This window comes from Phycisphaerales bacterium (genome assembly GCA_016716475.1).
Lineage (GTDB): Bacteria > Planctomycetota > Phycisphaerae > UBA1845 > Fen-1342 > JADJWG01.
This window is the reverse complement of sequence record JADJWG010000004.1, coordinates 519,044-576,714: the sequence shown is the minus strand read 5'-3', so window position 1 is coordinate 576,714 and position 57,671 is coordinate 519,044. Positions and strand designations below refer to the sequence as shown.

At 66.1% G+C, this 57,671-nt stretch carries 48 protein-coding genes and 1 pseudogene (2 of these 49 running past the window's edge); 20 read left to right on the top strand and 29 right to left on the bottom strand.

The annotated features are described in order from the left end of the window. The 3 genes from IPM18_16430 to IPM18_16420 all read right to left on the bottom strand — a co-directional run. Positions 1-906, bottom strand: the 5' portion of a protein-coding gene (locus tag IPM18_16430) for an extracellular solute-binding protein (protein MBK9121169.1). It extends 474 nt beyond the left edge of the window; the window shows 906 of its 1,380 coding nt (coding positions 1-906); it begins with the start codon at positions 904-906; its stop codon lies off the left edge, out of view. A gap of 253 nt (positions 907-1,159) precedes the next feature. Then, positions 1,160-1,564 (bottom strand): hypothetical protein, encoded by a 405-nt coding sequence (locus tag IPM18_16425; GenBank protein MBK9121168.1) that lies wholly within the window; start codon positions 1,562-1,564, stop codon positions 1,160-1,162. A gap of 20 nt (positions 1,565-1,584) precedes the next feature. Continuing rightward, positions 1,585-2,454, bottom strand: coding sequence for a prepilin-type N-terminal cleavage/methylation domain-containing protein (locus tag IPM18_16420; GenBank protein ID MBK9121167.1), 870 nt, complete (start codon positions 2,452-2,454; stop codon positions 1,585-1,587). A gap of 388 nt (positions 2,455-2,842) precedes the next feature. On the opposite strand from IPM18_16420, the gene IPM18_16415 reads away from it, so the two are divergent. The 7 genes from IPM18_16415 (at position 2,843) to IPM18_16385 (ending at position 11,191) form a co-directional block, all read left to right on the top strand. Beyond that, the gene (locus tag IPM18_16415) at positions 2,843-3,994 is read left to right on the top strand and encodes a GntR family transcriptional regulator (protein MBK9121166.1); all 1,152 of its coding nucleotides are present in this window, start codon (positions 2,843-2,845) and stop codon (positions 3,992-3,994) included. A 68-nt stretch (positions 3,995-4,062) separates the two neighbouring features. Further along, positions 4,063-4,869, top strand: a complete 807-nt coding sequence (locus tag IPM18_16410; GenBank protein MBK9121165.1) for a phytanoyl-CoA dioxygenase family protein — start codon at positions 4,063-4,065, stop codon at positions 4,867-4,869. Positions 4,870-4,956: 87 nt separating this feature from the next. Further along, entirely contained in the window at positions 4,957-5,832 is an 876-nt protein-coding gene (locus IPM18_16405; GenBank protein ID MBK9121164.1) for a DMT family transporter, read from the top strand. 223 nt (positions 5,833-6,055) lie between these two features. Then, on the top strand, positions 6,056-7,246 hold the full coding sequence (locus tag IPM18_16400; GenBank protein MBK9121163.1) for a hypothetical protein: 1,191 nt from the start codon (positions 6,056-6,058) through the stop codon (positions 7,244-7,246). A 14-nt stretch (positions 7,247-7,260) separates the two neighbouring features. After that, positions 7,261-8,679 (top strand): hypothetical protein, encoded by a 1,419-nt coding sequence (locus IPM18_16395; protein ID MBK9121162.1) that lies wholly within the window; start codon positions 7,261-7,263, stop codon positions 8,677-8,679. A 39-nt stretch (positions 8,680-8,718) separates the two neighbouring features. Next, a complete protein-coding gene (locus IPM18_16390) occupies positions 8,719-10,140 on the top strand; it encodes a hypothetical protein (GenBank protein ID MBK9121161.1) in 1,422 nt (473 codons plus the stop codon). Between the two features lie 205 nt (positions 10,141-10,345). Beyond that, a complete protein-coding gene (locus tag IPM18_16385) occupies positions 10,346-11,191 on the top strand; it encodes an ABC transporter ATP-binding protein (protein ID MBK9121160.1) in 846 nt (281 codons plus the stop codon). A gap of 20 nt (positions 11,192-11,211) precedes the next feature. Here IPM18_16385 and IPM18_16380 read toward each other — a convergent pair whose 3' ends face one another. From IPM18_16380 to IPM18_16355, 6 genes are all read right to left on the bottom strand, one after another. Continuing rightward, positions 11,212-12,192 (bottom strand): alpha-ketoacid dehydrogenase subunit beta, encoded by a 981-nt coding sequence (locus tag IPM18_16380; protein MBK9121159.1) that lies wholly within the window; start codon positions 12,190-12,192, stop codon positions 11,212-11,214. Between the two features lie 27 nt (positions 12,193-12,219). Further along, positions 12,220-13,332 (bottom strand): pyruvate dehydrogenase (acetyl-transferring) E1 component subunit alpha, encoded by a 1,113-nt coding sequence (gene pdhA / locus IPM18_16375; protein MBK9121158.1) that lies wholly within the window; start codon positions 13,330-13,332, stop codon positions 12,220-12,222. 338 nt (positions 13,333-13,670) lie between these two features. After that, positions 13,671-14,630, bottom strand: a complete 960-nt coding sequence (locus IPM18_16370; GenBank protein MBK9121157.1) for a hydroxyacid dehydrogenase — start codon at positions 14,628-14,630, stop codon at positions 13,671-13,673. Positions 14,631-14,775: 145 nt separating this feature from the next. Further along, positions 14,776-16,044 (bottom strand): diguanylate cyclase, encoded by a 1,269-nt coding sequence (locus IPM18_16365; protein ID MBK9121156.1) that lies wholly within the window; start codon positions 16,042-16,044, stop codon positions 14,776-14,778. Positions 16,045-16,106: 62 nt separating this feature from the next. Continuing rightward, positions 16,107-16,712, bottom strand: a complete 606-nt coding sequence (locus IPM18_16360) for a hypothetical protein (GenBank protein ID MBK9121155.1) — start codon at positions 16,710-16,712, stop codon at positions 16,107-16,109. A 394-nt stretch (positions 16,713-17,106) separates the two neighbouring features. After that, entirely contained in the window at positions 17,107-17,841 is a 735-nt protein-coding gene (locus IPM18_16355) for a YceH family protein (protein MBK9121154.1), read from the bottom strand. 119 nt (positions 17,842-17,960) lie between these two features. Here IPM18_16355 and IPM18_16350 point away from each other — a divergent pair, with 119 nt between their 5' ends. Beyond that, the gene (locus IPM18_16350; protein MBK9121153.1) at positions 17,961-18,551 is read left to right on the top strand and encodes a PEP-CTERM sorting domain-containing protein; all 591 of its coding nucleotides are present in this window, start codon (positions 17,961-17,963) and stop codon (positions 18,549-18,551) included. 89 nt (positions 18,552-18,640) lie between these two features. Here IPM18_16350 and IPM18_16345 read toward each other — a convergent pair whose 3' ends face one another. The 3 genes from IPM18_16345 to IPM18_16335 all read right to left on the bottom strand — a co-directional run bounded on the left by IPM18_16345 (position 18,641) and on the right by IPM18_16335 (position 21,174). Further along, complete coding sequence (locus tag IPM18_16345; GenBank protein ID MBK9121152.1) at positions 18,641-19,270, bottom strand: protein-L-isoaspartate(D-aspartate) O-methyltransferase; 630 nt, start codon at positions 19,268-19,270, stop codon at positions 18,641-18,643. A gap of 178 nt (positions 19,271-19,448) precedes the next feature. Beyond that, a complete protein-coding gene (locus IPM18_16340) occupies positions 19,449-19,790 on the bottom strand; it encodes a P-II family nitrogen regulator (protein ID MBK9121151.1) in 342 nt (113 codons plus the stop codon). Between the two features lie 19 nt (positions 19,791-19,809). Then, complete coding sequence (locus IPM18_16335) at positions 19,810-21,174, bottom strand: ammonium transporter (protein MBK9121150.1); 1,365 nt, start codon at positions 21,172-21,174, stop codon at positions 19,810-19,812. Between the two features lie 306 nt (positions 21,175-21,480). Between IPM18_16335 and lepA the strand changes: the two are divergent. Further along, positions 21,481-23,278 (top strand): annotated as a pseudogene (lepA, locus tag IPM18_16330) (elongation factor 4). Positions 23,279-23,321: 43 nt separating this feature from the next. On the opposite strand, the gene IPM18_16325 reads toward lepA, so the two are convergent. The 3 genes from IPM18_16325 to IPM18_16315 form a co-directional block, all read right to left on the bottom strand. After that, positions 23,322-24,203, bottom strand: a complete 882-nt coding sequence (locus IPM18_16325) for a squalene/phytoene synthase family protein (protein MBK9121149.1) — start codon at positions 24,201-24,203, stop codon at positions 23,322-23,324. A gap of 125 nt (positions 24,204-24,328) precedes the next feature. Next, on the bottom strand, positions 24,329-26,272 hold the full coding sequence (locus tag IPM18_16320; GenBank protein ID MBK9121148.1) for a 1-deoxy-D-xylulose-5-phosphate synthase: 1,944 nt from the start codon (positions 26,270-26,272) through the stop codon (positions 24,329-24,331). 168 nt (positions 26,273-26,440) lie between these two features. Next, a complete protein-coding gene (locus IPM18_16315; GenBank protein MBK9121147.1) occupies positions 26,441-27,373 on the bottom strand; it encodes a polyprenyl synthetase family protein in 933 nt (310 codons plus the stop codon). 155 nt (positions 27,374-27,528) lie between these two features. Here IPM18_16315 and IPM18_16310 point away from each other — a divergent pair, with 155 nt between their 5' ends. The 5 genes from IPM18_16310 to IPM18_16290 all read left to right on the top strand — a co-directional run bounded on the left by IPM18_16310 (position 27,529) and on the right by IPM18_16290 (position 35,995). Beyond that, on the top strand, positions 27,529-28,128 hold the full coding sequence (locus tag IPM18_16310) for a leucyl/phenylalanyl-tRNA--protein transferase (protein MBK9121146.1): 600 nt from the start codon (positions 27,529-27,531) through the stop codon (positions 28,126-28,128). Between the two features lie 31 nt (positions 28,129-28,159). Beyond that, positions 28,160-29,485 carry a carbon-nitrogen hydrolase family protein gene (locus IPM18_16305; GenBank protein MBK9121145.1) on the top strand — a complete coding sequence of 442 codons (1,326 nt, stop codon included), beginning with the start codon at positions 28,160-28,162 and terminating at the stop codon, positions 29,483-29,485. Between the two features lie 150 nt (positions 29,486-29,635). Then, positions 29,636-31,267 carry an indolepyruvate ferredoxin oxidoreductase gene (locus tag IPM18_16300; protein MBK9121144.1) on the top strand — a complete coding sequence of 544 codons (1,632 nt, stop codon included), beginning with the start codon at positions 29,636-29,638 and terminating at the stop codon, positions 31,265-31,267. Positions 31,268-31,334: 67 nt separating this feature from the next. Beyond that, the gene (locus tag IPM18_16295) at positions 31,335-34,373 is read left to right on the top strand and encodes an indolepyruvate oxidoreductase subunit beta (protein MBK9121143.1); all 3,039 of its coding nucleotides are present in this window, start codon (positions 31,335-31,337) and stop codon (positions 34,371-34,373) included. 11 nt (positions 34,374-34,384) lie between these two features. After that, a complete protein-coding gene (locus IPM18_16290) occupies positions 34,385-35,995 on the top strand; it encodes a hypothetical protein (GenBank protein ID MBK9121142.1) in 1,611 nt (536 codons plus the stop codon). Positions 35,996-36,034: 39 nt separating this feature from the next. On the opposite strand, the gene IPM18_16285 is transcribed toward IPM18_16290, so the two are convergent. The 5 genes from IPM18_16285 to IPM18_16265 all read right to left on the bottom strand — a co-directional run bounded on the left by IPM18_16285 (position 36,035) and on the right by IPM18_16265 (position 40,708). Further along, complete coding sequence (locus tag IPM18_16285) at positions 36,035-37,093, bottom strand: ThiF family adenylyltransferase (GenBank protein ID MBK9121141.1); 1,059 nt, start codon at positions 37,091-37,093, stop codon at positions 36,035-36,037. Then, entirely contained in the window at positions 37,090-37,584 is a 495-nt protein-coding gene (locus tag IPM18_16280; protein ID MBK9121140.1) for a hypothetical protein, read from the bottom strand. Before IPM18_16280 ends, IPM18_16285 begins: the two co-directional genes overlap by 4 nt. 146 nt (positions 37,585-37,730) lie before the next feature. Further along, a complete protein-coding gene (locus IPM18_16275) occupies positions 37,731-38,936 on the bottom strand; it encodes an MltA domain-containing protein (protein ID MBK9121139.1) in 1,206 nt (401 codons plus the stop codon). A 186-nt stretch (positions 38,937-39,122) separates the two neighbouring features. Further along, positions 39,123-40,157, bottom strand: coding sequence for a hypothetical protein (locus IPM18_16270; protein MBK9121138.1), 1,035 nt, complete (start codon positions 40,155-40,157; stop codon positions 39,123-39,125). Next, positions 40,154-40,708 carry a sigma-70 family RNA polymerase sigma factor gene (locus IPM18_16265; GenBank protein ID MBK9121137.1) on the bottom strand — a complete coding sequence of 185 codons (555 nt, stop codon included), beginning with the start codon at positions 40,706-40,708 and terminating at the stop codon, positions 40,154-40,156. Before IPM18_16265 ends, IPM18_16270 begins: the two co-directional genes overlap by 4 nt. Before the next feature lie 197 nt (positions 40,709-40,905). Between IPM18_16265 and IPM18_16260 the strand changes: the two genes are divergently transcribed. Both IPM18_16260 and IPM18_16255 read left to right on the top strand, forming a co-directional pair. Continuing rightward, positions 40,906-41,865: an alpha/beta fold hydrolase gene (locus IPM18_16260; protein MBK9121136.1), complete on the top strand. Its 960-nt coding sequence runs from the start codon at positions 40,906-40,908 to the stop codon at positions 41,863-41,865. Positions 41,866-41,929: 64 nt separating this feature from the next. Further along, positions 41,930-43,369, top strand: a complete 1,440-nt coding sequence (locus tag IPM18_16255) for a retroviral-like aspartic protease family protein (protein MBK9121135.1) — start codon at positions 41,930-41,932, stop codon at positions 43,367-43,369. Positions 43,370-43,390: 21 nt separating this feature from the next. Here the strand turns inward: IPM18_16255 and IPM18_16250 are convergent, their stop codons facing one another. The 8 genes from IPM18_16250 to IPM18_16215 form a co-directional block, all read right to left on the bottom strand. Then, the gene (locus IPM18_16250) at positions 43,391-45,079 is read right to left on the bottom strand and encodes an A24 family peptidase (protein MBK9121134.1); all 1,689 of its coding nucleotides are present in this window, start codon (positions 45,077-45,079) and stop codon (positions 43,391-43,393) included. Beyond that, positions 45,079-45,672: a shikimate kinase gene (locus IPM18_16245; protein MBK9121133.1), complete on the bottom strand. Its 594-nt coding sequence runs from the start codon at positions 45,670-45,672 to the stop codon at positions 45,079-45,081. The genes IPM18_16250 and IPM18_16245 overlap by 1 nt, the downstream gene beginning before the upstream one ends. Beyond that, on the bottom strand, positions 45,669-46,508 hold the full coding sequence (locus IPM18_16240; GenBank protein MBK9121132.1) for a metallophosphoesterase: 840 nt from the start codon (positions 46,506-46,508) through the stop codon (positions 45,669-45,671). The genes IPM18_16245 and IPM18_16240 overlap by 4 nt, the downstream gene beginning before the upstream one ends. A gap of 82 nt (positions 46,509-46,590) precedes the next feature. Next, a complete protein-coding gene (locus tag IPM18_16235; GenBank protein ID MBK9121131.1) occupies positions 46,591-46,842 on the bottom strand; it encodes a hypothetical protein in 252 nt (83 codons plus the stop codon). A 157-nt stretch (positions 46,843-46,999) separates the two neighbouring features. After that, positions 47,000-49,882, bottom strand: a complete 2,883-nt coding sequence (gene gcvP / locus IPM18_16230; GenBank protein MBK9121130.1) for an aminomethyl-transferring glycine dehydrogenase — start codon at positions 49,880-49,882, stop codon at positions 47,000-47,002. 138 nt (positions 49,883-50,020) lie between these two features. Further along, the gene (gcvH, locus tag IPM18_16225; GenBank protein ID MBK9121129.1) at positions 50,021-50,398 is read right to left on the bottom strand and encodes a glycine cleavage system protein GcvH; all 378 of its coding nucleotides are present in this window, start codon (positions 50,396-50,398) and stop codon (positions 50,021-50,023) included. A 128-nt stretch (positions 50,399-50,526) separates the two neighbouring features. Next, entirely contained in the window at positions 50,527-51,552 is a 1,026-nt protein-coding gene (miaA, locus tag IPM18_16220) for a tRNA (adenosine(37)-N6)-dimethylallyltransferase MiaA (protein MBK9121128.1), read from the bottom strand. An 89-nt stretch (positions 51,553-51,641) separates the two neighbouring features. Then, positions 51,642-52,127, bottom strand: a complete 486-nt coding sequence (locus tag IPM18_16215; GenBank protein MBK9121127.1) for a hypothetical protein — start codon at positions 52,125-52,127, stop codon at positions 51,642-51,644. 355 nt (positions 52,128-52,482) lie between these two features. Between IPM18_16215 and IPM18_16210 the strand changes: the two genes are divergently transcribed. From IPM18_16210 to IPM18_16200, 3 genes are read left to right on the top strand one after another with little or no spacing between them, the layout of a single operon-like run. Beyond that, a complete protein-coding gene (locus IPM18_16210) occupies positions 52,483-54,105 on the top strand; it encodes a hypothetical protein (GenBank protein MBK9121126.1) in 1,623 nt (540 codons plus the stop codon). 33 nt (positions 54,106-54,138) lie between these two features. Beyond that, a complete protein-coding gene (floA, locus tag IPM18_16205) occupies positions 54,139-55,167 on the top strand; it encodes a flotillin-like protein FloA (protein MBK9121125.1) in 1,029 nt (342 codons plus the stop codon). A gap of 11 nt (positions 55,168-55,178) precedes the next feature. Next, positions 55,179-55,781 (top strand): hypothetical protein, encoded by a 603-nt coding sequence (locus IPM18_16200; protein MBK9121124.1) that lies wholly within the window; start codon positions 55,179-55,181, stop codon positions 55,779-55,781. A gap of 77 nt (positions 55,782-55,858) precedes the next feature. Here the strand turns inward: IPM18_16200 and IPM18_16195 are convergent, their stop codons facing one another. Beyond that, the gene (locus IPM18_16195) at positions 55,859-56,974 is read right to left on the bottom strand and encodes a DegT/DnrJ/EryC1/StrS family aminotransferase (GenBank protein ID MBK9121123.1); all 1,116 of its coding nucleotides are present in this window, start codon (positions 56,972-56,974) and stop codon (positions 55,859-55,861) included. 128 nt (positions 56,975-57,102) lie between these two features. Here IPM18_16195 and IPM18_16190 point away from each other — a divergent pair, with 128 nt between their 5' ends. After that, positions 57,103-57,671 carry the 5' end (the start) of an ATP-binding cassette domain-containing protein gene (locus tag IPM18_16190; GenBank protein ID MBK9121122.1) on the top strand. 1,573 nt of this gene lie beyond the right edge of the window, so 569 of the gene's 2,142 nt are visible here — the first part of the coding sequence; its start codon is at positions 57,103-57,105; the stop codon falls past the right edge of the window.

Below are 57,671 nucleotides of genomic sequence, written 5' to 3'. Positions count from 1 at the left end.
TTGGACCTTGCCGGCCAGCAGCGACCCCATGTCGCTCTGCATGGCCGCCAGCATCCAATCCGGCGCTGCATACACCAGGAACTGTCCACGCGCCAGCGCGGCGAAGTCCTCGGTCAGACCACTGAGCTTCGGCCCGGCGACGGGTGGATCGGCGCGAAACAGATCGACGTAGAACCGCAGTGTATCAAGTGCGATGCCATCATCGAGAGTCACCGTGCCGTCCGCATCGAAGAGGTTTCCACCGCGCTGCCAAAGCAGCACCAGAAAGTCGTACCCCTCCGTGGTGTGCAGGCCGAGCCCGCGCCGCCACTCCTGCGTGCCCGGTCGGCCCGGCCGATAGAACCGCTGGGCCACGTCCCGAAATCCGGCCCAGGTCGACAGGTCCTCCGGCACCGCTCCAAGCTCGGCGAGGACATCCGGCCGGTAGACCAGTACCATCGGGTGCAGGTCGTGCGGCAAGCCGAAGACCCGCCCACCGACGCTGTAGCGCGCGAAGCGCGCCGGCACGCACTGGTCGTACCAGCCCTCGGCATGCAGGCGCTCGGTCAGATCAACGAAGGGGATGTGCTCCACCGGTCCGCGCATGAAGCGCCCGACGTAACCCTGCTCGATCTCCACGAGATCGGGCAACTCCGTACGCGTCATCAGTGCCAGCGCCAGCCGGTCGAACATTGCGGTACCGAGGTTCTGCAAGCGGATTTCGGCAGCGCGCGGATGCTCGGGCAGACGGGCCGAGAATTCCTGCGCGGAAATGTGCGTGAAGGTCCAGACGTTCAACGCCGCGCCGCGGTCCCACACACTCCGCGCGAGGATGGTCGTCCCGGAGATGAACGCCAGGATCAGCAGCAGTAGCGGGACGCGCCCCGGCGGAAAGCTGTCGACCATGTCACCTAGGCGTCGGAACACGCACACAACTCCCGGGTGTGGCTAAGGCGGTGAGGAGCAATACGGACAGTGCCGTAGCAGTGTAGCCGCAGGGCACGCGGTGGGCTAGCGTGGTTCGCTGCAGGTTGAGCCGGAGACGGGCGACTGGCAATGAAGTACTGCGGTCGCCAACCCACAGACAGTTCACGGTATGCCACACTCCCAACATCCTGCCGAAATAACCATAGTGGCATGCTGCCGCCCCGGCAGCGCACCAGCCCCCTGAGAATGTAAATTACCTACTGCCTGCGCTATTCAATATTCCCACCGCGTAGAACACGAAGCGGATCTTCGAGACGCCGGTAGCGCGCGCTCCGCCCTGGCTGTCGCACAGGTGCGTTAAGCTGGACGCGTGCAGCCCCGGGTTCGTAGCTGCGCCGAAGATACCTTTGGTCACACCGAGCGTCAGCGGGGTCAGCGCTTCGGTCGAGTCGCCATAGGACACGTACTCGTCGTAGTGCTGGAACACGCGAACATGCCGCCCGTCGTTTTCCGACCACACCAGGATCTCGCCGATGTCGGTCGGCGTGTCGAGATTGAACTGCGACCACTCGAAGTCGCGGGTCACCTGCGCGTGCAATACCACCGAAAACGATAATGCGACTAGAGTTACAGCAACCACGCGCTGAACGCGATCCATGTCGCTATCTTCCTCTGAGCTTACCACCACAACAGGTCGATCCCGGCGCGCAGCGTTGCGTTCCGGCGAATCTCGGTGATATTTCGGGTGCCCGTCAGTTCGCGGTAGTGCGACGAACGCTTTTGCTCCACGTGCCCATCGCCAAACAGCACGTTCGAGGTTTCCACCACCGGAGGAATCTGATCCATGATCGACGTCCGCCAGCCGGTGCCGTGGTTCACACGCCACTTCGCCCCGCCGAACCAACCGCTGACCATGTCTGCCATGAGCACGTAGCGCGCATCCGGCTCTTTACGCACATACTCCCGCCGCTTCTTCAGAATCTGGTCGCGCAGCAGCGGGTCGGTGCTCGGGTTCACATCCGTATAGTTGGCCGGATCGTTTGCGACTTCGTGCAGCGCGCCCATGTACGCGTAGCTGATGTGCAGGTACACCTCTTCGGTGTTGCCGATCCCGTTGGGCGTCCCCGGGCCGGAGAGCACGTTCGCGAAGTCGATCTGGTTCGGCAGCGCGAACGGGCAGTAAAACACCGGGTGCGTGCGGGTCGCCTCAGTCGCATCTTCATTGAGCGCCAATCCGCCCATATGCCGCGCGATCTCCTGGTGCACCGTGAAGGACCAAAAGCCGTAACCCTCGCGCTGCGAGCGCGTCTGCCCCGCCGTACCCACCGAGTTCTGATGCGGGAAACGGCGGAACTCGTTGTTGTACGCGTTCAGACTGATGCCGATGTCGTGCAGTTGTGCACCACACTTCACCACCCGGGCCTGCTTGCGAGCTTGTCCAAGAGCGGGAAGAAGAATGGAGATGAGCAAGGCGATGATGGCAACCACGACGAGCAGTTCAATCAGTGTGAAACCGCGCCGGGTCCGTTGACATTGCTTCTGGTCCATTGGTCCTATCCCATAATAAAAGACGTGTGGGTAAGTACCTATGTGCTCAGAATAAGTACTTACATCATGGGTGTCAATTGAAATCGGCCGAGATTCCCGACCGTGACACCCCCGGCATCCGACCTTCGTCTCCAAACGACACGTAAACGTATTATCACATTTATCTTATCGGCACCGACCTTCATCCAACCCTAGTCCTTTCTAGTGCCCCCAAGCGTCTTTACCGATCCACAATAGTCCTATTTGTAAGTGCTTGTGGGTACCTGTTTGCTCCAGACACATGACATCGTATCCATATTTGTAATGACTATTTATTGACAAAGTGACGCCGCCCACGTAAAAAAGGGTTGTTTGGCACACACGCCGATGAGCAGCTTGGGTTGTTACCGTGGCCGCACGCGAAAATACGAAACATCGCCAGATTTATGATCGCATCTACCAGGCGATCGTCCACGGGCAGTACGCCCCCGGTGAGCGGATCCCAACCGAATCCGAATTGATGGGCACCTACGGTGTATCCCGCCCTACGATCGCCCGGGCACTCCGCGATCTCGAACAAAAGGGGCTGCTCACACGCCGCCGCGGAGTCGGCACGTTCGTCCGCACACCCCGCCGCTCGGCGGCGGCCCTCCTCGGCCTCACCATTCCGCCCAGCGAAGGCGGCATCATGGCCGCCGTCTGCACCGAAATCGTGCACCGCGCCGAGGAGAACGGGTTCGGAATCCTCTTCGGCGGCACGCTCCCTCGGCACAGCTTCGACCACCCAGCCAGCATCGAGTCCTGGTGCGAGCGCTTCACGACACACGACGTCTCGGGCGTCTTCTTCGTCCCGCATATTCTGCCCACCGAGCAGATGCACGTGAACGAACTGATCGTTGAACGCCTCGTAGCCGCGGGGATTGCCGTGGTCCTTTTGGACCGCGATATCATGGATTATCCCCGTCGCAGCCCTTACGACCTGGTCGGCGTGGACAACCGCCGTAACGGCTACATCCTGACCGCCCACCTGCTCAAGCACGGTTGCCGGCGGATCGACTTCGTTACATTGCCGCTGCCCGTCAGCACCAGCACCGCCCGCCTGGCCGGCTACCACGACGCACTCCGCGCGCACGACCTCGCACCCGGCCCAGACTGGATCCACCACTGGACGCCCCCGGGCGACCCGGTCGCTGCTTCCAAGCTGCTCTGCGGCGCTCACGCCGATGCCTATGTTTGCCTCAACGATGACCTTGCCCGAACACTCATGCATCATCTCGCGATGCAAGGGGTGCGCGTTCCGGATGAAGTACGTATCGTCGGTTTCGATGATCTGCCCGCGGCCGCAACGCTGCCCGTTCCGCTGACGACCATGCACCAGCCGACGCGGGAAATCGGCGCGGCTGCCATGGAGACCATGCTGAGCCGGCTGGCCGCACCCGGGCGACCGGCGCGCGATGTCATGCTGGCCTGCGACCTCGTGGTGCGCACCTCTTGCGGCGCGCTACGTTTTAACCACACGGCCACGTCAACTCCGGGTCTCAGCGGCAGCCGCACCCGCTAATGGAATCAACACCGCGGCTGCCACTCGCACCACGAGATCCCCCCACGGATGATGTCGAGTGTCTTCGCATGAGTCTGTCAGCCGAGCAACTTGCGGCCTTCCTGTGCGACGGGTACGTCGCCGTACCAGGTTTCTTCACGCCGCGCGAAACCGCCGCCATGCAGGCCGAGGTCCAACGCTTCATGGCGGGCGGACTGCTACGGAATGTCGCGACAGCCGGTGACGGGCGAACACCCGCGAAGCAACGGAATCTGCAGCTCTGCCACATGTACATGCACAGTCGGCTTTTCCGCGCGCTGCCTTTCCATCCCCGCGTGCAGGCCGCTGTCACCGCGCTCATTGGGGACCCGTACCTGCTCCAGCTCGATCAGATTTTCCTGAAGCCGGGCGGTGACGGCACCGGCACCAATTGGCACCAGGACAACGCCTACTTCGGGATCTCCGACCCGACCAAGGGTACGGCCATGTGGGTCGCCATCGACGATGCAACCGTGGCGAACGGCACCTTGCACGTGCTCCCCGGCCGCTTCCGCGAGGCCCTACCGCACTCTCGCGATCCCTTCAGCGATCATCACATCCGCTGCTATCCACCAGAGGAGCGGGCCGTCGCGATGGAAGTGCCGGCCGGCAGCGCGGTGTTCTTCCTTTACGGCGTCCCGCATTGCACTCTCGGCAACCACACCGACCGCGACCGCGCCGCCGTCGCCTTCCACTTTGTTCGCACCGATTTCGCCCTTCCCGAACTCCTGACCCCCGATCGCACCTACCACCCACACCTCACCGGGCCGCAGGCCACGGGTGGCCGCACGGAGTATGGCGAAACGATCGCCGGCACCTGGGAGGATGAGGTCCACCGCTGCCTGCCTCCGCGTTAGGGCGATGGGGGCACCGCGCGGGGTGGATGCGACGGCGGATCGGGTAGGATGCCCGGCACACCGTAGCCCTCGAATCGGATGCGCACCATGCTGCACACGGTTTCTCTGCGCGGACTGTTCGCCATCGTCGTGTGGGGCGCCTCGTTCGTTGGTACCCGGATCGCACTGGAGGCGGTGACACCGAACGGCATCGTGGTGCTGCGACTACTGGCGGGGGCCGGCCTGCTGGGGCTGCTGCTGCTGGTACGGCGCGAACGGTTGGCGCTGCCGCGGGCCGACGTGCCGACCGTCGCATTTCTGGGGGTGGTGCTGGCGGCGCACATGCTGCTTCAAGCGGTCGGACTGCTGTACACGACAGCCATCAACACGGGCTGGATCATCGGTTTCTTTCCGGTGACGATCGCACTGGGCGCCCACTGGCTCGGACAGCAGCGGCTCGCGTCGGGCGGCTGGGCGGGCGTAGCGCTGGGGGCGCTGGGCGTGCTTCTGATCGTAGTGCAGAAGCCGCCGGACTTCGCCCAGGCGCGCTTCGGCGATGCGCTGCAACTCACCGCGTGCCTGACGTGGACGGCGTACACGCTGGCTGGTCGCGGTGCCATCGCACGCAGCGGGGCGCTGCGCGTGACGGCGTGGTCGCTGCTGCTGGCCGCGGGCCTGTCGCTGGCGCTCGTGCCGTGGACGGGGATCTGCGTAGTGTGGCCCCTCCCGACGCAGGTGTGGGTCGCACTGGCTTTCCTCGGGTTCGTGTGCAGCGGGATGGCCTACTACCTTTGGTTCGCGGCGTCGCATGTGTACGGACCGACCCGGCTGGCGGCACTGCTCTACCTGGAGCCCTTCTCGACGCTGGCGGTCTCGCTGTGGCTGCTGGGAGAACCGGTGTTGCCGACGGCGCTGGCGGGTGGAGCGTGCGTGTTGCTGGGAGTGTGGTTGGTGAATCGGGCGGCACGGTCGCCGGGGGCCTGAGCGGTGGAAAAGTCGCAGCGCTGGAACGCCGCCACCGGCTTCCTGTGGGTTGCGGAGATAACCGGCAGGCCCCCCTGATAACCCTTTTCCGGCGGACCGCGCCGACAAACTTCGACATTCCGTGGGAACTTTTCGGCTGGGCGAGCGACTAAGGCGGTATCACGGCGCTGCGGCAGATCCCGCCGGAAGATCGGCGCCTCAGGACTCGTAATAGGAGAATCCCGTGCGCAACCAAGTCCCGTTTCTCGGCGCGCTGGCCCTGCTCGGGGCCGTGGGCGGCGCCTTCGTACCTTGGGCGGCCGGAGGTGTGAAGCTGATCACCCTGCCAGTGCGCGAGCGGGTGGTTGTGCAACTTGATCACATGAATGTCACGCTAGTCGAAGAGGAGCGGATCGTGCCGCTATCGGCCGGCTTGAACGAGGTCGTGTTCGCATGGACGAACACGAGTGTCGACGCAGAGGCGATCCAATTCCGCTGCCTGACCGATCCGGACCACATCAAGGTGCTCTCGGTGGCGTACCCGCCGAACGAGGCGTCGCTGCGGTGGGCGGTCTACGCACCGGAGGCGACGTCGGCGCGCGTGCGGATCACCTACCCGATCCACGGGCTCGCCAAGTCGTACGCCTACCGGGCGGAGGCGGCCGGCGACGAGCAGACACTCACGCTGCGGCAGTACATCGACCTGCACAACCAGGCCAACGAGGCCTTCGGTTTCGCCGGTATGTGGACGGGCTACGGCGAGCGGTTCGAGCGGCCGATCGACCGGGCCGAGACGCGCCAGGTGCTGGCGGCGCGGTACGACGGCGTGGCGATCGAGAAGGCCTACACGGCCGACCTGGCAGCGTTCGGCATGCTCGACCCGGCGCTTCAGCAGCTCCTCGTGCCAATGCACTACGTGCTGCATAACACGGATGCCGGGGGGCTCGGTCAGAGCCCGTTGCCGCGCGGGAAGGCGCGGCTGTTCCAGGATGATGGACGCGGGGGGCGGGCATTCCTCGGCGAGGACTGGGCGAACTTCACGCCACGCGACGACGAGCTGCGGCTGTACCTGGGCGTCGCAAAGGACGTGGTCGTCAAGCGGACGATCGCGCGGCGCGAGGCGCAGCGGGTCGCGGGGAATCTGCATCATTATGACGTGGTGGTGCAGTATGAGATCGAGAACTTCAAGGATTCGCCGGTGACGCTCGACCTCGTGGAGACCGTGTCCGCGCTGCGGCGCGAGATCGGTCTCGGCACCGACCGCGAGGCCGAGTGGGAACTCGGTCCGGATGGCACGGTCAACGACCTGCGCCACGAGGACAAGACCACCGCGGATCGCGTCGCGTTCCGCCTGCCACTGCCGGCGCGTGAGGGGAACGAAGCGGCGCAGAAGGTGACGCATAAGGTCCACATCCGGCTGTTGAACGAGTGGTAAGGAGGAACGGTTCCATGATGCGATTCGATATGCGGCCGGTTGCGGTCCCCGTGGCGCTCTTCCTGCTGGCATCGGCCGCGGCGCAGACGAGCAACATCGACCTTTCGACGATCCCGCCGCGGGACACGGTGCAGCTCACGATCTACAACAGCGAAGACCTGACGCTGGTGCGTGAGACCCGGCGGGTGACGTTCAAGCCGGGGATGAACCCGCTGCAATTCTCGTGGGCGAACACGCTGATCGACCCGAGCAGCGTCGAGCTGCGCTTCCGCACGCACGCGGATGCACTCGAGCTGGTCGATACGGTTTTCCCGCACGACAAGCCGCAGATGCTCTACTGGAACGTGCGGAGCGCGTTCGACGGCGACGCGGAGGTCGAGATCAGCTACTTCACGAGCGGCATCTCGTGGAGCGCCGACTACGTGCTCATCACGGACGCGGCCGAGGAGCGGATGCGCGTCGAGAGCTACGTGACGATCCGCAACCACTCCGGCGAGGATTACGCGGACGCGGAGATCCGGCTCGTGGTGGGGACGATCAACCTCGTCGAGAAGATCGCGGAGTTGGCGCGGCGGGGGATGATTACCGAGACCGAGCGCCACATGGTACTCGGACGAGAGAGGGCGACAGAAGAGCGCGCCAGGCAGATTCGCGGCGCAGTGGTGATCGATGCCCTCGGACTGGCCGACGCAGCCGCGGAGCGCAAGGAGATCGTGAAGGAAGGTCTGTCGGAGTACTTCCTCTACACGATCGAAGGCACGGAGACGGTGCCGAACGGCTGGGCAAAGCGGATCGTGTCCTTCGACGCGACTCAGGTCCCATTCGCGATCAAGTACCGCTATCGCCCGCAGGAATACGGCGACTACCTCGCCCGCATCTTCCTGCTGCGCAACGACGAGAAGAGCAAGCTCGGCACGACGCCGCTCCCGGACGGAATCGTGCGGGTCTTTCGCGAGAACGCGGACGGTACGCTCTCGTTCGTCGTGCAGGTCTCGACACCCTACATCCCGATCGGGCAGGAAATCGTGCTGAACACGGGCGTCGACCCGGAAGTAATCCACGAGCTGATCCGGCTGCGGACGTGGCGCGACAGGTTCTGGTTCAAGCGGCACGGAATCGACGTGTACTACAGCCCGGAGGAGGGGCACAGGATCGAGGTGCGGGACACGGTGGCCGGCTGGCAGGAGCACCGCCTCTTCGCCGACCGTATCCGCAACTACCGCAACAAGCCCGTCGAAGTCGAAATCCGGCGTGTGTTCGATGGCGATGTGACCTTCATCAGCGGGCTGGAGCCCAAGCTGCACGACTACCGCACGGTGCAGTTCTCGACGGCGATCGCAGCGGGGGAGAAACGCGACCTGCAGTACCACGTTCTGATGCGAATGGGATACCTGGCGAAGCAGAACCGGGTCGAATTGAGCGCCGAGGAGTAGCACGTGCGATGGAATGGCAATAGCAAAGGGATTTCAGTGATGACATCTGTGTGGATGCGGACACCCACGGCGGCCAGTCTGGCACTCTCCCTCGTTGCCAGCGTTCTCGGGCAGACGAGCAACATCGACCTTTCGACGATCCCGCCGCGGGACACGGTGCAGCTCACGATCTACAACAGCGAAGACCTGACGCTGGTGCGTGAGACCCGGCGGGTGACGTTCAAGCCGGGGATGAACCCGCTGCAATTCTCGTGGGCGAACACGCTGATCGACCCGAGCAGCGTCGAGCTGCGCTTCCGCACGCACGCGGATGCACTCGAGCTGGTCGATACGGTTTTCCCGCACGACAAGCCGCAGATGCTCTACTGGAACGTGCGGAGCGCGTTCGACGGCGACGCGGAGGTCGAGATCAGCTACTTCACGAGCGGCATCTCGTGGAACGCCGACTACGTGCTGATCACGGACGCGGCCGAGGAGCGGATGCGCGTCGAGAGCTACGTGACGATCCGCAACCACTCCGGCGAGGATTACGCGGACGCGGAGATCCGGCTCGTGGTGGGGACGATCAACCTCGTCGAGAAGATCGCGGAGTTGGCGCGGCGGGGGATCATTTCTTGGATGGATGCGGATGCGGCCAGTAGGCCGATGACCGAGCTTCTGGGTGGTGGGAGGCAGATTCGCATCGGAGTGGTTGTAGATGCCCTGGGACGGGCCGACGAGGCCCGCGAGCGCAAGGAGATCGTGAAGGAAGGTCTGTCGGAGTACTTCCTCTACACGATCGAAGGCACGGAGACTGTTCCGAACGGCTGGGCCAAGCGGATCGTGTCCTTCGACGCGACTCAGGTCCCATTCGCGATCAAGTACCGCTACCGCCCGCAGGAGTACGGGGACTATCTCGCCCGCATCTTCCTGCTGCGCAACGACGAGAAGAGCAAGCTCGGCACGACCCCGTTGCCGGATGGGATCGTGCGGGTCTTCCGTGAGAACACGGACAGCACGCTGTCGTTCGTCATGCAGGTTTCGACGCCGTACATCCCGATCGGACAGGAGATCGTGCTCAACACCGGCGCCGATCCGGAAGTGCTCCACGAGCTGGTCCGGTTGCGGACCTGGCGTGACAAGTTCTGGTTCAAGCGCCAGGGCTTCGACTTGTACTACAGCCCGGAGGAAGGGCACAGGATCGAGGTGCGGGATACGTTGGCCGGCTGGCAGGAGCACCGACTCTTCGCCGACCGTATCCGCAACTACCGCAACAAGCCCGTCGAAGTCGAAATCCGGCGGGCGTTCGACGGCGATGTCAGCTTCAGCAGCAGTCTGGCTCCGACACTGCAAGACTACCGCACGGTGCAATTCTCGACGGTGATCGCGGCGGGGGAGAAACGCGACCTGAAGTACCACGTTCTGATGCGAATGGGACACCTGGCGAAGCAGAACCGGGTCGAATTGAGCGCGGGCGAGTAGACCGGGACACCCTGAAGTGGTCGGCAGACCGCCGGGTATTCACTGAGGCCAAGCCCTGGATAGGACGCTGGCCTGGTGGGCGGGCACTGCGCCGATTGGTGGACGGTAACGCACAGCGCGGGTATATCGGTCGGCCGAACCTGTGCCGTGGCCGTGGGCGGAGTGTTTCACGCACCACTCGCCGCGGCCACCGCGGAACCGCGCCATGCTGCGACTCGAACACGTTCGCAAGACCTTCGGCACCCTCGTGGCCGTCGATGACCTTTCGCTGGAAATTCAGCCGGGCGAGATTTTCGGCCTGCTGGGCCCGAACGGGGCGGGCAAGACGACGACGGTCAACATGGGAATCGGGCTGCTGGCTCCCGACGCGGGGCGGGTTGAACTGGTCGGCTACGGAGCGCCGACGGTCCCGGCGGTGCGGGCCCGGCTGGGTGTGGCACCGCAATCGCTCGCGCTCTACGAGGAACTGACGGGTGAGCAGAACCTCGCATTCTTCGGCGAGCTCTACGGACTCCGCGGGCGGATGCTGGCCGAGCGCGTGCACCAGGCCTTGGATTTCGTCGAGTTGTACGAGCGGCGCAGCGACCAGGTGCGCAAATACTCCGGCGGGATGAAGCGGCGGCTGAACCTGGCCGCGGCCATCGTGCACCGGCCGGCACTCCTGATCTGCGATGAGCCGACGGTGGGTGTCGATCCCCAGTCTCGGAACGCCATCCTCGAAAACATCCTCGCGCTGCGGGCGGACGGCTGCACCGTGATCTATACGACCCACTACATGGAAGAGGCGCAGCGGGTGTGCGACCGTGTGGCGATTGTGGACCATGGCCGGCTACTCGCACTCGACACCGTGTCGGCACTGATCGCGCAGCACTGCGGGGCTGACTTCGTGCTGGCCGAAACGGCCGAGGGCGAGCAGCGCATCGAGACGGACGACCCGGTCGCAACGCTCGGGGAGTTGCAGCGGGCCGGCAAACTGCGCCGGTTCCGGGTCTACCGGCCCGATCTCGAAAGCGTGTTCCTGAAATTAACGGGGCGCACCCTGCGCGACTAGCCGCCCAGGCCGGCGGCGGCTCAGAAACGGACGGTCTCCACGGTGGCCTGGACCACGCGACCGGCGTCCGGCAGGTAAGTCAGCTCGTTCGCGAAGTACGGTATGATCGTGTCAAAGCCGGTGACACGGCGGATCGGTGCTTGCAGGTACATCAAGCTGTCTTCGACGATGCGGGCGATAATCTCACCACCGACGCCGCAGTGCCGCGGCGCCTCGTGCACCACCACAGCGCGACCGGTCCGCTTGACCGAGTTGTTCACCGTATCGCTGTCGAGCGGGGCAACACTCAGGAGGTCGATCACCTCGGCGTCGATCTCGTGCTCTTCCGCCAGCGTCTCGGTCGCTTCCAGCACCACGCGGACCATGGCGCCGTACGTCACGATCGTGACATCGCGCCCCGGCCGGGCCACGACGGCGCGGCCGATGGGCATCGATTCGGGGACTTCGGGCACCTCCTCCCGAAAGGCCCGGTAGACCGCCTTGGGTTCGAAGAAGATGACCGGATCGGGATCGAGGATGGCTGCCCGCAGCAGCGCGCGCGCGTTGCGCGGACCCGAAGCGATGACGACCTTCAAACCGGCGAGGTGTGCATACGTGGCTTCGGGGGCCTCGCTGTGATGTTCGATGGCGCGGATTCCACCGCCATAGGGCATGCGCACCACGAGGGGGCACACCAGGCGGCCGCGGGTGCGGCTGCGGTAGCGGCGCAGGTGATTCTCGACCTGGTGAAAGGCCTGGAAGGAAAAGCCGTCGAACTGCAGTTCACAAATCGGTTTGAAACCGGCAAAGGCAAGGCCGATGCCGCCACCGATGATGGCCGACTCCGCGAGCGGTGTATCCATGCAGCGGTTGGGGCCGAATTCCTTGAGGAGACCGTCGGTCACACGGAAGACGCCGCCGTCCTGCCCCACATCCTGGCCGAGGACCAGCACGTCGGGATTCTCGCGCATGGCTTCGAGTAACGCGAGATTGAGGGCCTGCACCATGGTGCGCTGGGGCATCGGGGCCACCTCGGAAAGCGGCCGCGGTCAGACGCGCGACAAGTCGCGCGGCGCGGCGGGGGTATTGCGAGACGCAAGGTACGCCCGGAGTTCGGCTTTCTGGGCGGCGAGCTCGGGCGTCAACTCGGCGAACATGAAGTCGAAGAAAGCAAGCGGGTCCGCGCCGTGCTCCTCGTAGATGCGCGTGGCCTCGTCCAACTCGGCGACGATCTCCTCCTCGATGAGCTTCTCGGCCTTGGGGGTGAGCACACCCTTGTGGAGGAGATAGGTGCGGAAGCGCGTCAGCGGATCGCGCGGCTCCCAGCACTGCACCTCCTCGTCCAGGCGGTAGCGCTTGGGATCATCGGCGGTGGTATGCACACTGAGGCGGTAGGTTACGGCCTCAATCAGCGTGGGGCCACCGCCGGTGCGGGCCTTGGTGACGGCCTCGCGCGTGGCGACGATCACGGCGAGCAGGTCGTTACCGTCGATGTAGAGGGCATCGAAGCCGTAGGCGACGGCCTTCTGCGCGATGGTGGGTGAGGCGGTCTGCTGACTGCGCGGAATCGAGATCGCCCAGTGGTTATTCTGCACGACGGTGATCAGCGGCAGGTTGTAGACCCCGGCGAAGTTGAGCGCTTCGTGAAAATCACCTTCGGACGTGGCGCCGTCACCGCAGAAAGTCACGCAGACACGGCCTGCGCCGCGGAGCTTGCAGCCCCACGCGATGCCCATGCCGTGCAGGCACTGCGAGGCGATCGGGACGCAAACGGGGAGGTCCCGCACACCGGCCGGTACTTCATTGCCGGCTTCGTGGCCGCCCCAGTAGAGCATCCAGGAGTGCATGGGCCAGCCACGCCAAAGCATACCGGCGGGTTCGCGGAAAGCCGGCACGAACCAGTCGTCGGGGTCGAGCGCGTAAGCGACACCGAGCGAGGCCGCCTCCTGTCCCTTGCTGGGACCATAAGTCCCCATGCGCCCTTGACGCTGGAGCATGAGACAGCGCTCATCCATACGACGCGAGGTGAGCATGGTCTTGTAAAGGCGGCGCAGGTCAACATCACTGATGTCGGGCTCGAGCGCAGCATCCACGGTCCCATCCGCAGCGAGAATCGCAAGCGACTCGACGCGTTGCGTGATTTTGACGGCTTCGCGCGGCACGTGGACTCCTCACGCAGCGACGGGTTCGCGGGGCCGAGGACGCACGGTGTGTTCGGCTTGGCGATTGTAGCCCTGTCCCGAAAGCGGAACAAGACAACATGCGATCAAGCGCGCTGGATGAACCGTTCCAGTGTGACCGACCCGCGGACAAGTCGCGTAACAGACCGGTCAAAAGCGCTCTGCTTTGACCCGACAGAACTGTCCGGAATGGCCAGTGGCGCGCCCCTGCGTACGTGTGACAGCGGCGCGCTGACCCTGCACAAGGTACACCGCTGCCAGCCCACGCGCGCACACCACGCCCGCGCGCCGCTTGCAGTTCCCCACGGACTGCCTCCGGGTCACGGGTTGACGCAATTCAGTACGGTGCCACTCTCACGGTACGCACGCACGATCCGCACCGTCTCCTCGGCGACGGCGCGCTGCGCCTGCTCGGTCGATGCCCCAATGTGATGGGTGCCGTAGAGATTCGGTACATCGGCGAGCGGAGAGTGGATCTCCCGCGCTTCGGCCGTCGGCTCGTTCTCATAGACATCCACGGCGGCTGCACGCAACCGGCCGGCACGCAGCGCCGTGATGAGCGCCGATTCATCGACGACCGAGGCGCGGCTCGTGTTCACCAGCACCGCATGCGGCTGCATCAGCGCGAGCCGCTCGGAATTGACGAGGTGCTGCGTGTCGCCAGTGCCGGGCACATGCATCGTCAGGAAATCGGCGCGCCGAAAGATCTCTTCCACGCTCGCCGGCTGTACGGCCGGATGGTCCACGGGCCGCAGCTCGGGTACGACATCGTAATAGAGGATGTTCATTTCAAACGCGAGCGCACGCCGCGCTACTTCGGATCCGATGCGCCCGCAGCCGAGGATGCCCAGCGTGCTGCCTTTCAGGCCGCGCGCCCGGCTGTACTCTTTCTTGTTCCAACGGTGTGCGTGCAGGTCGGTGTTGTTGTCAGGAATGCGGCGATCCAGGGCGATCAGCAACCCGATGACCAGTTCGGCCACCGCCACGGCATTCATCCCCGGGCAGTTCGCCACTTTGATGCCCTGTTCAGTCGCCGCCGCGACATCAATGGTGTCAAACCCCGAACCCGCCCGGATGACGAGCTTGAGTTGCGGAGCGGCAGAGAGATGCGCGTGCGTCACTTTGGTCGAGCGCACGATCAGCACTTCCGGGCCGAAGGCGGCGAGTCGCGCCACCAGTGTCGCATCCTTGAGCTCCGGCTCGCAGGCGACCTCCGCTCCGAGCGCCTGCAATGCTGCCACCCCGAAATCCTCGAACTTGTCGGCAATCAGGATCTTCATCCCGGGCATCTCCTCAATCCCACCACGGGCCGGTCATTCGTCACCGGCGCCGGCGCGGCTGACGGGTAGTATAAGGCCACCGCCATAACCGGGCGCGGGCGCGGAAGCTCTCCGGTTGCGGGAAAACGTGCCCCCAGGAGAGCGGCTAGGCAGCGGGCCCCTGCGGCTCTGCGAGCGTGATCTGATCCTTGCCGCCGCGCTTCCCTTCCAGCAGTGCGCGATCAGCCGCGGCCACAAGTTCCGCGCGGGTCTGTCCATCCCACGGGTAGCAGGCCAGGCCGCCGCTGATCGTCACCACCCCGGGGGAATGCGGTCCGAGGCACGCAAAGGCGTGCTGGCGCAGCACATCGCGGAAACGCTCGGCCACCGCAACGGCCGCACTGGGATGCTGTGAGCCGGGCAGCCGGGGCGGTGCGCTGTCCCACAAAATCAGCGCGAACTCGTCGCCACCGTAGCGGGCCACCACGTCCGGCGCGCGTGAACAACGCAGCAGGAGCTGCGCAACTTCACGCAGCACCGTATCGCCAACGGCATGTCCGAGCGTATCGTTGTACGATTTGAAGTCATCGATATCGAAGAGCACCACGGTCACGCGCAGCCGCTCCGTGCCGGCGCGTTCGAGCAGTTCTTCGAGCGTTCGATCGAAATAGCGGCGATTGTGCAGCCCGGTCAGGTCGTCGCGCCAGGCCAGTTCCTGCCACCGTTCCTGTTCAGCCGCCTGCGCCAAAATCACCTCGGTCAGGCGCGCATAATGTCCGAAATGTGCAGCATCCGCGGTGTGGTAGGCGGTCCCGTTGGCGCGCGGTCCCAATTGCAGCGCCCCGCGCACCTCCCCTTGCCGTCGCAGGGGTTCGTGCAGCGCAGCCGCACCCACCTGCCCATCCACCGCACCCAGGTCGTCGAGTTCGAGTTGCGCCCACACGGCACCGAACGCCTTGCGGAGCAAAGCTACCAGGCGCTGCGCCGTCGCCTGTGGCCCGGCTGTGAGGTGCTGCAGCACTTCTCCCAGCTCCACCAGCTCGTCCAGACTGGGTACGGCGGGTGCAGGTGGCACCAGGCGACGCGGCGGGGCAACGCCAAAGGCGGCGGCCACGTCCTCCGGACGCAACGGGGCGAGAATGTAGTCATCGGCCCCAGCTCGGAGCGCCTCCCGCGCGCGGGGTTCTTCAGCCGGATCACAGGCGACGACGATGCGCAGATTCGGAGTGATCTCCCGCAAAGCCCGCACGGCCCGCAGAACTCCACGCCCCGCCTCAAGCGCGATCAGGACCCCTTCAACGGGTGTGTGCCCGGCACACCACAAGCCCGCCAGTGGCGCCGGCGCATGCACGGTCTCATGCCGCGGGAGCGCGCGGGTTACATCTCCCGCGAGCGCGGACGAGCCGATCACCAGAATGCGCGCGCGTGGCGCCATGCTCCCAACCCTCTGCTTCTCTCCGCGCCAGCCGCGCGCATCACTGGGACAGAAATGCACGGTCAGCGCTGCTCCTGCGGCCCGAGCAGAGCCGCTAATTCTTCCGCGGTCAGCAAGGCACGCGGCGGTGCGGCGGGGGCAATCCGCAACCCGGCCGGAGCCGGACGGTCGTCGACCGCTGGCCGGGCCGGTCGAAAGGTCGGCAGGCCGGGAGGCGCGGCCAAGGGGGTACGCGGGGCCTCCGGCGCTGCCATCGTTCCCCCCCCGGCAGGCGAAGGCCCGAGGGTGCGCGCCAGGCGTTCGTAGACCTCGGCGGGGTCCAGCCGCAGCCAAGCCGCCAATTCCACGGCGCCGCAACAGGTGGTCACCAGCGGCAACACGTCGGGAACCGGCGCATCGCGCGCTTCCCCGTAGACGACAATGCCGACCGGCGGCCACGTCTGCCGCAGGTAAGTCACGATCTGGTGCTCGTCCACTGCAAGCCAGTCGGTCCCCACAAAAGCGAGGTCGGGGATCTCGCGAAACTCACGGAGCAACATTACACACGCGGCGTAGGCATCATCGCACGCGCGGACAGCGAGGCCGTGACGTGCCAGCCATTGATCCACCTCGGCGGTCGCACTCCGCTGCCCAGTCCGAATGTGAATGGCGCTGCGGACGGTTGTCACCGATGGCGTCCAGGATGCGAGGGTCGTCACTCGTGCCGCGCTCGAGACCTTGTCCGCAGATTGTACTCAACCGCGTAGAATACTGTCAAAAACCATCGGTGGCACGGCGCGTCAGCAAGGCGCTGCGTCAATCGTTGCGCGTGATCCATGGTGCAGCGCGCCCCGATGGCGGGGAATATCGGACGGCACACGGTGCGCAGCGCGGCGCGGACGGCTTGTGGATGGCGAAACGCGGGAGGTGTCCGGGAACTGTCTCGTCGGCGGGCGTCAAAGACAGGCCGCGCGCCACTGCCGCCCCGTTCTCACTGCGGCGAAGCAATCGTGCCGGACGCGCCCCCCCAATTGTCCGCGCCGTTTGCCGTTGAGGCGCAGCAACTGCTCGCCACAACATGGCTTACGGCAGTGCATCCGGGTCGCTGCCCAGTTCGCGGCGCAGCGCATCGAGCGCAGTGTGCAGATCCTGCAACTGGTTTCGCAGCAGGGTGACCTCCGCCCGCAATGAATCCAATTCCGACGCAACATCGCGCGCCGTGGCAGCCGCGTGCAACGGCCCGGGGTCTGCGCCCGATCCACTTGCCGCGGGTGCCGCCACCGGTGGCGCCCCAGGCACACCGGCCGGCGGAGTCTCCCCCTCGGGGTAGAGCGTGTGCGCGAAGCGGTCGGCCGCCTGCCCGGGGCCGCGCGGAAGGCGCACAATCCGGGGTGGCTGCATCTCGGCGAGTGTCTCCAGCACGGCGGAAACGACTTCGGTTGACTCGAAGGGATACATGCGGGCGCAGCGCGTGCGCAGTTCGCTAAGTGTCTGGGGTCCGCGCAGCAGCAACTCGGCCATGAGTGCCTGTTGCGGTTTCTCCCAGCCGAGGACCACCTTAACCTCGTGGCGGTAGCGCTCCACACGGGACGCGCCCCCGGGCACGAGCCGCGTGACAAGCCCAACCGTGCGCAATACCTCCAGCGCATTCCAGGCGGCCTCATCGTCCAGATCCATCAGCGGGTCGCGGTTGTTCTTCTGGTTACAGGCCGCCACCAACGCATTCAGGGTCATGGGGTAGTATTGTGGCTGGCTGAGGGCCTTCTCGATCAGCACACCCAGGATCCGGCGTTCGATTTCGGGCAACGTCTCTGCCATGCTGCGGTGGTACCTCCGGGGACGGCATCTTATGCGGACCTGACTAAGCCGGAAACAGATCACTTTGACTGCCGCGTGCGCGATTCCAATCCTTCACGGACAGAAAAGGAGGCCTAATCATGCGGCTGAAGGTACTGGGTTACACATGTGTGATTGGACTTGCGGCCACGGGTGTCGCCGCCGCGGGCGTCGTGACAACCCCGGATCCCGGCGGGTACACCACGCACTCGCTGATCTCGGGCAGCGCGGGCACGCCTGCGGCATCGAACCGGTGGTTCCTCGTATACGACAGCGCGGCATATGCCACGAACTGGGCGAACGAGAACATCCACTACGCGCTGGATATTCCTGATCTGGGTGCGGGTGCCGATTGGCGCCTGGGACTGACCGCCCGCAACCACAGCCCGCTGGGGCTGCCCTCGAACTACTCAGAGTTCAAGGTCGAAGTACGGGCGAACAATGTGTTCATGGGCACGGTCGCGATTCCGGCGTTCGATGAGCAGTGGGCCACGTCGTGGCTCAATCTCGGGTCGGTGAGCGGACCGGTGAATCTGCAACTGCGCTGGAAGAACGACTCGTACAAGGCGGGTCACTACGACGCGAACGTGGCCTTCGGCGCGCTCCAGTTGGCGACCAACGCGGTCGTCCCCGAGCCGACGTCGCTGGCTCTTGCAACGCTGGGCCTCGTGCTCCTGCGGCGCAGGCGGTAACGACTGTCGCGAGCCGCAGAGGCGCGGCGCGCATGTTCACTCCTCGCGCCCGGCAGGTCCCATCGCGGGGACCGCCGGGCGCATGTCTTTTAACTGCCCGGTGATCCGTCCTGCCAGCCGGCGGCACCGCGCAACTTCACGAATCGGCAGTGGAACAGGGTGTCCCGCACCAGGCCGTTCGCGGTGTGGCGTACACGAATGAGCTCCTGCTCGTCGGCCGGTCCGATCGGCGCGACGAGGCGACCGCCGGGTCCAAGCTGATTGACCAGAGCGTCCGGCAGCGCCGGGGCACCGGCCGTGCAGAGGATGGCATCGTAGGGGGCCTGCTGTGGCCAGCCGAGGGAACCGTCACCACAGCGATAGGTGACGTTAAGAAGCCCAAGCTGCTCCAGGCGAAAGACGGCCTGATGCAGCAGCTTGAGATACCACTCCACCGTATAGACGTGCGCGCAGAGCGTCGCGAGCACGGCGGTCTGGTACCCCGAACCGGTACCGACTTCGAGAACCCGTTCGGTTCCGGAGAGCTCCAGCAGTTCGGTCATCCGGGCCACCATGTAGGGTTGCGAAATGGTCTGCTGGCAGTCGATGGGCTGGGCACGATCCTCGTAGGCCCGGAGACCCACGGACGGTGGCAGGAACTGTTCGCGCGGGATCCGTTCGAGGGCCGCGAGGACGCGCGCATCGCAGATGCCGCGGGCGCTCAACTGGTCGGCGACCATGCGACGGCGCTGGGTGGCGCAGGGATCACCGGGTAGGTTCTGAGGGTCGTCTGGCAGGCGGTCGGGAATCACGGCAGGTGCTCTCAATCGGCCGAATCGCTGCCATGATCATACCGCCGGGTCATCGCAAGCGCTGCGCGGGGATGCGCCCCGTGTTGCGGCGCAGCTCCTCAGGGGCTCACCCAATGGCATCGTGGCCGCGCTGGCCGGTGCGAATGCGAATGCACTCGGCCAGGTCTACGACGAAGATCTTTCCGTCACCAATCTGCCCAGTCTTGGCCCCGCGGACGATGGCTTCAACAGTGCGTTCGACGAAGGCATCGTTGACGCCGACCTCGATGCGCACTTTTTTCAGCAGGTTGACCTCGATATCCACACCGCGGTAGGTCTCGTGGTAGCCCTGTTCCTCGCCGCATCCCAGGGCGTTGGTCACCGAGATTTTGAAGACCTCGGCCTGATAGAGCGCCTGTTTGACCTCGGTCAGGCGTTCCGGCTGGATGTAGGCAATGATAAGCTTCATGGGTGCACCCGGTCCTGGACTACTGGGTCGTGAAGAACTGGAAGCCGTAGTATGCTTCCATCCCGTGTTCGCCGATGTCGAGGCCGCGGCGCTCCTCGGCCGCCGTGACGCGCAGGCCCACGGTCCAGCGCACCGCCAGGAACAGAATGAGCCCCACGCCGAACGCCCAGGCAAAGGCGATCGCGGCGCCTGCCAGTTGAATGAGGAGCAGGCCGAAACCCCCGCCATAGAAGAGCCCGCCGTTCTGGTCGCCGACCTGGAGCACGGCCTCGGCCTGAAATAGGCCGACCGCGAGGGTTCCCCAGACACCGCAGACACCATGCACGCTGACTGCGCCGACCGGGTCGTCGACGCGCAGCACCCCATCGAACAAGAGCACGCTGACCACCACCAGCGCTCCGGCCGTCGCGCCGATCAGGAGGGCTGCGAACGGAGTCACACTGGCACAACCGGCCGTGATCGCCACCAACCCGGCCAGGGCCCCGTTCAGCGTCATCGACGCATCGGGCTTCCCCACCACCCACCAGGCAACGATCATCGCCACCAGGGCACCGGCCGCGGCGGCGAGGTTGGTCGTCACGGCGATTCGACCGATCGCGCCGTCGCCGACCGTGGTGCTGCCCGCGTTGAAGCCGAACCAGCCAAACCAGAGGATGAACACGCCAAGGGCCGCGAGCGGGATGTTGTGCCCCGGAAGTGCTCGCGGGCGCCCGTCCGGGCCATACTTGCCGAGTCGCGGTCCAAGCACCAGGGCACCGGCCAGGGCGAGCCACCCACCCACGGAATGGACGACCGTGGAACCGGCGAAATCGACGAAGCCGAGACGCTCCAACCAACCTTCGTTGTCCGGGTGGAAGAGTCCGCCCCACGCCCACGAACCGAAGATCGGGTAGACCAGCATCGTGATGAAGACGCTGTAGATCATGTAGCTCGTGAACTTCGTGCGTTCCGCCATGGCACCTGACACGATCGTCGCCGCCGTCGCCGCAAAGACGGTCTGGAAGAGCAGGAAGGTGTACGCGTAATCGTCGCCGGTGGCGCCGGACAGCGCGAAGTTACTCGTGCCGAACCAGCCGTTCGTGTGGCCAAACATCAGTCCGAAGCCCACCAGGAAAAACGCGATCGCACCCAATGAGAAATCCATCAGGTTCTTCATGATGATGTTGACGGCGTTCTTCGCCTGGGTGAAGCCCGCCTCCACCATCGCAAACCCGAGCTGCATGAAGAACACCATGCCGGCCGCGATCACCGTCCAGACGATGTTCAAGTTGACCTGCACCTGCACCGCCGGGTCAACTTCCAGAGCGGGCGTCTGCGCACCAGCCAGCCCGGCACCCCACACCAGGAGCAACACGACCACGGCCGGTCGTTTCGAGTTTCCCATGCGCCACTTCCTGAAGATTTCCGCTGGACCTTCCAAACCCGACACTGGGATGCACGCCGAGCCCCGACACACCCCGTGGATCCGCTCGGCTGCCGGCGGGTTCTGGAAATCGGCCGGTTCCGGCACGAAAGCGGGGAAAGCTAGCGGTGGTTTGCCGCGGAAGCAAGCAAAAAGTTGCGCAGGTCCGTATTCCGTCCGGCGACCCAACCGGAATCCGGTCTTGCGTTATAATTGCGGAGTTACCGCGTACGCGTTCCAGCGGGGATACACGTGCGACGGGCGCCCAGCCCCGGCCACAGGCAGTGCATGGACCAGAGCAAGATACGGAACTTCTCGATCATCGCGCATATCGACCATGGCAAGAGTACCCTGGCCGATCGTCTGCTGCAGATTTCCGGTGCGATCAGCGCCCGCGACATGAAGGAGCAGGCGCTGGACGACATGGATCTCGAGCGGGAGCGCGGCATCACGATCAAGGCGTCGGCCGTCAGCATCGACGTGCAGGTGGACGGCGCGGCCTACATGTTCAACCTGATCGACACGCCGGGGCATGTGGATTTCCACTACGAAGTGGACCGGGCACTGGCGGCGTGCGACGGAGCCCTGCTGGTGGTCGACGCGACGCAGGGTGTGCAGGCGCAAACCGTGGCCAATGCGTATGCGGCCGTCGGAAACGATCTCGAGATCATCCCGGTCATCAACAAGATCGACCTGCCCAGCGCGGCACCGGAAGACACAGCACTTGAGATCGAGCATGTCCTGGGGGATCAGCGCGGATCACGTGCAATTCGTGTCCGCGAAGTCGGGCGTGGGGATCGACGACCTGCTGCGCGCCATTGTGAAGCTGCTGCCGCCGCCCAAGGGAGATCGCGCCGCCCCGCTGCAGGCCCTGGTGTTCGACTCGGAGTACAACGACTATCGCGGCGTGATCTGCTATTTGCGCATCATGCAGGGTACGATTCGGAAGGGCCAGAAGATCCTCCTGATGGCCCGTGAGCGGACCTACCAGGTGACGGAACTGGGCAAGTTTCGCCCGAAGATGACTCCATGCGAGCAACTCGTCGCAGGCGAAACCGGCTATCTCGTCGCCAGCATCAAGAGCTTGCAGGAAGTGACGGTCGGCGACACGGTCACGGACGCCGTGAACCCGGCACCGCGGGCGCTGGCCGGCTACAAGGCGCCGCAGCACATGGTGTTCTGCGACTTCTACCCATCCAGCGGCGAAACCTACGACGCGCTGCGTGAGGCGCTCGAGCGGCTCAGTCTCAACGATGCCTCGTTCAGCTACAATCCGCAGCACAGCGACGCGCTGGGACCAGGGTACCGCTGCGGATTCCTCGGGCTGCTGCACATGGACATCGTGCAGGAGCGGCTGGAGCGCGAGTGCGGCGTGTCGGTCGTGCAGACCGCGCCGAGCGTGACCTACGAGATCGTGCTGCGTGACGGCACGACGCAGCAGGTCGAGTCGGCCGGCGACCTGCCCGACATGGGCAGCATCGAAGAACTGCGTGAGCCGATCATCGCGATGCAGATCATCACCCCGGCTGAGTCCGTCGGCGCGATCATGCAACTGGCCGAGAATCGGCGTGGCGAGTTCCGCAAGCAGGAGTACCTCTCCGCCCAGCGCGTCATGCTGACCTACGAGTTTCCGTTCAACGAAATCCTGTACGACTTCTACGACAAGCTCAAGAGCGTCACGCGCGGGTACGGCACGATGGACTACCACGTCATCGCGTACCGCGCTAGCGACCTCGTCAAGCTCGACATCCTCATCAACGGCACTCCCGTCGACGCACTCAGTCTGATCTGCCATCGCACCAAGGCCGAAAACCGCGGGCGGCGCTTCCTCATCAAGCTGCGCAAGGAAATCGACCGGCACCAGTTCGAAATCCGCCTGCAAGCCGCGATCGGCAGCAAGATCATCGCGAGCGAAAGCATCAAACCCTATCGCAAGGACGTCACCGCAAAGTGCTACGGCGGCGACGTAACGCGGAAGCGCAAACTGCTGGAAAAGCAGAAAGAGGGCAAGAAGCGGATGAAGACCATCGGCCGGGTCGACATCCCGCAGAAGGCCTTCATGACCGTGCTCGAACCGGATGAGTAGGCCTCGCATCGGGGCTGCGGGCCGCGCGTGGGCCGGACCGCCACTACGTCTCGGCGGCAGGCAACAGGTCGTCGAACCACACGCGCAGTGCCGCATCATCAGCGGCCTCACGCTCGAAGCGTGCCATCGTCTCAAACAGCTCGGTGCGCGAGATCTTGGCCGCGGCCGCATCCCGGTCGGCCCGGGCAAGCGTGAGCGCCCCCCAGACCATGGGTAAGCCGCAGAAGCGCCGCAGTCCAGGGGCGGTCGCGGGGAGCGCCAACAGGTAACGCAATCCTCCGCGCAGGCAATGCCGCGCGAGTTGCAGCGCTTCCGCATATTCCACACGGTGCCCGTTCGGCGCCCCCGTGCCGCCCGGCAGATACCGCCGCCCGTGGGTCGCATCCTGCGGAGCATCTTTCAGAATGTTGACGAGTTGCAGTCCGGTGCCAAGCTCCACGGCCGCCGGCCGCAGTTCGCGCAGGCCCGGCTGTCGCAGGTGCAACGCCATCAACTCGCAGAGCAGCTCCCCCACCACGCCGGCCACGTAGTAACAATACTCGCGGAGTTCGACGATGTTCGCGATCGCCGGATAGGGTCGGCCGCGGTCTGCGGCGCGAACCAGCAGCGTCTGCACGCCTTCCATCATGGCGCCCGCGCAGCGCACGACGGCGACCCGCTCTGCGGCGGGCAGGTCTGCCAACTGGGTAAATACACGTGGCGCCTCGAACAGGAGGGCCCGCTCTTCCAGGGTGTCACCGGGCAGTTCACGGAGGGCCGCCGCGGCGGCTGGGTCCTGACAGGCCGCCGTGATCCGCGTGAAACCCGCCCGGCGCTGGGCTGGCGTTAGTCCGTCCGCATCCTCGACGGTATCAATAATGCGCATGACGAGGTAGGCGAGCCCGACCGTATCGTCGAGCGGGGCTGGCAGCAGGGGCACGACCAAGGCATAGGTCCGCGACACGCCCTGCAGGTGATGTGCGATGAAAGAGTCCAAAGAAAGTTGGAGACGGAAGCTAGAGGTTAGAAGATTGAATCCTGCCGTTGAACGATCCTGCACGTGATCCTTGGTCAATGGCTCTCACGCTGATCAAGCACCGGCGGTAGCTGGGCCACAATGGCAGCCGGGGTCCGGCCGAGACTCGCCCGCCGCGCGCGGCGAACCGCAGCCGCAATGCCCGCGGCATCCAGCCCGGCCTCGGCCAACTGCCCATTCCGCGAACCCTGATCGTAAAATTTTTCCGGCGCCAAGCCGAGCAGCACGAGATTGTCCGTCGGCAACCCCAGCCGGTTGGCCGCTTCGAGCACGGCGGAGCCAAAGCCGGCCGCGCTGGAGTGCTCCTCAAGCGTGAGAACGGGACCGCCGCGCGTAATGGCGGTCGTCACCATGTCCACATCGATCGGCTTGGCAAAACGCGCATTGACCACGGCTACGTAGATGTCTTCGCGTTCCAGGGCGTCCGCCGCGGCGAGCGCTGCCGCCACCGTCGTACCGTAGGCCAGCAGCGTGGCATCGGGTCCTTCCCGCATGGTACGCGCCTTGCCGACATGGAACGGCGGCGCGTCGCCATAGGGCTCGGGCACAGCGTCGCGCGGGTAGCGTACCGCCCAAGGCCGTTCAAGACTCAAGCCGAGCCGCAGGGCCGCTTCCAGCTCCGGCTCGTCCGCCGGCGCCATGAGCACCATGCCCTGGAACCCACGCAGATACGCGAGGTCGAGGTACCCGTGGTGCACGGCGCCATCGCCGCCGACGAGCCCCGCCCGGTCGATGCAGAAGCCAACCGGCAACTCCTGCAGCACAACCTCCTGGAAAACCTGGTCGATGGCACGCTGCAGGAACGTGGAGTAGATCGTCGCGAACGGACGCAGGCCCGCCTTCGCCATCCCGGCGGCCATATCCACGGTGCAGCTCTCAGCAATGCCGCAGTCAAGCACGCGATCCGGAAAGGCCCGACGCACCTTGGCGAGGCCGGTACCGTCGGGCATCGCGGCTGTCAGGGCGTAGACGCGGGCGTCTTCCTGCATCAGGCGAATGACGGCCTCGGCGTAGGCGGAGGTCCAGCTTTTGCGGCCGGTCTCGACGGCACAGACCGAATCCCCCTCGACCTGGAGCTTGCCGGGGCTGTGATAGGCACACGGGTCGCTGGTGGCCCAGGCGCAACCGCGCCCCTTCTCCGTGTGCACATGCAGCAGCACCGGGTGCTGCACGTCCTTGAGCAGGTTGAGCAGATCGATCAGGTGCGGAAGATCGTGGCCGTCAACGGGACCGACGTAGGTCAGGCCGAGCTGTTCGAAAATCTGGTGCGGCGCGACAGTGGACTTGATCCCTTCCTTCAGGTGCTCGAGCACATCCTGCACACCCCGGCCGACCACGGGCACCTTCGGCAGGAGCGTCTTGACCTTGCGCTTGACCTCCTCGTACAGCGAACTGACGCGGAAGCGTGCGAGGTGCGTTGCCAAGCCACCCTCCGTCCGCGCGATGCCCATCGAATTGTCATTGAGCACGACGAGGAATTGCCGCTTCAGCTCACCCGCCTGGTTCAACCCCTCGAATGCCACGCCGTTGACGATGCTGGCATCGCCCACAAACGCCACCACGCGGCGGTCCCGGCCGAGCGCCTGGTCGCCGCGCGCCATACCCACGGCCGTCGCAATCGCCGTGCCGGCGTGGCCGACGTTGAACAGGTCATATGAGCTTTCCTGGCGACTGGGGAACCCGCTGACACCACCCTTCTGGCGCAGCGAGTCGAAGTGGGCGTTGCGTCCGGTGATGAGCTTATGCACGTAACACTGGTGCCCAACATCCCAAAGCAGCCGATCGCGGCTGAAATCGAAGACCCGGTGGAGCGCCAGCGTCAATTCCACCACACCGAGATTGCTGGCCAGATGGCCGCCGTTCGCGCAGACCACCGCGATGATCCGTTCGCGGATTTCAGCGGCGAGTTCGTTGAGTTCGGCGTGGGAGAGGGCCTGCATATCGGCAGGTGACTGGATGGAATTCAGCAGTCGGGGCATCGCGTTGCGTTCCTCTTTCATCTGGGTGCACGGTTGCCGCCGGCCCGAGGTGCGGCACGCCGGCAGGCAGGACGCGCGGCAGTCGGTAGTCCGAACCACGCCCGGACCATTGTATCCGTGGTACGCCGCCGCGGGGCCACGAGTTCAGAATGGGCGCCAGGAAACCACTTACCGGTCGCGCCGCGTAACGTATCGGACCAGATCACGCAGGCGGTCGGCCCGACCGCCAAAACACTCGAGCCGCTGCAAGGCGGCCTCCTCCTCCTGCCGCGCGCGCCGCTGGCTTTCCTCCAGCCCGAACGCGGCGGGATAGGTCTGCTTGTGGTGGGCGGCGTCCTTACCGGCCGCCTTGCCCAGTTGCTCCGCCGAGCCGGTCGCGTCCAGCAAATCATCGACAATCTGGAACGCCAGGCCGAGGTGGCGGCCATAGTTCGCCAAGGCCGTGACGGCCTCGCTGGGCGCCCCGGCACACAGCGCGCCGAGCCGACAACAGGCCTCGAGCAGGGCCGCGGTCTTGCGCTCATGCACGACCTGCACCAGCCGACGATCGGGGGGCTGCTGCTCGCCCGCCAGATCGGCCGCCTGCCCTTCGATCATCCGCAGGGTTGCACCCGACAATGCTTCAACCAGTGCGGGCAGCCGGCGGGGCTCGTGCCGGAACATGGTCGCAAGCACATACAGGGCATGCGTAGCGAGCCAGTCGCCCGCGAGCACGGCGAACCCGTCGCCAAAGACCTTGTGGTTGGTGGGCTGGCCGCGGCGCGTATCGTCATTGTCCATGGCCGGCAGGTCGTCATGGATCAGCGAAAACGTGTGGATGCACTCGATCGCGATGGCCGCCGGAAACGCCGTGGTCGCCTGTCCGCCGCAGACGCGACAAGTCTCCAGGACCAGGATCGGCCGGATGCGCTTCCCGCCCACCTGCAACGAATACTGTACAGCGGCCGCGAGCTGGCTGTGCGCACCGATCGTGGTCTCGATCTCCTTGAGATGGACGGAAAGCCCGACCTCAACTTCTTCGCGCGTACGCTTCAGCCAGTCCGCAAAGTCGCTCGCGAGCGGCGTCCCCTCTTGGGTGCGCAGTCCCAGAGTCGCGGTCATCAGGCACCGTCCTTCCTGGCGTGGTGGGCTGGAGCCCACCTCCGCCACAGGATAAATTCTGCGGCGTGGCGTGGGAAGCGCAATTCTTGCCGATCGCCCGACGGTGCATCAGCCCCCGCCAACCCCAAAACCGGCCGCGGTACCCGCACATGACGATGGCAGACCCGCCCCTGACACCGGAACTCGTACTGGCGGCTTACCGCGCCGGCGTGTTCCCGATGTCCTGTGAGAACGATGAAATCTACTGGTTTTCGCCCGACCCGCGCTGCATTTTCCCGCTCGACACGTTTCATGTTCCGCGCACGGTGCGGCAGGCCGTGGACCGGCAGCTTTTCGAGGTCCGGGTGAACTGTGCGTTCCCGGAGGTCATCTCGGCGTGCGGTGACCGCAGCGAAGGAACATGGATTTCGGAAGCAATCCGGGCGGTCTACCTCGAACTGCATGCCCAGGGCTGGGTGCACAGCGTGGAATGCTGGCAGGCGGGGCAACTGGCTGGCGGCTTGTACGGCGTCGCGATCGGGGGAGCGTTTTTCGGTGAAAGCATGTTCACCCGCGTGAAGAACGCATCCAAGGTGGCACTGGTGCATCTCGTCGCGCGCCTGCGGACACGGGGCTACCTGTTGCTCGATACACAATGGCCGACGCCGCACTTGCAGCGGTTCGGTGCGGTCGAAATCCCTCGGCAGGAATACCTCCGTCACCTGCGGGTCGCCCTGCAGAGCCCCTGCACTTTTGTAGACCCGTCGCCGCCTTGACGGGCGCAACGGCGGTCGCGACGATCGCCGCATGCGAATTGCCGTAGCCCAATTGCCGGGTATGCCTCTCGCGGCCTGGCGCGATACCGTCGTCCGCGTGGAGCACGACATCGCCGCCGCGGCCGAGAGTGGTGCCGAGGTGGTGGTCTTCCCGGAATGCGTCTGGCCGACGTACGTGCTTGGCAGCCGGGCACGCTACGATGCGGCCCGTGCCGCCGGTCTGCCGGAGCCGGCCTGGTTTCTCGACCGTGTGGCCGCCACTGCCCGCCGGGCGGTCGTTGCGGTGTGTATCGGCTTCGTCGAAGAGACCGCAGATCGGCTGCATAATGCCGCGGCGCTCTTCAATCCCACCGGGGATCTGGCCGCGATCCGGCGCAAGACCTACCTTTGGGACTTTGACCACGACTACTTCACCGCCGGGGATGATCTTTCACCCGTGCGCCTGGGTACGCACACCGCCGGCATTCTCATCTGCGCGGATGCGCGCGTGCCCGAGATCGCGGCAACGCTCGTAACCCGCGGGGCGCGGCTGATCCTGCAGCCAACCGCCTGGGTCAACACCGGTGGGCACGGCGCCGAGCGCAACATCCAGGCGGATTTCATGATCAGCGCCCGCGCCGCGGAACTGGGCGTTCCCTTCGCGTCGTGCAGTAAATGGGGCCAGGAGGGCCGCACCACGTTCGTCGGCCAGAGCCAGATCGTTGCCGCCGACGGCCACTGCATGGCCCGTCTCAGCACCCGCGAAACTTCGCTTGCACTGGCCGAGGTGCAGATTCCGGCGACGGCCCGGCTGGAGGTTCACCCTGATGAGCGCCCCCGCCTCATGGCGGCGATGCCGCCCGTCGGGGTCGCGGCGGCGGTGCCCGAGGCGTATGTATGGGCTGCGGCCGGTACAAACGGCTGGGAGCTGCGACTGCTGCCCGTCCCGGCTGCACGGATCGAGGCCGACTCCATCTGCGGGATCGCTGCAGATGCGGGTGCAACGGCGGGCCCCGCGGGAATCCGGATCATGGCGATACCGCTGGCGGAGGCCGCCCGCTTTGCGCCGCTGCGCTGTGCCGCACTGGACGGGGTCCATCTCGCCGTGGTCTTCGGACCCGCTGATGACTTCCCGCTCGCCGCACTGCGGTCGCGAGCCGCGGAGAATCGCATCTTCGTTGCAGTACTGGGCAGCGGACGGCCGCGCTGGATCGATCCGCGTGGACATGTTCACGAGCTTCCCACGGGGCCATCGACGCCCCCACCGGGTTCGCTGCCGACGGCGCTGCGGGTGGACTTGGCCCAGGCGGCGGACAAGCGCTTCGCGCGCGGCACGGATGCTTTGAACGGACGGACCCCGGCGCTGTACGAGCTCTGAAGAAAGGCGGGCGTGGGTCCGCTGCTTTCGCCACTTTCCATGGCGCGGTACGCTGGCCCACAGGCAAAGTGGGCGGCCGCGGAGCGTGGTTGCGAGGACCCGCTGAATCCGCCGCATCAATCCCCCGGCCGCCTGAAGGAGAGACCCGGGATGAAAACCGAGCTCCTGCTTGGGGATGAGGCGATCGCGCTGGGCGCTCTGCATGCCGGAATCGGGGGGGCCTTCGCGTACCCCGGAACCCCATCTACGGAAATCTTTGAGTACGTCGCCGCGGCTGTACGACGCGGGGCACCGGTCGCGGCGCGCTGGTCCGCCAACGAAAAAGTCGCGTACGAGGAAGCACTCGGGATGTCGTACGCCGGGCGCCGCGCACTGGTGTCGATGAAACACGTCGGGCTGAATGTGGCCGCGGACCCGTTCGTGAACTCCGCGCTGACAGGTGCGAACGGCGGACTCGTGGTGGTGGTCGCGGATGACCCGGGCATGCACTCATCGCAGAACGAGCAGGACAGCCGCTTCTACGGCGAGTTCGCGCAAATTCCGATCCTGGAGCCGGCGAACCAGCAGGAAGCATACGACTTCACACGGGCCGCGTTTGAGTTGTCGGAGCATTACGAGCTGCCGTTCATGGTGCGGATCGTCACACGGCTGGCGCACAGCCGGGCCAATGTCCGCATCGCCACGGAGGACGACGGCTCGCCCCCCCCGGCGCAGCGGCCCTATCCCGATGCGGACGATTGGACGCTTGTGCCGACCAATTCGCGACGCCGATTCCGGCGACTGCTCGAGTTGCAGCCGCAACTGCGCACCTGGTCAGAGCGTCATCCGCTGCATGCACCCCGGCTCGCCGGACAGCGCGGGATCATTGCGGCCGGCATCGCGAGCAATTACGTTCGCGAAGCGCTCGCCGGCAGCACGGAAGACTCGTACTTGCGGATCGCGGCGTATCCGCTGCCGGTCGAGGGGCTTCGCGCGCTGGTGGACCATTGCAGCGAGTTGCTGATCTTTGAAGACGGCTACCCATTCATCGAGAAGCGGCTGCTCGGCACCCTCGGCCTGCCGGGCAAGGCGGTGCGGGGCAAGCTCGATGGAACGCTCCCTCCGGATGGGGAATTGACACCCGACCTCGTGGCCGCGGCCCTGGGGCGTCCCTTCGTGGGCACGCTCGGACCACTCGACGACCTCACCGGTCGACCTCCGGCACTGTGCCGCGGCTGCCCCCATGCGGACACGTTCAAGGCGTTGATCGAAGCCACCGGCGCATTCCCGAATGCGCTGCTGTTCAGCGATATCGGCTGCTATACACTCGGGGTGCTGCCGCCCTACCGCGCCGTGCATTCGTGTGTGGACATGGGCGCATCCATCGCCATGGCGCACGGCGCTGCCCAGGCGGGCGCGTATCCGGTGTTATGCACAATCGGCGATTCCACCTTCACACACTCGGGCATGACACCCCTGATCGGCGCCATCCGTTCCGACGCGGACATGACCGTCTTCATTCTTGACAATGCGATCGTCGCAATGACCGGCGGCCAGGAAACCATGGCCGCCGGCGAGCAATTGCTCAACCTGCTACGGGGCCTCGGCGTCCCGCCGGAGCAGTTGCACCTGATCGACCCTTTGCCGAAGAACCATGCCGAGAACGTGACGCGCGTGCGCAGCGCCATCGAGCACCGCGGGCTGTCCGTGGTGGTGGCACAGCGCGAGTGCATTCACAACCGGCGGAAGGCCCGTGCGAGCGAAATCCCGACGGCCGGCGCGTGCTCCGTCTGCGGTGCGTAGAGCCGCAGACCCCCGGAGATCTAAAACGCGGCCGGCCCGCCCGCCGGCCGCCAGCCAAGGGGCTCACGTGGAACACAACCTCATCCTGGCCGGTGTCGGCGGACAAGGCATCCTGACGATCGCACGGGCGATCTCGGCGGCGGCGCTACAGCGGAACCTGCATGTGCGACAGGCCGAAGTACATGGCATGTCGCAGCGCGGCGGAGCGGTGCAGTCGCACCTGCGCGTTGCCGACCATGAACTCTTCAGCGACCTCATCCCACTGGGGCAGGTCGACATGATCCTGGCCGTGGAACCACTCGAAGCCCTGCGCTACGTGCATTACCTCCGGCCGACCGGTGTGCTGGTGGTGAGCACAAACGCGTTCATGAACATCGACAATTACCCCGCCATCGAGCAGGTGCTCGACCGCATCGCCGGATTCGAGCGGCACGTGCTGCTGGATGTGGATCGACTCGCCAAGGTGGCGGGTTCGCCGCTGGCTGCCAACATCGTGACACTCGGGGCGGGCGCCCTGTTTCTTGAGATCGATGCGCAGGAGCTCGAAGACGCCGTAGCGGAGATGTTTGCCGCAAAGGGTGATAAGGTCGTCGGCATCAACCGGCGGGCCTTCCGGCTCGGCCGGGCCGCAGCCGCGGCGTACCGTGATGGCTTGCAACGCGGCGGCACCTCGCGGGCCGTGCGGGCCTGGATCGACCGGTTGGACGCCGAGGCGCTGCTGGCAGCGGAACCCCCCACCCCGCCTTCGTTCGACGATCTGGCCGCGGTCGAGAACCGCCTGACTGGGGCGGAGGCGACGGCTTTCGAGCGGACGTTGCTGCGCGCGTACCAGGAAAACCGCCGGGCGCTGTACGAGCACGAGGTTTACGTGCTCATCGAACTGATCGGGGCGATCTCCCCGCCACGCTACGTCTTCGTACCGACCGGCAACCTGCTGGCCCGGGAGGCGCTCGCCACCTTCCCCGGTGAACGGGTCGTACTGAAGATCGTCTCCCCCGAGGTGGTCCACAAAACGGACGCACAAGGCGTCGTATTCTGCCCGAAGGAGTACGACATCGTCCGACGCGAGATGGACCGGCTCGTGGCCCGGCAGGCCGCCCACGCCCCCGTCGAAGGCGTGCTCGTGGTCGAGTACGTCGAGTCACGCGGCAGCGGCTTCGGCAGCGAACTCTTCGTCGGCGTACGCGCGACACGCGAGTTCGGCCCGGTCATTGCCGCGGGACTCGGCGGTATCGACACGGAGTACCTCGCGCAACGCATGCGACCGGGGATCGCCGTCGCCAAGGCCTGTGCCGCGGATACGAGCGCGGAGGAGTTTCTCGAGCTCTTCAAGCGCACGGCGGCGTACGACCTGCTGGCCGGCCGCGCCCGCGGACACGACCGTATCGTGTCCGATGGCGAGTTATTGCGCTGTTTCCGGGCATTCATCTCGCTGGCGCGGCATTTCTGCGTCGACCGTGGCGCGGAGGGCCCGGACGTCGCGGAGTTGGAGGTGAATCCCTTCGCCTTCCGCCAACAGCGCATGGTGCCGCTCGACGGTCGCGGGCGCCTGGGTACGGCTGCTCCGCATCCGGTCCCACGGCCGGCGCAGCGCATCGTGAAGCTGCTGGAGCCCGGGGCGATTGCCGTCCTCGGGGCCTCCGCGACGGCGGAGAACTTCGGGCGCATCATTGCCCGCAACGTGCGCGACGGCGGTTTCCCATGTGAACACCTGTATCTCGTGAAGGAGGGTCTGGGTGAACTCGATGGGATCCGCTGTGTTCCCACCCTCGAGGCGTTGCCGGAACCGGTGGACCTGCTGGTGGTCGCCGTGCCGGCCCCGGCCCTGCCCGAAGTCGTCCGTAGCGCCACCGCAAGCGGCAAGGTCGGGGCCGCCTTGCTGATTCCCGGTGGAGTGGGCGAAACCGAAGCCGGCGCCGTGCTCGACCAGGAGTTGCGCGCTGCGATCGCAGCCGCGCGCCAACGACCGGACGGTGGCCCCGTGTTCATCGGCCCGAACTGCATGGGGATTCAGTCGCGGCCGGGGCGCTACGACACCTTCTTCATCCCACGCTCCAAGCTCGATCCGCGCTGGGAGGCCCCACCGCGACGCGTGGCGCTGATCTCGCAGAGCGGCGCGTTTGTCATCACTCGCCAGAGCAACCTCGGCATGCTCGATGCCGCCCTGGCCATTTCGCTGGGCAATCAGATCGACGTGACGCTCGCCGACGTCGCCGCCGCGGCCGGCAGCCGCACCGACATCGACGTGGTGGCGATCTACGCCGAGGGTTTCGGCAATTACGACGGGCTCGAACTCGTCCGTCACATCCGCCGGATGGTGGCCGACGGCAAGTTCGTCCTGTTCTACAAGGCCGGCCGCACACCCTCCGGCCGGTCGGCCGCCGCCGGTCACACCGCGGCCGTCGCCGGCGACTACGATGTCTGCCTCGCGGCCGTCGCCAACGCTGGAGCGGTGTGTGTGGATACGTTCAGCGCCTTCGAGCAACTCCTCGATCTGGCTACCGCGCTGCATACGCGGACGCTCGGCGGGCTACGTGTGGCGGCGCTTAGCAATGCCGGCTTTGAAACCGTCGGCATGGCGGATGCGACGGTCGGCGACGACTACGCCATCCAGATGACGGCGCTTTCCGACACGACACAAACACGCCTCACCGAGATTCTCCACGCCCACAAGCTGACGGGGCTGGTCAACGCCCGCAATCCACTCGACGTGACCCCCATGGCCACGGACGCCGCTTACGCCGCCGCGCTCGGTGTACTACTCCAGGCACCGGAGGTCGATGCGGTGATCGCCGCGCTGGTGCCACTCACGCCGGCCATGCTCACGACCGCCGAGGAACTGTCGCGGCCCGGCGCGCTGCCCGAGCGACTCGCAGAACTACTGCGCCATACCACGAAACCAGTGGTGTGCAGCGTGGCAGCCGGTCGCGCGTACGATCCGCTCGTGGCGGCCCTGCGGCGGACAGGCGTACCGGTCTTTCGCTCGGCGGACGAAGCCACACGCGTGCTGGGGCGTTACCTCTGGGCCCGGGCGGCCGCCGGCACTACGAGTGGCACAGACCTCCCGGCCGCCACACGGACTGCCGAGCAACCCCTCCGGGCTTGAGGCCACCCCGGATGCATGTACCACCAGCCCAGCATACCTCCGAACCCTGCGCTGCGGCGGGCGGCGGGCGCCCAGCGAAAACCACACGTCGGGCGGACGCCGCTGCCCTGCTGTTGCTGCTCGCGGGCTGGATGGGGTGGGTGGCGTTTGCGACCGGCGGGGTACCGGCTGTGTTCTACGACACGTTTCGCGACACGGCCAGCGTGCGGGCTATTCAGGGCGGGCGCGGGTGGGTCGACCCCACCCTGCCTGGCTATCCGTTGTGGTACGCCCCTGGCAACCCGGCTATGTTCACCGTCGCCAGCTACCTCACCGGTCTGCCACCCGAGCACGTCTACGCAACCAGTGCTTACGTGGTGAACGGGCTGCTGGTTGTGCTGCTCTACGTACTTGGCCGCACACTGGCCGGCGTGGCCGGCGGGGTAGTCGCGGTGCCACTTGTGCTGCTCGGGTCGCTGTGGTGGCTGACGCGGGCACATGGCCCCATGCCAAGCATCCAGACGAGCGTACTGGCGTGGGTCACGCTGTTGCTCTGGCGCCACACGCTGAGTGGACCGCGCTGGGCTGCCGGCGCAGCGGGGATTACTCTCGCTGCAACGGTCTGGTGCCATCCGCTTACAGGTGTCGTCGCGGCCGGCGCGATCTTCCTGCATGCGGCCATGGCCGGCGTAGGGCGGACCCCCGGCGCGCGCCGGCGCGCGGTGGCGCGCATGCTCCTGCTGGCACTGGTGACCGGCGTGCTCACGAGCCCGTTGATCGCCCATCTCGTGGAGTTGCCCAAGCTCAACACCGCTCCCTTCACCTACACGCCACCGGAATTCTTCACCTTCTCGTTCGGGTTGCAGACACACGCCCCGCTGGTGCTGTTGCTTGCCGCCGGCGGGATCGTGCACCTTGTGCGCACCGCACGCGACCAGGCCTGGATCCTCGGCTACCTGCTCGTCGGCGCTGCCGGTGCGTTGCTGGGCTATCTTGGTGGCCGTGAAATCGTACCCGTACCGTATCTTCTGCCGCACGAATTCCTCTGGCATGCCCAGTTTGCCGTCGGCCTGTGCGCCACGGTGGGCGCTGTACGGCTCGCCCGGTTCTCGGCCGAGCGCGCCTCAGGACCGGCGCGCCTGTGGCTGCCCTTCCGCAGCGCGTTGACCGTGACGCTGCTCGCCGCACTCGCACCGGTGCTACCACAGCTTCCTGAATTGCGCACACACGTTCTACCGCTCCCGCCCGGCGATGCGGCGGCCTACGGGTGGCTCGCCTGGCTGCGCGCGGAAACCCCCGCGGATGCGCTCGTGCTATGCCAACCCGAAATCGGCTACGTCTATGTAGCCGGACTGACGGGCCGCCAGTGCCTGGCACTGCCGCCGGCACACACGAACCCGGCCGCGGACGTCGATGCGCAGTGGTCGCTGGTGGCGCGGCTGCGCTGCGTGGCTGACGAGGAGGAGTTTACGTCGCTGGCAAGCTCGCACGGTGTCGACTACCTGCTGATTGACCTCGACTATTACGAGCCGGAGTGGCCCCGCGAACTCGTCGCTGCTTACGACCGGTGGACTTGCCTCCGCCTCGTGTGGAGTGCGCCGGCGTCGGCAATCCGGATCTACAAGTTTACCGCACCACCCTGACATCCGGCACGCTGGGGTGCGCACGTCCGTTCCGCGTATTCACATTCCAACGTACTTGGCGTATGCGCCCCGCGCCACGGCCGGGTCGTTCGTGCCCTGTACGATCGCGCGACCATCCGGAAAGAGCGTGATTTGCAGATGCTCCAGCGTGAAGCGCAGCATGAACTCGTTCTGACGCGGGTGTGATCGGTCCGGCAGGCCCCGCACGATGGTCCGGAAGTCGAGCTTCCCCCCGTCGGCACGCGGCTCCGGCGTAATCTGTACCGCTTCGCGACCACAGAGCGTGGTGGTCGTCGCGCCGCGGGTACCGCGCAGAAATGCGAACACCCCCTGTACGCAGCACGGACAATCCGCCTCTCGCAGCGTGGTAATTTGTACCCACCGCCCGGTCCAGACATCCAGCGCATGCAGCCGCCCGCCAACACCCGCCTCGTGCCCGGTGAGCAGTTTGAGCGCCGTCAGCGCCTGTAGACTGGCCACCATGTTGACCGCCGGCCCCAGCACGCCGGCCGTGTCGCACGTCGGCAGCGTGCCGGGCGCGGGCGGCTCCGGCCAGACGCAGCGCAGACAAGCTGAACGTCCCGGCAACACGGCGAGCACGCGCCCCTCCGCCGCGACGCAGCCGCCATACACCCAGGGAAGTTTGTGCGCCACGGCCACGTCGTTCACGAGGTAGCGGGTTTCAAGGTTGTCAGTACCGTCAAGAATCAAGTCGGCATCGGCGAGGAGCTTCTCCGCGTTGGCCGGACACAGGTCCGCGACGACGGGTTCAATCTCCGCGGCGGAGTTGATGCGCCGCAGCTTGCGGGCAGCCGCCTCGGCCTTCGGCAGGTTGGCGGCGATGTCGTGCTCGTCGAAGAGCACCTGTCGCTGAAGGTTATCGATCTCAAGAAAGTCGCGGTCGATGATCCGCACGGCCTCGACGCCGGCGCGCACGAGAGTCTCCGCCAACACGCTGCCGAGTGCGCCGCAGCCGATGATGCTGATGAAGCTGTGGCGGAGCTGGCGTTGGCCGGATGGGCCGATGGGTTCGAAGCGCATCTGCCGCCGGTAGCGCGCTGCTTCCGGGGAGGGCTCGTTGCGGGCGCCGGCAGTCATGCGGGGGGCGCTCCACCCCCCGAGTTCGGACGGCTGGCCCGATACTCTCCCAGCATGTCGCGCGCGTTCAGGAGCGCCATCAGGAAAAAGACTACGAGCAGGATAACGGAAATGTCCCAGTGGCCGTCGGCGCGGGCCCGCAGGGTCCAGAGCACCGACATGACTGCGACGAGCGCGGCGAACGCGCCCTCAACCAGCACCCCCACGAGGAGGGCCACCCGCAAGCCGCACAACATGAGACCGGCGGTGAGCAGGAAAGCTCCCCCGATGATCCGCAGAACGAGAAAACAGGCCCGATCGATGGCCCGCCAGCGCTCGACCTCGGCTCCTTGCGCTGCCCCGGGCGCCGTCGGGATCAGACTCAGACCGAAATACAGACAGACGAGTCCCGCGATGAAGAGCCAAGGAGCGTGGCGCCGGATGGCCCGTGTCCATGTCGGGTGCGCCGTTGCGTATCGCAATCCATCCGGTACCCCGCCGTCGTCGGCCATCACAAGCACCTCCCGGCGCAGGTACGCGCGTAGCGCTCTGTGCCGCTGGGATGGTACCGCGGCGGCAGGAGCGCTGCCAGACACCGGCGCAGTGTCGGTTCTGGGCCGGCATGAGCCGCCGGCCGGTTCGCAGCGGTGTGGGGCTGCTACTGCTTCACGAAGATGTAGTACAACTGGCCTTCAGAGCCGGTGCGACCCGCCAGGGCCTCGGCCTGCGGACCGACACCCATGTAGATGTCGCAGCGGCCGGCGGCGCGGATCGCGCCACCCGTATCCTGATCCAGCGCGAAGCCGCCATATTGCAGGTAGCTGATCTGCCCACCCGCATCGGTTGGCAAGTTCGCCTGCAAAAAGGAAAGGCATGCGCGTGGGAAGACTTCCTTGTCCGTCGCCAGTGACCTGAAAGGAATCACCGGGGTATTCAGACTGCCGAACGGCCCGCCCGGCGCCTCTTGAAAAAACACGTACCGATCGTTTTTCCAGCAGTAGGCGTACACCGAACGCGGGTTTGCCTCAAAGAATCTCCGCATCGCCTGGAGCGAAACCTCGTCACGGGTCATGTGCCCATCGCGCACCAGCTCCAGCGCCACCGGCGTATACTCGTGGCCGTTGTTCCCCGCGTAGCCCACCTCGTAGATCCGGCCGTCTTCCAGCCGCAGCTTCGCCGAGCCCTGCACCGTGATGATGTAGGCCTCGAAGGCGGAGCGGACCCAGGCGATTTCGAGTCCGTCCAGCAACCGTCCGGACTCGATCTCACGCCGCGTCGGATAGCGCGGTTCGATCGTACCGGCCGCCGTTCGTCGGCCGAGCGTACGTCCCTCCGGGTCCTTCACCAGGTCGGGGGGCAGGCGATAGAGGGGATAACGGAATGCTTCAGAGCGCTGCCGCCGACCGTCAAAAATCGGCGTGTAGTAGCCGGTGAAGTAGACCGACCCACGGTCATCGAAGCCCACGGATTGGTAGACGTCAAACTCGTTGCGAATGGCCGCGTTGAGCGCCGCAGGCGATGTGGCCGTGTCCAATAGCACGAGAAAACGCTGCAACGAAGCCACGGCGCGCGCGTGGCTGATGTCACCATAAGGAAAGTAGCGCTGGCTCGATGGTTTGGCGAGGTAAGCCAGACTGTGCTGAATGGCCTCACGCAGTCCCGGGCGCCCGCCAAAGCCCTGTCCGAAATCCGGGTACTGCTCCGGCGGAATCTTCCGCAAAGCCAGCGCCCCCGGTGGCAGCGGCCGCGAATAATCCCGCACTTCCGGTTGGAATGGGACCAATTCATCCGCCGGCTTGCGGCACCCGGTCAATACCAGCAAAGCCAACGCGACAACCACGCCACCCAATCCAATGCGCCTCATGCGCCAACTCCTCTCGGCCGCTCCGGGCCGTGCCCAGCCCCCTCGTGATGGCGCAGATTCTGCCCGGCCGGCCCCGCTCCTACAACAGCGCGCGGACACTTCCGGCGTGATTTGCGGCACAATTGGCGGAACCCCCCCCGGTTCGGGGCCAAGTCGAAAACACCCCCATCCCGACGCTCACCGCACTCAGCGCGGCGTCGGCCCCAGCTTGAGCAGCGCCGCAAGCGCCCCGAAGTCGATCCGTCCCTGCGGTAGGCCGGCAAACTGCATGTTCTGCTGCAAGGCCGCCAACGTATCTTCGGCGAAGCGCCCAGTCAGCAGGAAATATTGCCCGTCACGCTCCCAGGCCACAATCGTCACGTCGTCGACGCACGTTACGCGGTAACCGCAGGACTTGCCCCCGCGGCGCTCGCACAATTTGCCATCGCGGCACATGCGGAACGGGCGTTCCGCCGCGAAGACGGAGACTACCCGCGTGGGATCGTTCCGGTCGCGGTAGAATGCGTGGATGCAGACCATGTCCTGGAGTGGAGAGCAACCGCAGACGCCGTCCAATTCAAAGTGTCCCTCGCAACCGGTCAGGTCGGGCATGTGGACGGCAAACTGGGCCCGCGCGCGGATACGGGCACTGGCTTCGGAGGCGCCCGCCGCTCGCAAGCCGAAGCTGTCGTGGCGGCTTGTTACCGCACACTTTTCGTGTATGCGAGCAAAGCCGCGGGCATCCACCGCAGCCGCTTCGCGTGGCCAAAGGAAGACGGCCAGGACCACGGTCGCCGCTGCTGCGAGGCCGGATAGGCCGAAACGCAGGATCAGGGCAGAACGCGGTCGCGTGCGACGGAGGGGAATCTGGCCGCTGGTACTCGCGGCCGCTGACAGTGCAACCTGCACGCGGTCCACAAGATCGGAGGGCGTGGTTTCTGATCGCATCGCGCGATCCACGGCTCCACGAAGAGGCGCCCAGCGGACCTCCGTGGATGCCTCGGAGGTGTGCTCATCCGCAAGCGCCCGCAGTCGCGCCGCAACCCGCGCGGCCAACTCGGCCGGTACGGGCTCGGTCACGACCGCTCGCCGGATGGTACTGCGAAAAGCCCACAACCGGGCCACGACGGCGCGCGCCGCAGAATCTGCGGCGAGCTCGCGCTCCACCGCGGCGGCTTCGTCCGGCGGCAAGCGGCCGTCGGCGTAAGCAACCAGCTTATGTTGCGGGTCTTGCGTGCTCATGCGCGGTCCCTGGTCGGCGGAATCCGGTGCTCCTGGGCGTATTCAGAAAGCCGCTCGGCCATCTCACGACGGGCGCGATACAGCCGGCTCATCACGGTACCGATCGGCACGTCGAGAATTTCAGCCATCTCCTGGTACGTCAGTTCATCGGTCGCCCAGAGCAGCAACACCGTGCGGAAGTCCGGTGCAAGCTGGTCGAGGGCTCGTTTCACCTCGCCGTCCAGCCGCTCGTAATCCAATTCGGTCGGTACAAAGGCGGCATCGCCGGACTGGCTCTGCTCGAGCGTCTGGTGATCTACGGCCTGCGGGGCACGATTCTCACGCACCGCCCGGTTCAGATGCGTGTTGTGCAGGATTCTGAGCAACCAAGGCCGGATGCCGAACTCCCGCAACTCGAAGTTCTCAAACGCCCGGTAGGCCTTGAGATACGTCTCCTGCACCAGGTCTTCCGCCTCGTGCTGATGGCGGGTGAGCCGCCGCGCCACCCGATACAGGAGGTCGAGGTGCGGCATCGCCACCTGCTCGAACGCTTTGGAGTCGGCGCCAGCCATGGGGCTCCAAGATCCCCGCCGACAGGCGCCCACTGCTAGGGAAACCGGCGACGGGCGGAGACAATTCCCGACACACCCACTTACTCCCCTGATTATGCAGACCTGGCTGGTGTATTGCCACCGCCGTCCGGTAGAATCTCTGCCCGCGGGGTCGGCGGGGTCCGGCCCCTATTCAATCCGCGGGCGGAGGTCTAGCCATGCAGGCGTGCACGGGGCGGTGGTGGTGGACGGGGATCCTGTTCCTGCTGAGCGGCGGCCCGCTGGCCACCTGGGCGCTGGAGGCACAACCCGTCACCTTTGCTGCCAGCGATGGGCTGCGCATCCATGCGGCCTACTACCCACCCCCCCTGACACAACGTGACCCGGCCCCCATCGTCATCTTGCTGCACGGTCTGCACGAGTGTCGGGCCGCCTGGGAGCCGCTGCTGGCGCCGCTGCATGAGGCCGGTTTCGCGATCCTCGCACCCGATCTGCGCGGGCACGGCGAAAGCGCGACGACGGCGACGCGGGAAGCGGTGCAGGCGAACGAAGCCGCGGTTTTTCGTGCGATGCAGCATGATTTGCGGGGGGCCTACGACTGGCTCGCCGCATCGCCGCGCCACGACCGGGCACGTTTTGCCCTGGTGGGCACCGGGCTGGGCGTGAGCGTTGCGCTGCAATACACCGCGGCGGATCGTAGCGTGGACACCGTGGTCGGACTCTCGCCTCTGCTGGCGGCTCACGGCCTTGATCCGGCCGGCGACATCGCACAGATCACCGGTCGCCGGCTGCTACTGGTTGGGACGGACGAGGACCGGGATGCGATGTACTCGCTGAAAGCGCGCGGCGAAGGCATCGAAACACGCGCGCAGCGCGGGGCCCGCGAGCGGGGGGTGGGGCTTTTTACAGACGACGCGGATCTGGCCCGGACACTTGCCAGCGAACTGAAAACCGCGGTGGGCACCCCGGCGCGTGAACCGGTGTACGGTTCGATCCAGAGTCATGTCTATCATCAACCGGATTCCGGCTGGCTGGCGCAGATCGGCCCCAGTAATCTCCGCCACTATTCGTCGGCCGAGGAGGCCCAGCGCCGTGGCTTGCGGGCGGCCAAATCCGGCGGCCCGCGCCAGCGTGGCACCGCCAGTCCCACCCGGGACGGTCCAGCGCCGCGGCCATGACCCTTTGCTCACGGGGTGCGCTGCACCTCTGGGCGTGGCGGCCCGGCAGCGGAAAGGAAGCACAATGCAGAGAAGTCGGCTGCACCCCGCGTGGATGGTACTCATGTTGCTGCCGGGCATGGTGTTGGCGGAGAATCCGTGGAAGGAACGCGTGCCGCGCGCGGTAGAGCAGGCCGAGCGCGCACTCGTGCGGGCGTTGGACACCGCGTATCGGGCGGATGACTGGCAGACGGGGGCCCAGTTGGCCGACGCGGCGGTCCTGCTCGGGAAGCACTCACCGGAAATGCGCGCGCGGATCGCACGGGCCTATTGGCGCGCCGGGCGCCTGCCGGAAGCCGAGTGGCATGCCGACCTGCTCGACCCGCAGTCGAACGATCGGGTAGCACTGCGCGTACTGACCGACCTCCACCTCGCACGCGGATCGCGCGACACAGCGCGGGCGTTCGCCGAGCGTCTGGGGGGGCAGCCCTCGGCCGCACCTGAGGATCTCTATCGCCTGTTCCAGGCGCGTACGGCCGCCCAACAGTTCGAGGGCGCACCGCAGCTTCTGCAGCGTATCGAGCGGCTCGCCAGCTCGCGGAACGGTTATCCGGAGATGTACCTCGCCGAGTCGGTTGCGGGTGTCAGCACGTTTCTCAACCGGATCGGCCCCGACCCGCTGAATCAGGTGCGACGCTACGGCAGCGCCCCCATGCCACCGCTGGTACTGATTGGGCTGCCGGCTTGTGACGTCGTGATCAACGGCCAGGGACCCTACCGCATGATCCTCGACACGGGCGGCAGCATCATGATCGCCCTTGATCAGGCCATCGCCGATGACCTCGGGCTGAAGTCGATTGCACCTGCATCCGTGCGCGGGGTGTCGGGCAAGCAGACTACCGGGCAGGTATTGCTTGAGCGGGTGGAAATCGGCGGGGTCGAGCTGGAGCGTGTGCTGTGCCGCACCTTCGACGTGCGCAGCGCACTCATGAACCTGGCGGACGGCATCGTCGGCACGGGAATCTTCGGTGACGCACGCTTGACGCTTGACTTTGCGGAAGCGACGTTCGAGGTCAGCGCATCGTCGGGCTCACCGGCGCCGGGGGCGGCCGTCGATGTCCGCATCGTCGGGGATGCCAAGCTGATGGTGCCCGTGGTTTTCGGTGATGCCCCGGCCGTGGCGCTGTTGGATACAGGGGCGGATGCAATCGCCATCTCGCCATCACGGCAGGCACTGCTCTTCACCGAGGAGGAGTTGCAGACTTTTGAGTTCGAGATGCCGCTTGGGGTCGGCAGCGGTCACGCCACCAAGTTGTCAATGTCACCGGGCGCGCCGTTGGAGTTCGCCGGGCGGCGATTCGAGGGCTATGGTGGACTGGGCCTCAGTCTCCTGGATGAGATTCTTGGCCCGGTACTCGGTATGCAGACGGATGTACTGATCGGCATGCCCACCTTCCGGCTAATGAGCAAGTGCACAATCGACTATCCGACGGCACGGCTATGGATCGAATGGCTGCCGGAATGAGCGGGCCGGCCTTGGGGACGATCAAGGTGTACCGTTGTCCACCCGCGGCCCTTTCGCTTCTGTCGGATCCATCCAGCGGCGCAGAAGCTTCGCGAGTGCAATGGCTCCGACCATTCCGACCAGCAGCAGACCCGCGAGCATCAGCAGGAGATCGGGGCGCTCGACGGCAGTGACTTGGATGGATTGCCAGTAGGTCAACGCGATCGCACGGGCCGGCTTGTGCAGCCACAAGGCCAGCAGGAAACCCAGCGCCAGCCACGGACCGTAAGGAATCATGACCGTGGCCTTCAGCACGCGCATGAGGACCCAGCCGCACAGCGCGATCCCCACCGAAAGTAACAAACCCAGCAACACGAGGTCCCAGCCCACCACCGCACCCGCCGCGGCGAGAATGTAGATATCGCCCGTGCCGAAGGCCTCGCGGCCGAAGGCCAGCGTGAAACCCACGCGCAGCACCCAGCCGGCGCCGGCGCCGACCACCGCTCCACAGCACGCGTAGGCGATACCTGCCAAAGGTTCGAAACCCCCGACCGGATTCCAGGTCGCCGCGGTCCGCCACCAGCCCTCCACGCCGGGCAGCACAGCACACGCGACAAGTGCGCCCCCTCCCAGGACGATCGCGGGCAGGAGCCACAGCAGGTCCCCCAGAACCATCCGACGCGCAGCGGGCTCCTCCTCGGCAATCGCGGCTTCGATCTCCTCATCCGCGGCGCGGCTCTGACCGCCCGTCAACACCATCGCCAAATACACCGCGATAAACACCGCCAGAATCGTCGGCGGGTGCGGCCTCAGGAAAAAGATGCTGCCGCCCGCAAAGATCGGGGCGGCGACCAGCGCGAGCGCACCCAAGGTCAGGAGTAACATCAGTGCCGTGCCGCCGAACAGCTCGAGCGGCCGGTGGAGCGCCGGCGCGGAGTCCGGGGGTGTAGCGATTGACGGCGCTGTCTCAAGCCGTGGTGCTGTATCACCAACGGTCGTATCAGGTGGCGCCGGGGCGGCACTCGCAAGAGGCGAAACATCTACGTCGTTCGGATGAGACAACTCGGGCTCGGCATTCTCGACCGAGGAGAGTGGCGCCGACCGTTGTCCCGGTGCCGCCGGCCCCTCAACATCCATGTCACCAAGTTCATGGCGCGCTGCCCACCAGAGCAGCGCCCCGGAGACCCCCAGGGCCAGCAGGGCTGCGAGCCCGAGCGGTGCCGACCCCACGGGGGCATAGACCTCCGCGCGCGGCCAGACGGCATGAGCTGCAATGCCAATCGCGAGCGCGACGTACGTCACGCGCACATCGAGCGTATACGTGGCAATATCCATCGCCGAAACCGCAACCAGCGCCGCCCCGAGGACCAACCACGCCAGCAGCAAGGGCAGATCCGCCGCACCGGGGCGCCACGTCCAGTCGGCCTGCGCTTCCACAACGAAGAGCAGGTGATAGATCAGCACGAAGGTGAGACCGGTCAGCGCCTCAACCAGGGGGTACTGCACCGAGATGGGGGCGTGACACGTTCGGCACCGGGCGCGCAACACGAGCCAACTCACGAGTGGTAGGTTCTCAAACCACCGGAGCGTGCGGCGGCAGTGCGGGCAGAACGACCAGCGCGGGTTGCTCAGGGGGATGCCGGCCGGCAGGCGATAGACGACCACGTTCAGAAAGCTGCCGACGCACAGGCCGACGAGCCACAGCAAGACCTGGTTCGAAATGTGCGGCATCAGGTTCTGTCCGGTCCGGCCGACGAAGTGCCGATCGCGCGCAGCACACCCATGGCAACCTCATCGGGTGAGCGATTCGCCGTGGGGACCACGCACGTCGCGACGGCAGCGTAAAGCGGTTCCCGCTCCGCAAGCAAGTGACGCACCTCATCAAGCGGGTCGCGCCCCGTCAAGGCCGGGCGCAGCGTCGCGCTGCGCGCATCCGCGGACAACCGCGCATGCAGAATCTCCGCCGGCGCCTGCAGCCACACCACGACACCTCCGGACTTCAGGGCCGCGCGGTTGTCCGGGCGCAGCACGGCACCACCCCCGATACTGAGAATACGGCATGCCGGCACGGCCAGCGGGAGGATCACGTCCGCTTCACGCTGCCGAAAACCCTCCTCCCCTTCCGACACGAAGATCTCCCACACCGTGCGGCCCGCTTCCGCCTCGATCTGCGCATCCGTGTCCACGAAAGCCCGTCCGAGCCAATCCGCCAGCCGCTGCCCCACCGTTGTCTTACCGCAACCGCGATACCCTATCAGCACCAGGTTACGACCGCCGAGCGCGACCTGCACCACCCGCACGAGGTCCGCCGGTGCGCCCGTCACGCAAGCACCGTGTGTAGCAGGGTTTCAGACGGGCGGTTCAGGTCCAGCAGCACCGCGTGCAGCCGATCGTGCCCTTGACCGGGGTTGATGCAGAGTGTGCGGCCGATGATTTCAAAGTAACGCCCACTCACTTGGGGCGACTCATGCACGTGACCATGCAGAGCGAGGGCGGGTTGACGGGTCTCGATAAAGGCGCGGACGGCCCGGGAGCCGATCGGCTGGGGATGGCCCGGCAGCCGGTCGAGGGCCGTGTCGTAGGGCGGAGCGTGCGCCACGAGGATCCACGGATCCGCGGTCGGCGGGGCCGGCGCGAGAATCTGCTCCAGCGACGGATTCTGCCGGAAGTGCTCCGCGGCCGAGACTTCGACCACTGTGCCACGCTTGGGATCCCAGACGACACCGCCCCAGGCCGGTGGGGCATCCCCGGGCAGATCGAGACGCTCGAGATCTTTGCCGTAATGGGGTGTGGGCGGCGTGTACATCAGCCCGAGAAACCGGAAGCCACGATACGTCCAGGCACGTTCATGTGACAAGACCGTGTACCCACCCTGCGCGGCCCGTGCGACCAGCGCTTCGTAGGTGCAGAGCCACTCGTGGTTGCCGGGCAGACAGGCCACCCATAGGCCCGGAACGGCCGCCCGCCACGCGGCGATACGCGGCAGCAACTCGGTGTCCACAAAGCGTACCTGCGAGTGGCGCGGGTCGTTGCGATCGCCGTCTCCGAGCAAGTCACCCCCCAGAATCAGCAACTCGGGACGCTCTGCCCGGACGAGCGCATCGAGCTGGGCGTATAACCCAGCGTCACCGTGCAGGTCGCTTGTATAGCAGAGCATCATCGCAAAGCGCCAGCTTCCGCCGCCATCGGACCCGAACACACGCGGACCAGCCCGGTGCTCCCGTGGGAGGATAGGATCATGGCTAATCCGCAATGATATTGTCGAGCCGGCGCTGCAGGTTGTCGACCCCTTCACCCGCGACATTCATAAGCTCGTCCGCCGCGCGCAGCAGCGTCGGGTCGCCACCGGTCGGGGCATACGGGTTGTAGTGGGGATCATCGTGGAGACTGCACCCCAGCGGCGCGAGCAGCATCAGGACGGCGAGCGCGCCCCATCGCAGGGGGTGCCGCAAATTCCAGGAACGAACGGAGCAAGGGAGCAGTGACGCGGCCATGACCATCCTCGGGCGGATTGTCGCCCGCACCCGTGGCGGGCCCTGCCACTCCTATCGGCACCGGCCGGCAGCCCCCATGGTCCGAACTTGGATCGTCGCGGGGCATGCCGGGGGGACAGGTCACCGCTGTGCCCTTGCGGTCGCATTGCCGCCCGCCTCACGCATAGGCCGTCACGTCCGGGCAGGTGCAGTGCAGGTGCCGGTCGCCGTACACATTGTCAATGCGCGCCACCGCCGGCCAGAACTTGTGCTGTCGCGTCCAGGGGGCTGGAAAAGCACCCTGTTCACGCGGGTAAGCGCGGCCCCACTCGGTGCCGCAGACCGCGGCGGCCGTGTGCGGTGCGTGGTGCAGCGGACTGTCCTCATAGGCAAGCCGTCCCTGCTCGATGTCGCGGATCTCCTGCCGGATCGCGATGAGTGCGTCGCACAAGCGGTCACATTCGGCCTGTGATTCACTTTCCGTCGGTTCGATCATCAGTGTGCCGCCTACCGGCCACGACATTGTCGGCGCGTGGAAGCCATAGTCCATCAGCCGCTTGGCGACGTCGTCGATTTCGACATGCGCGGACTTCTTCAATTCCCGCAGGTCAATGATGAACTCGTGCGCCACGCGGCCGCCCGGCCCCGTGTACAGCACCGGGTAGTGCGCGCCCAGCCGCTGGGCCATGTAGTTGGCGTTGAGAATCGCGACCTGGGTCGCGCGGCGCAGGCCCTCGGCGCCCATCAGCCCGATATACATCCACGAGATCGGCAGGATGCTGGCGCTGCCGAAAGGGGCCGCCGAAACGGGCCCGATCGCCTGGGAACCGCCGCAAGCGACGAGCGGATGGCCGGGAAGGAACGGCGCCAGGTGCGCGGCGCAGGCGATCGGTCCCATGCCCGGGCCGCCGCCGCCGTGCGGGATGCAGAAAGTCTTGTGCAGGTTCAGGTGGCAGACGTCGGCGCCGAGTTCTCCCGGCCGACACAAGCCGACCTGGGCATTGAGATTGGCGCCGTCCATGTAGACCTGGCCGCCATGCTCATGCACCACGGCACAGATGTCCTTCACGCCGGGCTCGAAAACCCCGTGCGTGGAAGGATACGTGATCATGATACCGGCGAGACGCGCGCGATGCGCGGCGGCCTTGGCCCGAACGTCGTCGAGACTGATGTTGCCGTGCGCGTCGCAGGCGACGATCACGACTTCGTAGCCCACCATGATGGCACTGGCGGGGTTGGTTCCATGGGCGGAGATCGGCACGAGGCAGACGTTGCGGTGGCCCTCGCCACGGCTCTGGTGGTAGGCGCGAATGGTGAGCAGCCCGGCATACTCTCCGGAAGCACCACTGTTGGGTTGCAGCGACACGGCCGAAAAGCCGGTGATCTCGGCCAGGGTACCCTCGAGGTGCCGAAAGAGCGTCTGGTAGCCACGGGTCTGGTCGAGCGGGGCGAAGGGATGGATCTGGCTGAACTCGGGCCACGTCACGGGAAGCATTTCCGACGTCGCGTTGAGCTTCATCGTGCAGGAGCCGAGCGGGATCATCGAGGTGCAGAGGGAAAGGTCGCGGGCCTCGAGCCGCTTGAGATAGCGCAGCAGCTCGTGTTCGGCATGGTAGCTGTTGAAAACGGCGTGCGTCAGGTACGGGCTCGTGCGGCGCAGGGCCTGCACGGGAGCGGCCTCCGCCGCCCCCAGGTGTCGCGCGAGACTGGCAGCGGGCTCGGGCACGCCACAAGCGCCCAGCAGGCGAACCAGTTCGGCGCGGGTGATTTTCTCGTCCAGCGCGATGCCGATGGTTTCGTCACCGAAGTCGCGCAGGTTGAAGCCGGCCTGCCGCGCGGCTCCCAGGACCCGTTCGGCACTGCTGCGCCCGCCCGGCACACCGATGCGCAGGGTGTCGAAGTACACCCCCGCGGGCACCCGGAAGCCGGCCTCGGCCAGCACCGCCGCGAAGGCCCGCGCAGCCGTGTGAATGCGTTCGGCGATGCGGCGCAGGCCGTGCGGGCCGTGGTAGACCGCGTACATGCTTGCCATGATCGCGAGCAATACCTGCGCCGTGCAGATGTTACTGGTGGCCTTCTCACGGCGGATGTGCTGTTCGCGCGTCTGGATCGCGAGCCGGAACGCGGGGTTGCCTTGCACGTCCTTCGATACGCCGACGATCCGGCCGGGCATCTGGCGGGCATGGTCCTCATGCGTAGCCATGAAGGCGGCGTGCGGTCCGCCGAAGCCGAGCGGCACGCCGAAGCGCTGCGCGCTGCCAACGGCGATGTCTGCGCCGAACTCCCCCGGCGGCTTGAGCAGGGTCAGCGCGAGCAGGTCCGTCGCGAAAACCACGAGTGCGCCAGCGGCGTGTGCGGCCGTGACCAGCGCGGTGTAGTCATAGGCGCGACCGTCGGTGGCCGGGTACTGCACGAGCACGCCGCAGATGCTGCCGTCGGCGAGGTCCAACGTGGCTGGATCCCCACAGCGCAACTCGATCCCGAGTGGCTCCGCCCGGGTCTGGAGCACCGCGAGGGTCTGGGGGTGGCAGTCCGCCGCGGCGAAGAAGGCATTGCGTTTGCCGCGGGCGATGCGGTGACACATGGTCATCGCCTCGGCGGCGGCAGTGGCCTCGTCGAGCAGCGACGCATTCGCCAGCGGCAGACCCGTGAGGTCGGAGACCATGGTCTGGAAGTTGATCAGGGCTTCCAAGCGCCCTTGGCTGATTTCGGCCTGGTAGGGTGTGTACTGGGTATACCAGCCCGGGTTTTCCAGGATGTTCCGCTGAATTACGGGTGGTGTAATGCAGTCGTGGTAGCCCAAACCGATGAGCGACCTCAGCACGCGGTTCTGCCCGGCGATGGCGCGCAGTTCGGCCAGCAACTCGTGTTCGCCGCGCGGCACACCGAGCGCGAGCGGCCGCGACGTGCGAATCGCCGGGGGAACGGTCGCTTCGGTGAGGGCATCGAGGGAGTCGTACCCGAGCACCGCGAGCATGGTGCGCAGCTCGTCGTCACTGGGTCCCAGGTGCCGCTGGATAAATGTATCGGTCGGGTGCAGAGGGTCGGGCAGGTCATGCATGGTGGTAATCACTTTTCAGAAAACCCGTGCAAAACAGGGGGCGCATCGTCGCCACAGGAAGCTGCCAGGCCGAACGCTTCCGCGCCCGCGCTGTCCGGTGCTCCAGCGTCGCGATCCCAGCCAGGCGGAGGACGCCGGTTAGGCGATAAACTGGTTGTAGGCCGTTCCGTCGAGCATCTTCTCCAGCGGGCTGGTATCACTGCAGCGAATTTTAATCAGCCACCCGGCGCCGAGCGGATCGGTGTTGAGCAGACCGGGCTCGTCGGCGAGTCTTTCATTGGTTTCAACGACCTCGCCGGACACGGCGGTGTATAACTCGCCGGTTGCCTTGACCGACTCAACTTCACCGAAGTGCGTACCCCCCGCGACGCTATCTCCCGGCTTCGGCAGGTCCACGAAAGTGATGTCGGTCAGCTCATCGGCCGCGAATTGCGTAATCCCGATCGTGACGATGTCGCCGTCCAGCTTGAACCACTCGTGGGTCTGCGAATACTTCCGATCATTAGGCACCGTCATGCCTGGGCTCCTTCGCGACCAGCGCGTAACCACTGCCGGGGATCTGTCCGGCGTAGAGCGGATTCTACGGCAGCGCCTGTAAGGCGCGTAGGGCGGCAGACTGTGGGGCGCCGGCTCGCTCCGCCCCCTCAGGCCAGCAGTGATCGGACGGAAGCGAGCACAGCGGGTACCGTGGCGTCGTCCGCCACAGCCACCCAGCGGAAGTCCCGCTGGCGTTTCAACCACGAGCGCTGGTGTTTGGCGAGTCGCCGGGAGTGGATCTTGATCCGCTCGGTCGCCTCTTCCAGCGTAAGTCGGCCCTGGAAGTAGGCGAACAGTTCAGCGTAGCCCACCGCCTGGCGGGCCTGCGGACCTACGCCGCGCGGGTCTTCCCAGACCCGGCGGGCTTCCTGCTCCAGTCCGGCCGCCAGCATCCCCTTTACCCGGGCATTAATGCGGCGGTTCGCGGCCTCGCGCTCGCGCCGGAGCCCGATCAGCGTCCACCGCAGGTCGGGGCGGCGCGGGCCCCCCTGGTCCCACTGCCGTTGCAGGGCACTGATCGGCTGGCCGGACTGTTGGTAGACCTCGAGCGCCCGCTCGATGCGCCGGAGATCCTGGGGGTGGATACGGGCGGCCGCAACCGGGTCGACGGCGGCCAACTCGGCGTGCAGGGCCGCTGAACCGCACGCCGCGGCCCGGACGCGGAGCGCGGCGCGCAGGGCAGGATCGGCTGGCGGACCCTCAAAGAGCCCCTCGTACCAGCACTTGAGGTAGAGGACCGTTCCGCCGACCGCAATCACCGGCCGTCCGCGCGCGTGGATCGCAGCGACGGCGGCATCAGCACGGACGACAAAGGCGGCGGCGCTGAAGGGCTCCCAGGGGTCGGCGACATCGACGATGTGGTGAGGAATGCGGGCCCGGTCGGCAGCGGACGGCTTGGCGGTGCCAATGTCCATGCCGCGGTAGACCTTCATGGAGTCGATGCTGACGATTTCACCGTCGATCTCATCGGCGAGGGCGCGGGCGACGGCCCCCTTACCGGAGGCCGTACAGCCGGTGATGACGATGACACGGCGTTCCACGGGCGCTGTTCTACGGCGGCGGGTGGTGGGGAAGCAAGCGAGGGACGCGCCGGCGGAAGCCGCCCATCGGAGAGAAAGCAGGCGGCCCGCCATCCTCAGGATGACGGGCCGCCAGAGCACGAACTTGCAAGCTGCGATTCCACTCTCGGGGGACCCCCGCAGACGCAGGGGAGGGGACCGGTTTACTTCCAGGGGTAATTGGCGAAGGGACGGGCGGTCGGCGTGCGGGTGGCCGCGATCAACCAGGTGTTACCCTTACCGCGCGTGACGTCCTTGATGGAAGCGCCGAAGCGGGTGGCGAGCTGCTTGCGCACCACGGTGGGGTTGCTGTTGGCGGTCTTCGCGCCGAAATACGTCTGGAACTGCTTGTTGGTGAACTTATAGACCTGCACGCCGTTATTGACGTACTTGATCCACTTCGAGACCGTGGTCGGCGAAACCGGGGTCTTGACGCCGGGGCCGCTGAACTGGGTCTGGATGTTGCGGTACGAACCAATGCGCCACTGCACCTCGTTCTGCGCCGCGCGGAATTTCGGCGAACGCGTCGAGTAGGTGGGCTGGTTGGCCGACGGGCGGTTCCCCGTGGTCTGCGAACCGCCGAAGTTGGTCGTGGTGCGGCTCGTCTTCGAGCGCGTGTTGCGGAAGTTGAACTTCGAATTTGTAGGCATGTGGCTCTCCTGAGCAGCTTGCAAATCGTCCCGAATAATCAACGCACTGCGGTTCTATCGGCGTGGCTGTAGGGGGAGTTGAGAATTCTGTGCGCGTCACCGCTGAAAATCTTCAGGTGCAGGGCTTCTGCCGCAGGTAGTGTCAGCCCCCCCGGGGGACAACACCGACGCCCGCGGGCGGCACAGCCGGCAAACCCGTGGCGCACCACGGGCGAGTTGAAAGTCGGTGGTGTTTTGTAGTGGGTAAACACCTCCCGGCGCCACGCGCTGCGCGCAGCGGCCGCTATCATAGGAGTAGCCGGAGAGGGCGGCCGGCCGGTGCTGCCGGACCCTCGGACCGTGGAGGATACTGGACATGCGTAAACGAGCTGCCTGCCCCCACCGAAGCGCTGCCTTGCAGTGGCTGCGTCCGGGCTGGATCGGAGCCGGTGTGCTGCTGCTGGCCGCCGCGTGGTGGCCCGCGGGCGCGCAGGACAAGCCGTCGGCGCGCGGCGGCGCGGCACTGATCCGCATCCAGGGGCCGATCGACGAAATCACGCGGGAAAGTATCGAGCGGCGGCTGAACGAAGCCACCAGCGCGGGTGTCGAGGCCGTTATTTTCCGGCTGGACACCCCCGGTGGCGGCGTGGGGCCGGCGCTGGCTATTTGCCGGATGATCAAGACGCTGCCCAGCGAGCTGCGCACCGTGGCATGGGTCGATCCGATGGCCCTGAGCGCTGGCGCCATGATCTCGGTGGCCTGTCAGGAGATCTGGATGTCGCCGGCCTCATCCATCGGCGACTCGGCTCCCATCATCGTCGGGCCCGCGGGGATGGCCGAACTGGGGGACACCGAACGGGCCAAAGTCGAAAGTCCTATCCTGCAGGAATATCGTGATTCGGCAGCGCGCCATGGCCACGATCCGGTGCTGCTTCGGGCGATGGTGACATTGAGTGAAGAGGTCTGGTGGCTGGAGTCCGTCGCAGACCCCGCCGTGCGCAAGATCGTCGACGGAGCCCGGAAGAAAGAACTGCTGGATGATGTCGCCGCGGAAGAGCGCGCGTGGCGCCTGGTGCGCAACTTTCGCCTGCCCTGGTGGGACGACGATCGCGATCCGCTGCCCGTGCGACAGCCCATCGATGGGGACGGCGACCTGCTGACCCTGTCCCAGTATGACGCTGTCGGCCTGGGGCTGGCGCGCGGGATTGCCCGTTCACCCGAGGAGTTGCTCGCGAAGCTGGAGATTACAGGGCCGTTGCTGTCACTCGAGCAGACCGGTTGGGAGAAATTCGCGGCCTGGCTGAACAGCCCGCTGGTGCGCGGCGCGCTCCTCGTGATCGCCATGATCGGCCTATACATGGAATTTCAGTCGCCCGGACTGATTCTACCGGGCGCAACGGCCCTGATCGCCGGCGCAATCTTCATCGCGGCACCGTACGCCGCCGGACTCGGCAACGTGTGGGCCCTGGCGTTGATCGTGCTGGGACTGATCCTGATCGCGGTAGAGTTGTTCGTCCTGCCGGGCTTCGGTGTGGCGGGCATCCTGGGGGCGGTGTCCCTGCTGGCCGGCATTGTCGGCACATTCATCCAATACGACCCCCAGTTGCCGACCTTCTCGCCGCTGATGTGGGAAGCGACCCGCAAGGGCCTCGCCACGGGCTTCCAGGTGCTGCTTGGCAGCATGGCCGTGGCACTGGTGGGCATTCTCATGCTCATCAAAGTGCTGCCGGAGACCCGGATGGTGGACGGCATCATCCTCTCGAACCCGGAGCTGGTCGGCCCGGACCCCAGCGATCCACAGACGCTCGTGGGGCAGATCGGTGATGTCGGCGTCGTGGTCGGGACGCTGCGTCCCAGCGGACAGGCGCGATTCGGACAAGAGCTCGTGGACGTCACCGCGCTGGGCGAGTATGTTGAGGCCGGGCAACGCGTGCAGGTGGTGCGCCGGTCAGGCAAACGAATCGAAGTTCGTGTGCTGCCGGACCAGGGGTTAGCTTAGCACCGGTAACGCACTAGCGGTAAAGGGTACCTCATGAGCGAGATACTGTATTGGATCGGCGGCGTCGTCGGCGCACTGGTCGTGCTGGCTGTCATCGTCGTCATGCTCAACTTCGGGCGGCTCTGGATCACGGCCTTTTCCGCCAAGGCGAACGTGCAATGGCGCGAATTGATCGGGATGTGGCTGCGGAACGTAAACAGCAGCGTGATCGTGCATGCCAAGATCCAGGCCTGGAAAGCCGGACTCTCCGACATTTCCACGACCGACCTTGAGAATCATTACCTGGCCCGGGGGCGCGTAACCAACGTGGTCCAGGCGCTCATCTCGGCACAGCGCGCCCAGATCGAGCTGGACTTCCGCAAGGCCTGCGCGATCGACCTGGCCGGGCGCGACATTGTCGACGCCGTGCAGACCAGCGTGAACCCCAAGGTCATCGACTGCCCCAATCCGAAGTCCGGCCGCGCGACGATCGATGCCGTGGCCCAGGACGGCATTCAGCTCCGGGCGCGGGCGCGGGTCACCGTGCGGACGAACATCGCCCGGTTGGTCGGTGGTGCCACGGAAGAGACGGTCATCGCGCGCGTCGGCGAGGGCATCGTCTCCGCGATCGGCTCCGCGGGCAGCCACAAGAATGTGCTCGAAAATCCGGACAAGATCTCCAAGGCGGTGCTGAACAAGGGGTTGGATGCCGGAACCGCCTACGAGATCCTCTCGATCGACATCGCCGACATCGACGTCGGTGAGAACATCGGTGCCCGCCTGCAGGCCGATCAGGCCGAAGCCGACAAGAAGCGCTTCCAGGCCGAGGCCGAAAAGCGCCGTGCGATGGCCATCGCACTCGAGCAGGAGAACCGGGCGAAGGTCGAGGAGAACCGCGCCATTGTCGTCCTCGCGGAGGCGGAGATTCCCAAGGCCATGGCGGACTCTTTCCGCAGCGGCAACCTCGGCATCATGGACTACTACCGGATGCGCAACATCCAGTCGGATACGTCGATGCGGGACTCGATTGCCGGCAAGGGTGCGCGACCGGACGGTAGCGGCGATGCGCCGCAGGGTCGGTGAGGATGTGCGCGATGCTGCCTGAGCTGCCGATCCTGCTGGCACAGAGAAGCTTCGACCCGGGTTTTCTCATTTACATCGCGATCATTGTCGCGAGCATCATCGGCGGCATTCTGCAGAAGTCCAAGGGCGATAAGAAAGACGACAAGCGGACCCCCACCCGGCGCGAGCCCGGACCGACGGCGCGCCCCGTTCCCCGGCCGCGCGCCGAGAGCGGTTCAGCCACCGCCCCCCGGCCGACGGCGCAACGCTCGCCACGGCCAGTCGATCGCCCGGGAACCCCGCCGCGGCGCGAGGCGTCGGAGCGGATGCCGTTTCCCACGGAGCGCGCGCGGCAGCAGCCGGATGCGCTGGATCAGCCGGCGCCGCGACCGAGCCCGATCGCGAGCGCTACTCCAATTGAGTTGCCACCTGAGCCCGAACGGTTGCCCCCCCTGGTGACCACGCGAAGGCCCGTCGCGGTTATCGAGGGCGGCGACCACGGAACGGCCAAATTGCGGCAATCCGTGCGTCAGATGACACGTTCGCCGGCGGACCTGCGGGCAGCACTGGTGTTGAGCGAGATTCTGGGGCGGCCGTTGGCGCTGCGCAACAACGACGCTCCGTTTGAACGGTAGGCGGATCGCTATGCCGATGGCGCTGCCCACGCGGGACAGCGCCGCAGGCGGGGGGTGTTCCCGGCGCACACTCGTCGTCAGAGCAGAGTGCGGAACGTCTTCACGACGTGTTCCACATCGGCCTCGGTGAGGTGGTTGTGGAACGGCAGCGCGATCGTGCGATCGGAAAGCGCCTCGGTGATCGGAAAGTCCCCGCGGCGGCAACCAAGCTCATGCTGGTAGAACGGCTGCAAGTGGATCGGTGGGAAATAGACGTTACAGCCGATGCCGCGACGGCGGAGTTGTTCGAGGATACGATCGCGGTCGCCTTGGGTGTAGTCGTCGCCGAGGCGCACCACCAGCACGAACCAGCTCATTTGCACTTCGGTGGGAATCCGCTGCATGGTAACTCGCGGCTCTTGGGTGAGCCGCGCGCGGTAGTGATCCGCGACCCGGGCGCGCTTGGCGAGAATTTCATCCAGCCGCCGCATCTGGTGAATGCCGATCGCGGCCTGAATGTCGGTCATGCGGTAGTTGTAGCCGAGCCGCGGATGGGCGAGCCAGCCGCCCTCGGGGTCGCGTCCCTGGTTGCGCAGCGAGCGAGCCATGAAGGCGAGATCATCATCATTCGTGACGATCATGCCGCCCTCGCCGGTGGTGATTTGCTTGTTGGGGTAGAACCCGAAGACGCCGGCTTCGCCGATCAGGCCGGCCGGCCGGCCATGGTAGGTCGTGCCAAGGGCCTCACAGGAATCTTCGAGCACCCGGAGGTTGTGACGTTTCGCGAGCGTGCGGATCGCGTCCATGTCGGGAACGGAGCCGAACACGTCCACCGGCAGAATGGCCTTGGTGCGGGGGGTGATGGCCGCCTCGATCCGCCGGGGGTCGATCTGCCAGGTGTCGGGTTCGATATCGACGAAGACGGGGCGGGCCTCGTCGAAGAGGATGCTGTTGCTGGAAGCAATGAACGAGAACGGGGTGGTAATCACCTCGTCGCCGGATCGGATGCCCATGGCGCGCCAGCACATGTGCAGGCCGGCAGTGCCGCTGCTGCACGCGATAGCGTGTTTCGCGCCGAGCCGGCGGCAGAACTCCGCTTCGAAAGCCGGAATTCGCGGGCCCAGACTGAGGCGATCGGAGCGCAGCACTTCGACAACGGCGTTGATTTCCGCTTCGGTGATATCCTGGGATGACAGACTGATTTCACGATCCACGAAGGTCTCCGGTTCTTGGGGCGACGCGGTGCGGCCCGGGTCACGTCCGGCCGGGCGTGTGTGGCTGCAGATCCATGCCGGCCGCGGGCCGACGCCCGGGACGAAAACCACTACTATATCGTCCGGCTATGGAAACGGATCATCCGCAACACTGGCTGCCGAACTTTCGCCGGGCCCTGCGCTACCTGGCACCGCACCGGCGCGTCCTGATTATGGGGCTCATTTCGGCCCTGGGCGTCAGCGTGTTCTACACGTTCAGCATTTCAAGCATCGTCCCGGTGCTCAAGGTCATGTTCGCCGAGCATGAAACCCTTGTGGACTGGCTGCATCGGGCCGTCGCTTCCGGGCGACTGGGGGTGGTTGTGCCGGCCGACCTGCCGGACGATCCCGCAGGATTGGACATCGACTATGTGCGTTCCCGCGCGCCCGTGGAAGGAGTGCTGCGGGCGGGTGACCGGATCGTGGCCGTGGCCGGCAAGCCGGGTTCGGCGTACGGGCTGGCCCGGCTGCTGGCCCGACATCCGGGGGAGGAAGTGCCGATCCGGGTCGTGCGGGCGGACGGCACGGAGGAAGAGGTGGTGCTTGCAGCCCGGGCGCCGGCCGCGTGGTGGCCAGCGGCGGCCTGGGTGGCTGAGCGACTGCCGAATGACCGCTCGGCCGAAGGGCGGCTGCGGATGCTGTTCGCATTGATGACCGC

Coding starts and splice junctions, on each gene's coding strand:
- IPM18_16280 (MBK9121140.1), bottom strand. CDS start 37,584: ATGGCCGACGACGGCGGGGTACCGGATGGATTGCGATACGCAACGGCG.
- IPM18_16370 (MBK9121157.1), bottom strand. CDS start 14,630: ATGAAGATCCTGATTGCCGACAAGTTCGAGGATTTCGGGGTGGCAGCA.
- IPM18_16410 (MBK9121165.1), top strand. CDS start 4,063: ATGAGTCTGTCAGCCGAGCAACTTGCGGCCTTCCTGTGCGACGGGTAC.
- IPM18_16350 (MBK9121153.1), top strand. CDS start 17,961: ATGCGGCTGAAGGTACTGGGTTACACATGTGTGATTGGACTTGCGGCC.
- IPM18_16385 (MBK9121160.1), top strand. CDS start 10,346: ATGCTGCGACTCGAACACGTTCGCAAGACCTTCGGCACCCTCGTGGCC.
- gcvP (MBK9121130.1), bottom strand. CDS start 49,882: ATGCATGACCTGCCCGACCCTCTGCACCCGACCGATACATTTATCCAG.
- IPM18_16335 (MBK9121150.1), bottom strand. CDS start 21,174: ATGGGAAACTCGAAACGACCGGCCGTGGTCGTGTTGCTCCTGGTGTGG.
- miaA (MBK9121128.1), bottom strand. CDS start 51,552: ATGGCGGGCCGCCTGCTTTCTCTCCGATGGGCGGCTTCCGCCGGCGCG.
- IPM18_16265 (MBK9121137.1), bottom strand. CDS start 40,708: ATGGCTGGCGCCGACTCCAAAGCGTTCGAGCAGGTGGCGATGCCGCAC.
- IPM18_16270 (MBK9121138.1), bottom strand. CDS start 40,157: ATGAGCACGCAAGACCCGCAACATAAGCTGGTTGCTTACGCCGACGGC.
- IPM18_16210 (MBK9121126.1), top strand. CDS start 52,483: ATGCGTAAACGAGCTGCCTGCCCCCACCGAAGCGCTGCCTTGCAGTGG.
- IPM18_16380 (MBK9121159.1), bottom strand. CDS start 12,192: ATGCCCCAGCGCACCATGGTGCAGGCCCTCAATCTCGCGTTACTCGAA.
- IPM18_16250 (MBK9121134.1), bottom strand. CDS start 45,079: ATGCCGCACATTTCGAACCAGGTCTTGCTGTGGCTCGTCGGCCTGTGC.
- floA (MBK9121125.1), top strand. CDS start 54,139: ATGAGCGAGATACTGTATTGGATCGGCGGCGTCGTCGGCGCACTGGTC.
- IPM18_16425 (MBK9121168.1), bottom strand. CDS start 1,564: ATGGATCGCGTTCAGCGCGTGGTTGCTGTAACTCTAGTCGCATTATCG.
- IPM18_16355 (MBK9121154.1), bottom strand. CDS start 17,841: ATGGCAGAGACGTTGCCCGAAATCGAACGCCGGATCCTGGGTGTGCTG.
- IPM18_16345 (MBK9121152.1), bottom strand. CDS start 19,270: ATGGTCGCCGACCAGTTGAGCGCCCGCGGCATCTGCGATGCGCGCGTC.
- IPM18_16290 (MBK9121142.1), top strand. CDS start 34,385: ATGCATGTACCACCAGCCCAGCATACCTCCGAACCCTGCGCTGCGGCG.
- IPM18_16285 (MBK9121141.1), bottom strand. CDS start 37,093: ATGACTGCCGGCGCCCGCAACGAGCCCTCCCCGGAAGCAGCGCGCTAC.
- IPM18_16300 (MBK9121144.1), top strand. CDS start 29,636: ATGAAAACCGAGCTCCTGCTTGGGGATGAGGCGATCGCGCTGGGCGCT.
- gcvH (MBK9121129.1), bottom strand. CDS start 50,398: ATGACGGTGCCTAATGATCGGAAGTATTCGCAGACCCACGAGTGGTTC.
- IPM18_16315 (MBK9121147.1), bottom strand. CDS start 27,373: ATGACCGCGACTCTGGGACTGCGCACCCAAGAGGGGACGCCGCTCGCG.
- IPM18_16320 (MBK9121148.1), bottom strand. CDS start 26,272: ATGCCCCGACTGCTGAATTCCATCCAGTCACCTGCCGATATGCAGGCC.
- IPM18_16340 (MBK9121151.1), bottom strand. CDS start 19,790: ATGAAGCTTATCATTGCCTACATCCAGCCGGAACGCCTGACCGAGGTC.
- IPM18_16420 (MBK9121167.1), bottom strand. CDS start 2,454: ATGGACCAGAAGCAATGTCAACGGACCCGGCGCGGTTTCACACTGATT.
- IPM18_16255 (MBK9121135.1), top strand. CDS start 41,930: ATGCAGAGAAGTCGGCTGCACCCCGCGTGGATGGTACTCATGTTGCTG.
- IPM18_16365 (MBK9121156.1), bottom strand. CDS start 16,044: ATGGCGCCACGCGCGCGCATTCTGGTGATCGGCTCGTCCGCGCTCGCG.
- IPM18_16215 (MBK9121127.1), bottom strand. CDS start 52,127: ATGCCTACAAATTCGAAGTTCAACTTCCGCAACACGCGCTCGAAGACG.
- IPM18_16275 (MBK9121139.1), bottom strand. CDS start 38,936: ATGAGGCGCATTGGATTGGGTGGCGTGGTTGTCGCGTTGGCTTTGCTG.
- IPM18_16390 (MBK9121161.1), top strand. CDS start 8,719: ATGACATCTGTGTGGATGCGGACACCCACGGCGGCCAGTCTGGCACTC.
- IPM18_16235 (MBK9121131.1), bottom strand. CDS start 46,842: ATGGCCGCGTCACTGCTCCCTTGCTCCGTTCGTTCCTGGAATTTGCGG.
- IPM18_16200 (MBK9121124.1), top strand. CDS start 55,179: ATGCTGCCTGAGCTGCCGATCCTGCTGGCACAGAGAAGCTTCGACCCG.
- IPM18_16260 (MBK9121136.1), top strand. CDS start 40,906: ATGCAGGCGTGCACGGGGCGGTGGTGGTGGACGGGGATCCTGTTCCTG.
- IPM18_16240 (MBK9121132.1), bottom strand. CDS start 46,508: ATGATGCTCTGCTATACAAGCGACCTGCACGGTGACGCTGGGTTATAC.
- IPM18_16395 (MBK9121162.1), top strand. CDS start 7,261: ATGATGCGATTCGATATGCGGCCGGTTGCGGTCCCCGTGGCGCTCTTC.
- IPM18_16305 (MBK9121145.1), top strand. CDS start 28,160: ATGCGAATTGCCGTAGCCCAATTGCCGGGTATGCCTCTCGCGGCCTGG.
- IPM18_16405 (MBK9121164.1), top strand. CDS start 4,957: ATGCTGCACACGGTTTCTCTGCGCGGACTGTTCGCCATCGTCGTGTGG.
- IPM18_16310 (MBK9121146.1), top strand. CDS start 27,529: ATGGCAGACCCGCCCCTGACACCGGAACTCGTACTGGCGGCTTACCGC.